At 68.6% G+C, this 57671-nt stretch carries 50 protein-coding genes and 1 other RNA gene (2 of these 51 running past the window's edge); 25 read left to right on the forward strand and 26 right to left on the reverse strand.

Features of this window, described 5'->3' with window-relative positions:
• Positions 1–1663, reverse strand: partial view of a TonB-dependent receptor gene (locus Q0579_RS17950; protein WP_298815229.1) — the 5' portion only. 770 nt of this gene lie to the left of the window's left edge; 1663 of the gene's 2433 nt are visible here — the first part of the coding sequence; its start codon is at positions 1661–1663; its stop codon lies beyond the left edge, outside the window.
• A gap of 239 nt (positions 1664–1902) precedes the next feature.
• Here Q0579_RS17950 and Q0579_RS17955 point away from each other — a divergent pair, with 239 nt between their 5' ends.
• Together Q0579_RS17955 and Q0579_RS17960 are read left to right on the forward strand one after the other, a co-directional pair.
• Complete coding sequence (locus tag Q0579_RS17955) at positions 1903–5067, forward strand: PAS domain S-box protein (RefSeq protein WP_298815232.1); 3165 nt, start codon at positions 1903–1905, stop codon at positions 5065–5067.
• Between the two features lie 118 nt (positions 5068–5185).
• The gene (locus Q0579_RS17960; protein ID WP_298815234.1) at positions 5186–6412 is read left to right on the forward strand and encodes a glycosyltransferase; all 1227 of its coding nucleotides are present in this window, start codon (positions 5186–5188) and stop codon (positions 6410–6412) included.
• On the opposite strand, the gene Q0579_RS17965 is transcribed toward Q0579_RS17960, so the two are convergent.
• Positions 6393–7151 (reverse strand): fatty acid desaturase, encoded by a 759-nt coding sequence (locus tag Q0579_RS17965; RefSeq protein ID WP_298815237.1) that lies wholly within the window; start codon positions 7149–7151, stop codon positions 6393–6395. The genes Q0579_RS17960 and Q0579_RS17965 overlap by 20 nt on opposite strands.
• The gene (locus Q0579_RS17970; protein WP_298815240.1) at positions 7138–8103 is read right to left on the reverse strand and encodes a phosphatase PAP2 family protein; all 966 of its coding nucleotides are present in this window, start codon (positions 8101–8103) and stop codon (positions 7138–7140) included. The genes Q0579_RS17965 and Q0579_RS17970 overlap by 14 nt, the downstream gene beginning before the upstream one ends.
• Positions 8104–8133: 30 nt before the next feature.
• Here Q0579_RS17970 and Q0579_RS17975 point away from each other — a divergent pair, with 30 nt between their 5' ends.
• The 5 genes from Q0579_RS17975 (at position 8134) to Q0579_RS17995 (ending at position 11991) form a co-directional block, all read left to right on the forward strand.
• A complete protein-coding gene (locus tag Q0579_RS17975) occupies positions 8134–9297 on the forward strand; it encodes an alpha/beta hydrolase (protein ID WP_298815243.1) in 1164 nt (387 codons plus the stop codon).
• Positions 9294–9497: a DUF5818 domain-containing protein gene (locus tag Q0579_RS17980; protein ID WP_298815246.1), complete on the forward strand. Its 204-nt coding sequence runs from the start codon at positions 9294–9296 to the stop codon at positions 9495–9497. Before Q0579_RS17975 ends, Q0579_RS17980 begins: the two co-directional genes overlap by 4 nt.
• Positions 9498–9630: 133 nt before the next feature.
• Complete coding sequence (locus tag Q0579_RS17985; RefSeq protein WP_298815249.1) at positions 9631–11064, forward strand: NAD-dependent succinate-semialdehyde dehydrogenase; 1434 nt, start codon at positions 9631–9633, stop codon at positions 11062–11064.
• Between the two features lie 148 nt (positions 11065–11212).
• Entirely contained in the window at positions 11213–11605 is a 393-nt protein-coding gene (locus tag Q0579_RS17990; RefSeq protein ID WP_298815252.1) for a hypothetical protein, read from the forward strand.
• 95 nt (positions 11606–11700) lie between these two features.
• Positions 11701–11991, forward strand: coding sequence for a DUF3297 family protein (locus tag Q0579_RS17995; RefSeq protein WP_298815255.1), 291 nt, complete (start codon positions 11701–11703; stop codon positions 11989–11991).
• Positions 11992–12018: 27 nt separating this feature from the next.
• Here the strand turns inward: Q0579_RS17995 and Q0579_RS18000 are convergent, their stop codons facing one another.
• The 6 genes from Q0579_RS18000 to Q0579_RS18025 form a co-directional block, all read right to left on the reverse strand.
• Positions 12019–12555, reverse strand: coding sequence for a hypothetical protein (locus tag Q0579_RS18000; RefSeq protein WP_298815258.1), 537 nt, complete (start codon positions 12553–12555; stop codon positions 12019–12021).
• Positions 12552–13361 (reverse strand): LytTR family DNA-binding domain-containing protein, encoded by an 810-nt coding sequence (locus Q0579_RS18005; protein WP_298815261.1) that lies wholly within the window; start codon positions 13359–13361, stop codon positions 12552–12554. The genes Q0579_RS18000 and Q0579_RS18005 overlap by 4 nt, the downstream gene beginning before the upstream one ends.
• 49 nt (positions 13362–13410) lie before the next feature.
• Complete coding sequence (locus Q0579_RS18010; RefSeq protein WP_298815264.1) at positions 13411–14580, reverse strand: histidine kinase; 1170 nt, start codon at positions 14578–14580, stop codon at positions 13411–13413.
• A 93-nt stretch (positions 14581–14673) separates the two neighbouring features.
• On the reverse strand, positions 14674–18030 hold the full coding sequence (locus Q0579_RS18015; protein WP_298815267.1) for a carboxypeptidase regulatory-like domain-containing protein: 3357 nt from the start codon (positions 18028–18030) through the stop codon (positions 14674–14676).
• A gap of 173 nt (positions 18031–18203) precedes the next feature.
• Entirely contained in the window at positions 18204–20345 is a 2142-nt protein-coding gene (ligA, locus tag Q0579_RS18020) for an NAD-dependent DNA ligase LigA (RefSeq protein ID WP_298815269.1), read from the reverse strand.
• A gap of 47 nt (positions 20346–20392) precedes the next feature.
• Entirely contained in the window at positions 20393–20824 is a 432-nt protein-coding gene (locus Q0579_RS18025) for an Rrf2 family transcriptional regulator (RefSeq protein ID WP_298815271.1), read from the reverse strand.
• A gap of 78 nt (positions 20825–20902) precedes the next feature.
• Here Q0579_RS18025 and ssrA point away from each other — a divergent pair.
• Positions 20903–21272: a transfer-messenger RNA gene (ssrA, locus tag Q0579_RS18030) on the forward strand.
• 293 nt (positions 21273–21565) lie between these two features.
• Here ssrA and Q0579_RS18035 read toward each other — a convergent pair.
• Positions 21566–22825: an FAD-dependent oxidoreductase gene (locus tag Q0579_RS18035; RefSeq protein WP_298815274.1), complete on the reverse strand. Its 1260-nt coding sequence runs from the start codon at positions 22823–22825 to the stop codon at positions 21566–21568.
• Positions 22826–23081: 256 nt separating this feature from the next.
• Here Q0579_RS18035 and Q0579_RS18040 point away from each other — a divergent pair, with 256 nt between their 5' ends.
• Both Q0579_RS18040 and Q0579_RS18045 read left to right on the forward strand, forming a co-directional pair.
• Positions 23082–23363, forward strand: a complete 282-nt coding sequence (locus Q0579_RS18040; protein ID WP_298815276.1) for a hypothetical protein — start codon at positions 23082–23084, stop codon at positions 23361–23363.
• 109 nt (positions 23364–23472) lie between these two features.
• Positions 23473–23721 carry a hypothetical protein gene (locus tag Q0579_RS18045; protein WP_298815278.1) on the forward strand — a complete coding sequence of 83 codons (249 nt, stop codon included), beginning with the start codon at positions 23473–23475 and terminating at the stop codon, positions 23719–23721.
• Positions 23722–23825: 104 nt separating this feature from the next.
• Here Q0579_RS18045 and Q0579_RS18050 read toward each other — a convergent pair whose 3' ends face one another.
• Positions 23826–24719: an SDR family oxidoreductase gene (locus Q0579_RS18050; protein ID WP_298815280.1), complete on the reverse strand. Its 894-nt coding sequence runs from the start codon at positions 24717–24719 to the stop codon at positions 23826–23828.
• Positions 24720–24765: 46 nt separating this feature from the next.
• Positions 24766–26574, reverse strand: a complete 1809-nt coding sequence (locus Q0579_RS18055) for a glycoside hydrolase family 15 protein (protein ID WP_298815343.1) — start codon at positions 26572–26574, stop codon at positions 24766–24768.
• 236 nt (positions 26575–26810) lie between these two features.
• On the opposite strand from Q0579_RS18055, the gene Q0579_RS18060 reads away from it, so the two are divergent.
• A complete protein-coding gene (locus tag Q0579_RS18060; protein WP_298815283.1) occupies positions 26811–27323 on the forward strand; it encodes a GNAT family N-acetyltransferase in 513 nt (170 codons plus the stop codon).
• A 15-nt stretch (positions 27324–27338) separates the two neighbouring features.
• On the opposite strand, the gene Q0579_RS18065 is transcribed toward Q0579_RS18060, so the two are convergent.
• Positions 27339–27689, reverse strand: a complete 351-nt coding sequence (locus Q0579_RS18065; RefSeq protein WP_298815287.1) for a hypothetical protein — start codon at positions 27687–27689, stop codon at positions 27339–27341.
• A gap of 133 nt (positions 27690–27822) precedes the next feature.
• Positions 27823–28005: a hypothetical protein gene (locus Q0579_RS18070; protein WP_298815290.1), complete on the reverse strand. Its 183-nt coding sequence runs from the start codon at positions 28003–28005 to the stop codon at positions 27823–27825.
• A gap of 200 nt (positions 28006–28205) precedes the next feature.
• On the opposite strand from Q0579_RS18070, the gene Q0579_RS18075 reads away from it, so the two are divergent.
• Positions 28206–29225, forward strand: a complete 1020-nt coding sequence (locus Q0579_RS18075) for an LLM class flavin-dependent oxidoreductase (RefSeq protein ID WP_298815292.1) — start codon at positions 28206–28208, stop codon at positions 29223–29225.
• Positions 29226–29259: 34 nt separating this feature from the next.
• Here Q0579_RS18075 and Q0579_RS18080 read toward each other — a convergent pair whose 3' ends face one another.
• Positions 29260–29394, reverse strand: coding sequence for a hypothetical protein (locus Q0579_RS18080; protein WP_298815295.1), 135 nt, complete (start codon positions 29392–29394; stop codon positions 29260–29262).
• 44 nt (positions 29395–29438) lie between these two features.
• On the opposite strand from Q0579_RS18080, the gene Q0579_RS18085 reads away from it, so the two are divergent.
• The gene (locus Q0579_RS18085) at positions 29439–30590 is read left to right on the forward strand and encodes a spore photoproduct lyase family protein (protein ID WP_298815298.1); all 1152 of its coding nucleotides are present in this window, start codon (positions 29439–29441) and stop codon (positions 30588–30590) included.
• A gap of 248 nt (positions 30591–30838) precedes the next feature.
• On the opposite strand, the gene Q0579_RS18090 is transcribed toward Q0579_RS18085, so the two are convergent.
• The 4 genes from Q0579_RS18090 to Q0579_RS18105 form a co-directional block, all read right to left on the reverse strand.
• Positions 30839–31180 (reverse strand): SWIB/MDM2 domain-containing protein, encoded by a 342-nt coding sequence (locus Q0579_RS18090; protein WP_365344620.1) that lies wholly within the window; start codon positions 31178–31180, stop codon positions 30839–30841.
• 181 nt (positions 31181–31361) lie between these two features.
• A complete protein-coding gene (locus tag Q0579_RS18095; RefSeq protein ID WP_298815301.1) occupies positions 31362–31730 on the reverse strand; it encodes a reverse transcriptase-like protein in 369 nt (122 codons plus the stop codon).
• Positions 31727–32266, reverse strand: coding sequence for a pseudouridine synthase (locus Q0579_RS18100; protein WP_298815303.1), 540 nt, complete (start codon positions 32264–32266; stop codon positions 31727–31729). Before Q0579_RS18100 ends, Q0579_RS18095 begins: the two co-directional genes overlap by 4 nt.
• Positions 32263–33924 carry an NAD(P)/FAD-dependent oxidoreductase gene (locus Q0579_RS18105; protein ID WP_298815305.1) on the reverse strand — a complete coding sequence of 554 codons (1662 nt, stop codon included), beginning with the start codon at positions 33922–33924 and terminating at the stop codon, positions 32263–32265. Before Q0579_RS18105 ends, Q0579_RS18100 begins: the two co-directional genes overlap by 4 nt.
• Before the next feature lie 171 nt (positions 33925–34095).
• Between Q0579_RS18105 and Q0579_RS18110 the strand changes: the two genes are divergently transcribed.
• From Q0579_RS18110 to Q0579_RS18130, 5 genes are all read left to right on the forward strand, one after another.
• Entirely contained in the window at positions 34096–37725 is a 3630-nt protein-coding gene (locus tag Q0579_RS18110; RefSeq protein ID WP_298815307.1) for a hydantoinase B/oxoprolinase family protein, read from the forward strand.
• Positions 37725–38378 carry a DUF969 domain-containing protein gene (locus Q0579_RS18115; RefSeq protein WP_298815309.1) on the forward strand — a complete coding sequence of 218 codons (654 nt, stop codon included), beginning with the start codon at positions 37725–37727 and terminating at the stop codon, positions 38376–38378. The genes Q0579_RS18110 and Q0579_RS18115 overlap by 1 nt, the downstream gene beginning before the upstream one ends.
• Complete coding sequence (locus tag Q0579_RS18120; protein WP_298815310.1) at positions 38375–39298, forward strand: DUF979 family protein; 924 nt, start codon at positions 38375–38377, stop codon at positions 39296–39298. Before Q0579_RS18115 ends, Q0579_RS18120 begins: the two co-directional genes overlap by 4 nt.
• On the forward strand, positions 39295–40287 hold the full coding sequence (locus Q0579_RS18125) for a DUF2891 domain-containing protein (protein ID WP_298815312.1): 993 nt from the start codon (positions 39295–39297) through the stop codon (positions 40285–40287). Before Q0579_RS18120 ends, Q0579_RS18125 begins: the two co-directional genes overlap by 4 nt.
• 203 nt (positions 40288–40490) lie before the next feature.
• Positions 40491–41444 carry a PEP-CTERM sorting domain-containing protein gene (locus tag Q0579_RS18130; protein ID WP_298815347.1) on the forward strand — a complete coding sequence of 318 codons (954 nt, stop codon included), beginning with the start codon at positions 40491–40493 and terminating at the stop codon, positions 41442–41444.
• A gap of 246 nt (positions 41445–41690) precedes the next feature.
• Here the strand turns inward: Q0579_RS18130 and paoC are convergent, their stop codons facing one another.
• From paoC to paoA, 3 genes are read right to left on the reverse strand one after another with little or no spacing between them, the layout of a single operon-like run.
• Entirely contained in the window at positions 41691–43910 is a 2220-nt protein-coding gene (gene paoC / locus Q0579_RS18135) for an aldehyde oxidoreductase molybdenum-binding subunit PaoC (protein ID WP_298815314.1), read from the reverse strand.
• 5 nt (positions 43911–43915) lie between these two features.
• The gene (locus Q0579_RS18140; protein ID WP_298815316.1) at positions 43916–44863 is read right to left on the reverse strand and encodes a xanthine dehydrogenase family protein subunit M; all 948 of its coding nucleotides are present in this window, start codon (positions 44861–44863) and stop codon (positions 43916–43918) included.
• Positions 44860–45519, reverse strand: coding sequence for an aldehyde dehydrogenase iron-sulfur subunit PaoA (paoA, locus tag Q0579_RS18145; RefSeq protein ID WP_298815349.1), 660 nt, complete (start codon positions 45517–45519; stop codon positions 44860–44862). The genes Q0579_RS18140 and paoA overlap by 4 nt, the downstream gene beginning before the upstream one ends.
• A 247-nt stretch (positions 45520–45766) precedes the next feature.
• Here paoA and Q0579_RS18150 point away from each other — a divergent pair, with 247 nt between their 5' ends.
• The 4 genes from Q0579_RS18150 to Q0579_RS18165 all read left to right on the forward strand — a co-directional run bounded on the left by Q0579_RS18150 (position 45767) and on the right by Q0579_RS18165 (position 51596).
• Positions 45767–47107 (forward strand): dicarboxylate/amino acid:cation symporter, encoded by a 1341-nt coding sequence (locus Q0579_RS18150; protein ID WP_298815318.1) that lies wholly within the window; start codon positions 45767–45769, stop codon positions 47105–47107.
• Positions 47108–47386: 279 nt separating this feature from the next.
• Positions 47387–49732: a glycoside hydrolase family 3 protein gene (locus tag Q0579_RS18155; RefSeq protein WP_298815352.1), complete on the forward strand. Its 2346-nt coding sequence runs from the start codon at positions 47387–47389 to the stop codon at positions 49730–49732.
• Positions 49732–50838, forward strand: a complete 1107-nt coding sequence (locus tag Q0579_RS18160; RefSeq protein ID WP_298815320.1) for an SGNH/GDSL hydrolase family protein — start codon at positions 49732–49734, stop codon at positions 50836–50838. Before Q0579_RS18155 ends, Q0579_RS18160 begins: the two co-directional genes overlap by 1 nt.
• A gap of 20 nt (positions 50839–50858) precedes the next feature.
• Positions 50859–51596 (forward strand): polysaccharide deacetylase family protein, encoded by a 738-nt coding sequence (locus Q0579_RS18165; RefSeq protein WP_298815322.1) that lies wholly within the window; start codon positions 50859–50861, stop codon positions 51594–51596.
• A 10-nt stretch (positions 51597–51606) separates the two neighbouring features.
• On the opposite strand, the gene Q0579_RS18170 is transcribed toward Q0579_RS18165, so the two are convergent.
• Positions 51607–53103, reverse strand: a complete 1497-nt coding sequence (locus Q0579_RS18170; RefSeq protein WP_298815324.1) for a peptidase S10 — start codon at positions 53101–53103, stop codon at positions 51607–51609.
• 58 nt (positions 53104–53161) lie between these two features.
• Positions 53162–53347 (reverse strand): helix-hairpin-helix domain-containing protein, encoded by a 186-nt coding sequence (locus Q0579_RS18175; protein ID WP_298815326.1) that lies wholly within the window; start codon positions 53345–53347, stop codon positions 53162–53164.
• An 83-nt stretch (positions 53348–53430) separates the two neighbouring features.
• On the opposite strand from Q0579_RS18175, the gene Q0579_RS18180 reads away from it, so the two are divergent.
• A complete protein-coding gene (locus Q0579_RS18180; RefSeq protein WP_298815328.1) occupies positions 53431–53988 on the forward strand; it encodes a transcriptional regulator in 558 nt (185 codons plus the stop codon).
• A gap of 36 nt (positions 53989–54024) precedes the next feature.
• On the opposite strand, the gene Q0579_RS18185 is transcribed toward Q0579_RS18180, so the two are convergent.
• Complete coding sequence (locus Q0579_RS18185; protein WP_298815330.1) at positions 54025–54846, reverse strand: shikimate 5-dehydrogenase; 822 nt, start codon at positions 54844–54846, stop codon at positions 54025–54027.
• Positions 54843–55502 carry a TetR/AcrR family transcriptional regulator gene (locus Q0579_RS18190; protein ID WP_298815332.1) on the reverse strand — a complete coding sequence of 220 codons (660 nt, stop codon included), beginning with the start codon at positions 55500–55502 and terminating at the stop codon, positions 54843–54845. Before Q0579_RS18190 ends, Q0579_RS18185 begins: the two co-directional genes overlap by 4 nt.
• Before the next feature lie 89 nt (positions 55503–55591).
• Between Q0579_RS18190 and Q0579_RS18195 the strand changes: the two genes are divergently transcribed.
• Together Q0579_RS18195 and Q0579_RS18200 are read left to right on the forward strand one after the other, a co-directional pair.
• Positions 55592–56788 (forward strand): efflux RND transporter periplasmic adaptor subunit, encoded by a 1197-nt coding sequence (locus Q0579_RS18195; RefSeq protein ID WP_298815334.1) that lies wholly within the window; start codon positions 55592–55594, stop codon positions 56786–56788.
• Between the two features lie 6 nt (positions 56789–56794).
• Positions 56795–57671: the 5' portion of an efflux RND transporter permease subunit gene (locus Q0579_RS18200; protein ID WP_298815337.1), read on the forward strand. 2339 nt of this gene lie beyond the right edge of the window; only the first 877 of its 3216 coding nucleotides appear in the window; it begins with the start codon at positions 56795–56797; the stop codon falls past the right edge of the window.

Raw genomic sequence — 57671 nt, forward strand, 5'->3', positions numbered from 1 at the left:
AACCGCGCGCGACGCGGGCGTAGATGCTTGCGGTCGGATCGACCTCGTACAGCGCCGACACGTCCCAGCTCGGCTCCTTGCCCGTCAGCTTGACGTTGCGCGGGGCGGTGGCAGGGAAGTTGACGGTTGCGCCGGTGGTCGCGGGCTTCACCAGGATCGTGCGCTTGTTGTCCTCGGTGTAGCGGCCGCCGGCGGTCAGCGTCAGGCGATCGAGCGTGTAGCTCGCTTGGCCGAACACCGCCCATGACGTGTTGGCGTCGTGCAGGCGGACCCAGTTGCCCGGATTGTTGGTATTGCCGTTCGCCGCCACGAACGGCGCGGAGAGGAAGAAGCGGCGCTGGTAAAAATCGGTCGTGTCGCGCTGGTCGAAGTAGAAGCCGCCGAACTGCCACTTGAACGCGGCGCCTGAGTCGCTGGAGGCGAGGCGCAACTCCTGCGTCCACTGGTCGAGGTCGCGGATGTTGCCCTGGCTCTGCCCGCAGTCGATGCAGCCGCCGCTCGCGTTCAGCGGCAACTGGCGCACGCCGCCGTCGGTGTCGCCGCGGCTGTAGCCCGAGGTGGTCTCGTACGCGGTGATCGAGGTGAGCGTCGCCGGTCCGAAGTCATAGGCCGCGTTCACCGACCCGCCATAGGTCTTGTACGCCTGCGGGTTGTTGTTGCCTTCGTCCAGCGCGATGCGGCCACGCGGCTCGCGCGCGACGCTGTTCGACCCGCGCACCAGCGCGCCGCGGTGGAACACGGTCGAGGTGCCGTCGTAATCGCGCGCGTGACCCGACACGTTGATCGACAGCGCCTCGGTCGGCGTGAACAGCAATTGCAGCCGCACGTCGCGTTCGTTGAACCCGCCTAGCGCATTCTTGCCGCCGCGCGTGCCGTCGACGCCCGTGCCCGTAAAGGTGTTGTCGATCCAATCGTCGCGGTGCTGGTAGAGGCCGGACAGGCGGAATGCGATCTTGTCGGCGACGATCGGCCCGCCAATTCCTGCGTCGACGATCGCGGTATTGTAGCTGCCATAGGAGGCGCTGACGCGGCCGTCGAAGGTCTGACTGGGGCGGATCGTGTCGAACTTGATGATGCCGGCGGTCGTGTTGCGCCCGAACAGCGACCCTTGCGGCCCGCGCAGCACCTCGACCTGATTGACGTCGAACACCGGGTTGGACTTCAGCACGACGTGCTCGAGCACGACGTCGTCCTGGATGATCGACACCGGCTGCGACGCGCCGAGATAGAAGTCGATGTTGCCCAGACCACGGATGTAGAAGCGCGGAAAGATGCGCCCGGTCGTCGTCTCGGCATACAGGCCGGGCACGCGTCCGGCGAGCGACAGGATGTCCTCGCCCGCGGTCTGGAAGGTACGCAGGTCGTCGCCCCCGACCACCGCGACCGAGACGGGCACGCGCTGCAGGTTCTCCGACCGGCGCTCGGCGGTGACGGTGATCTCCTGCAGCCCGTCCTCACCCGGTGTGGCGGTCGCCGCGTCGACGGCGGGCGGGGTTGGCGACTGCACCGTCTGCGCCACCGCAGGAGCGGAAAGCGCGAGGAGGCCGGCGGCACCGGCGAGCAGGAGCGACTTGGACGTCACGATGATCTGTTTCCCTTTCGTGGTCACGGGTGTCGAGCGCGCAGCACCGCGGCCCGCGCGAACAGGTGTTCGTGCAGGCATTCATCCGGTGATTCGCGGCTCCCCCCGCTTGGGCCCGCGCCTCGCACGCGATTGTGTCGCCCGTGTGAAATGTGTCGGATGATTGCTCCGGGTCATCGATGAACTTCGCAGGCGTCCGACGCGGCGTGCACGCGTGATCGCCCTGACTCGTTGAGGTAAGTAATATCAATGTAAGATCAGCAGCTTAGTCCAGAGTGATGTCGGTTGACACCTGGCTGGCTTGGTGCTGATACGTCACCATGACCACCCGTTCCTCGCGCAACATCGACGTCACGCCCGAGTGGGACGACTTTATCGCAGCACAGGTCGGATCGGGTGAGTTCGCCGACGCGAGCGAGGTGATACGGGTCGGATTGCGCGCGCTGCGCGATGGTAAGGTCGCACGGCCCGTGGCCGCGGGCTGGCCGGTCGGTGGCGGCGCGTGCGGCGATCTGGTCAGAACGGCGGCATGGGACGCGAACCCGCTCGGCCCGATCGATGAGTGGTCGCTGGAGCTGCGCGCCACGGTCGCCAACGTGGTCAACTCGCCCGTCGCCAAGGTGCTGATGTGGGGCCCGGACCACATCATGCTCTACAACGACGCTTATGCCGAAATTGCGGGAGTGAAGCATCCCGCCGCGTTCGGCGCGCCCGTGGCGGCGGTCTGGCCCGAGATCTGGGATTGGAACCGCGAGATGCTGGAAGCGGGCTTTCGCGGTGAGCGCCGCTCGTACCGCGACCAGGCGCTGACGCTCTCGCGCGGCGGCGTCTCCGCCAGCGTGACGTTTGATCTGTTCTACACCCCCGTTTACGAGGCGGACGGGCGCGTCGGCGGGGTGCTGTGCACCTGCGTCGACAACAGCGCCCGCGTCGCCGCCGAGCAGCGCCACGTCGAGAGCGAGCGTGAATTGCGCACGATCACCGACGCGATGCCGGTGCTCATCTCGTTCATCGACCGCGATCACGTCTTCCGTTTCGCCAATCGCTTCTACGTCGACTGGTTCGGCATGACCCCCGACGAGGTCGTCGGTCGTCACATGCGCGATGTCGTGGGCGAGGCGAACTACACCGAGCGATTGCCGCTGATCGAGCGGGCGCTGGCGGGCGAATCGATCGACTCGGATGCGCTGCTCTATCACCGCGACGGCACCGCGCACCGCGCCAACATCCGCTATCTGCCGCGTCTCGCCCGCGACGGCAGTATCACCGGTTTTCAGGTGCTCGTCTTCGATCTGGAGGACCGCGCGCGGCGTGAGGAAGAGCTGAACGCGAGCAACAAGCGCTTCCGCGCGGCGATGGACGCGGTGCACGGCGTGCTGTGGACCAACAGCGCCGACGGTCGCATGGTCGGCGACCAACCCGGCTGGGCGATGCTGACCGGGCAGTCGCCCGACGAGTATCACGGCTTCGGCTGGGCCGACGCGGTCCATCCGGAGGACCGCGACGGCTCGATCGCGGCGTGGAACGAGGCGGTCGCGGCAAAGGCGATGTTCATCCACGAACATCGTGTGCGGCGGCATTGCGGCACGTGGCGCACCTTTGCCGTGCGCGCGCTGCCCGTTTTCGACGCCGCCGGTGAGATCACCGAATGGGTCGGCGTCCACACCGACATCTCGCACCAGCGCGCCGCCGAGGCCGCATTGCGCGAGCAGGCGGAGGCCTTGTCGCGCCAGGTCCGCCACCGCGAGCGAGCCGAGGAACAGTTGCGCCAGTTGAACGAGACGCTCGAAGCGCGCGTGATCGCCGAGATCGACGAACGTCGTCAGGCCGAGGCGAAGCTGCATCAGGCGCAGAAGATGGAAACGGTCGGCAAGCTGACCGGCGGCGTCGCGCACGATTTTAACAATCTGCTCCAGGTCGTCTCGGGCAATCTGCAATTGCTGAGCAAGGACGTGGCGGGGATCAACCGCGCCGAGCAGCGCGTGGCGAACGCGATGGCGGGCGTGTCGCGTGGATCGAAGCTGGCCGCGCAACTGCTCGCCTTTGGACGCCGCCAGGCGCTCGAGCCCAAGGTCGTCAACGTCACCCGGTTCGTGCGCGGTATGGACGACATGCTGCGCCGTGCGATCGGCGAGGCGATCGAGATCGAGACGATCGTCGGCGGCGGGCTGTGGAACACCTTTATCGATCCGGGTCAGGTCGAGAATGCGCTGCTCAACCTCGCGATCAATGCGCGCGACGCGATGGAGGGGCAGGGCCGCCTCACGATCGAACTCGGCAACGCGCACTTGGACGACGAATATGCGCGCACCCACGACGAGGTGACGCCGGGCCAGTACGTGATGCTGGCGGTCAGCGACACCGGCTCGGGCATGACGCCCGAGGTGCTCGACAAGGTGTTCGAGCCGTTCTTCTCGACCAAGAGCGAGGGCAAGGGATCGGGCCTGGGGCTGTCAATGGTCTACGGCTTCGTTAAGCAATCGGGCGGGCACGTGAAGATCTATTCCGAGGTGGGCGAGGGTACCACCGTTCGACTCTACCTGCCGCGCGCGATGGAGAGCGAGGATGTAGAGGTGCGCGTCGACACCGGGCCGATCGTCGGCGGGACCGAGACGGTGCTGGTGGTCGAGGACGACGAGGAGGTGCGCGCAATCGTGGTCGAGATGCTGACCGACCTCGGCTACCGCGTGCTGAAGGCGCCCGACGCGGCCGCCGCGCTGATCGTGATCGAGAGCGGGGTGCCGATCGACATCCTGTTCACCGACGTGGTGATGCCCGGCACGCTCAAGAGCCCCGAACTGGCGCGCAAGGCCAAGCAGCGGCTGCCGAACCTCGCGGTGCTGTTCACCTCGGGCTACACGGAGAATTCGATCGTTCACGGTGGCAAGCTGGACGCCGGCGTCGAGCTGCTGTCGAAACCCTACACGCGCGAGGCGCTGGCGCGGCGGTTCCGCCACGTGCTCGCCAACCAGGGACAGCGCGCGATCGCCGCGGCACCGAAGGCCGCCGAGCCGCGCGCCACTGCGCCTGCGGCATCGTCGTCTGCGTCGCCGCCGCCGTCGCCGCGGGCATTGACGGGTGCGACCGTGCTGCTGGTCGAGGATGATGCGCTGATCCGCGCCAACACCGCGGAGATGTTGCAGGAGGCCGGTTGCGTCGTCGTCGACGCGGCGAGCGCGGAGGAAGCAATGGCGGCGCTCCACACCGCGCCCGTCGACGTGCTGGTGACCGACCTCAACCTGCCCGGCCACTCGGGCGCCGAGCTGGCACGGCGCGCGCGCGAGATGCGCGGATCGATCGGCATCGTGTTCGCGACCGGCGACGGTCACCGCGCCGCCGAAGCCGCGGCGAGCGGCGATGTCGTGCTGACCAAGCCTTATGCCGCTGCGCGGCTGGTTGAGGCGGTCGGCACTGCGCTCGACGCGAAAGGCGTGCAGCGATCGGCACCGGCCACGATGGCGAGGGCGGACGCCGTTTCGGGCTGACGCATGCCCGGCTTAACCTGGGTGTAGATGATGCCGGCTGGCGGCGCGCGGGCCATGCTGGACAGCGCGCGCGCGACGCTCTAGCCGCGGCACTCACCCACAGGGAAGCGTCGCTCGCGTGACATCCGCCAGGCGACATATCGCCGTGCTCGCGCCGCCAACCGCGGGGCATCTGAACCCGTTGCAGGTGCTCGCGCGCGCGCTCGCCGGCCTGGGCCACCGCGTCTCGCTCGTCCACGTCGACGGGATCGAGCGGTTCGTTACCGATCCGGCGTTCGAGGTGGCGCGACTGGGGGGAAGCGGCGGCGCAGCGCTCGACGCCTATCTCGGTCTTCTCGGGCGGCCGACCGGCCCCCGCGGGCTGCCGCGGATGATCGCGGCCACGGCGGAGATGACCGCGCGGTTGCTGGACGATGCACCCGCCATGCTTCATCGGATCGGGGCGGAGGCGGTGATCGCCGACACTGCGGAGCCCGCCGGACCATTGGTCGCCGCGCGGCTGGGGCTTCCGTTGGTCGCGAGCGTCACCGGGCTGCCGCTGCTGCGCGAGGAGAACGTGCCCCCGCCGTTCCTAGGTTGGCGCTACCGTCCCGACGCGATCGGGCGCAACCGCAATAATGGCGGTTATCAGGTTGCCGATCTGCTGCTGCGCCCGATCACGCGCGTGCTCGACGAGCGGCGGCGCGCCTGGGGGCTGGCGGGCGAGCCCGAACCGCTGCTGTGGGAGGCGCAATGCCCGCGCGGGTTCGACTATCCGCGCACGCGGCTGCCCGAACGCTTCCGCTACGGCGGTGCGTGGCGCGCGGCGGACGATGTGGCACTCAACGTACCGCGCGATGATCGGCCGCTGGTCTTCTGCTCACTCGGCACCTTGCAAGGGTCACGCCGCGCGCTGTTCCACACCATGGCGGCCGCCTGCGCCGCGGTTGGTGCGCGCGCGGTGATCGGCCACGGCGGCGGGCTGAGCACGGCGGAGGAGGCGGCATTGCCGGGCGACCCGGTGGTGCGCGCCTTCTGGCCGCAGGCGGCGGTGCTGCGCCACTGCGCCGCGGCGGTGGTGCACGGCGGGTTCAATAGCGTGCTCGACGCGCTCGCCGCCGGGGTGCCGATCGTTGCGTTGCCGATCGCGTTCGAGCAGCCGGGCACCGCGGCGCGGGTCGTCTGGTCGGGTGCGGGACGGGTGCTGTCGCCCAGGGGCTTGCGTGCGGGAACACTCGCAGCCGTCCTCGGTGCGGTCATGCACGATCCGGGCTATCGAAGTGCTGCGGCGCGGATCGGGGCGGAAATGGCGCGGAGCGGCGGCGTGGACGCGGCGGCGGCGCGGATCAGCGCGGCGCTGTCCTGACACCCGCGCGCGCTGGCGAAGACCGGAGGTGCGGCAACCGCCACCACGGAGTCGACGGGCTCAGGTGGTGCTCGTGATGATAGGTGCCGAAATGGAAGCACGTCGCGACCGAGGCGAGCGGCGACAGCGCATTGCCGCGCGCGCGGTGATCGTCGGCGAACGGCGCATCCTCGTGCCGATGCGGCAGAAAGGTGCCGAAGAAGAATAACTGCGCCAGCGCGAGCAGCGCGGGGATCGCCCAGAAGGCGACGATGCTGAGGAGCGATGCGCCGAGCGCCATGTACGCGATCGCGGCGAACGTGATGCGCACGATCTGGCCGTGGGTGTAATAGCCCGAGAAGAAACGGACGAACCAGCGCAGCGGATTGCGCGGCGCGCCGGCGTGGAAATCGGGGTCGGCGTCCGTGCCCGGTGCGGCATGGTGCGCGTGGTGCTTGGGGTGGAGCGCGCGAAACGACAGCGCGGCGTACGCGGCGAGACACAGCGTGCCGACCACGCGATTGGCGCGCGGGTGCCCGGGCGCGAACGAGCCGTGCATGCAATCGTGCGCGACGATGAACAGCCCGGTGCTGAGCCACGCCTGCACCGCGATCAGCAGCACCGCGAGCGGGGCGGTTGCGGCGCGCCACCGCCAGAAAAAGATGCCGCCGACGTGGATCGCGAGCCACGCAGCACCGATCACCCCGGCGAGCAGGGCGCTGACGCGCGTGTCGCGGCTGGTGGTGCTAGCCGATGCCATGGTTCATCCCGACGGCTGCGGGTTGCGCCAAGTCGGCGACGGGCGCAACCCCTGCGCGCGCCGAAGCGCGGCTGCGCACCAATCGCGGCGCAACCGCGAGCGCCAGCGCGGCAAGCGCCAGTCCACCCAGCACGTCGACGCCGTAATGCCCGCCGAACAGCGGTGTCGCGATGATCGTCACCCCCGCCCAAACCGGCGCGACGTAGCGCCAGCCGGGCGTGTCGCGCTGCGCCCAGGCGAGGATCACCGGCAGGGTCGCGTGAAAGCTCGGAAAGCTGACGATCCCCATCAATTGCGTGAGGTCGAGCACGCGCCACGTGCCGTCGCGCAGCCCGGCGATCATCGCCTGCTCCAGCCACGCGATCGACGGCCACAGCCGCGTGAAATGGGTGGGATCGAACACGTTGCCCATCGCGGGCACCCACCAGGAGATCAGGATCGTCACGAACCCCGACAGAATCGCCGCGGCCACCGCGACGCGCAGCCGGTCGACCTGCGCATAGGCACTCATTGCGACGATGCAGGTCACCATCTGCACCGTGAGGCTGTGATAGGCGAGGCCGCCGACCCACAGCGCGACGGGCGCGCGATCGGCCGCGGCGAAGAAGGCGGGCCAATCGAAGCCGAGCGCGCGGTCGGCGGCAGCGAGCCGCACGTCCCACAGCGCGCCCGCGCGCGCGGCGAGCGCATAAGCGAGCACGACGCCGATCAGCGTGAACAGCGTCATCTGCAGGAACGCGGTCGCACCCGCGGCGAGCCGTGGCCGTCCCTGATAGCGGCCGACGAGTGCCGCGCCGCCGAGCAGCGCGAGCCCGATCGCCGGCGGCACCGCGCGCCACGCGTCGACGCGAAAGCCCAATCCGCTCGCCGCGGCGAGGCAGGCGGCGACCATGATGCCGAGCAGCCACCACGAGGACGTGTCGCTGGTTGCGGCGGCGCTGCTTCGGTTCATCGGATCGATCAACGCTGCAGGGCCGCCGCGGTGCCGCCGATCGCGCAGCGACGCCACCCGGTGCTTGCCGCCGATCGCCGGACCGAACCGTGGCACATCGCGCGAGCGGGTGCGTTCGCGTGGTCGAAATGGAAGGACGGCAGTGACATGGCGACGATCGATACTGAATTCGTGACGATTGCCTATGATGATCGCGGGCCGCGCGACGGGTCGCCGGTACTGCTCGTTCATGGCTGGCCCGATGACGCGTCGACGTGGGACGCGGTGGTGCCGCGACTGAACGCGGCCGGGCTGCGCACCATCGTGCCGACGCTGCGCGGGTTCGGCGACACCCGGATCAAGGGTGAAGGCGCGCGCACCGGCAACAGCGCGGTGCTGGCGCTTGACATGATCGCGCTGATGGATGCGCTCGGCATCGATCGCTTCATGGTCGCGGGGCATGATTGGGGATCGAACACCGCGGAAGCGCTGGCGGTCGGCTGGCCCGAGCGGGTCGAGCGGATGGCGATGCTGTGCACCCCGCCCAGGCTCGGCGGCATGAAGACGCCGTCGTTCGCGCAGGCACAGCGGCAATGGTATCACTGGTTCATGGCGACCGCGCGCGGGGCCGATGCGGTCCGCGCCGACCGCCGCGGCTTCGCGCGCACGCACTGGGACAATTGGTCGCCGCCCGGCTGGTACGACGAGGAAACGTTTAACCGCGTGGCGCGCGCGTGGGAGAACCCCGACTGGCTCGACGTGACGCTCCACAGCTACCGCGCACGCTGGGACGAAGCGAAACCCGATCCGCGCAGCCAGTGGCTCGAGGACAAGGTGCGCGCGACCCGCACGCTGTCGCTGCCGACAATCTACGTTCAAGGCGCGGTCGACGGCGTCAACCCGCCCGAGGCGAGCGCCGGTGTTGCGGCGAAATTCACCGGCCCGTTCGCGCGCGTGGTGTTGTCAGGTGTCGGCCATTTCGCGCAGCGCGAGAACCCGCGCGCGGTGGCGCGGCACCTCGTCCACCTGTTCACGCGCGACCCTGCGACGCTGGCGAGCACGACCGACCACAGCCTGTATGTGCGCCGCGCGGTGCCGGTGCTCGCCTCGCTCGGGCTCGCCGCGCTGGTCGGCGCAAGCGCGGCGCGCATGCATGGGGAGGATGACGCGATCGAGAGCGGCGACCGCGACCCAAGCGAGGGTCCATCAACATGACCGACCACGCCGCCCCGATCGACGAAACCGGCACGCTGGTCCGCGACGGTGGCGCGTTCGTCCTGCGGCGTGACGCGGGCGGTCGCTATCAGTTGCAGCTTCAACGCACACCGGTCGATCTGGTCGAGAAACGGGTACGCGTCGTCGGTCTGCTGATCGCACCCGATCTGGTCAGCGTGGAGGGCGTCCAGCCGGCGTGATCCCCGTTCGTGCACCGCCGGGCAGGTGCGATAACGGGACGACTTCGACCATCGGTGGCCGCGGCGCGGCGGCCGGCGGTGGAGCGCCCGGCGACAGCACCTATATGGGCGTGACCAATTCAAGGAGCCCTGCATGACCGCCTACGACCCGCGCCTCGGCCTTTATATCGCTGGCGAATGGCTGGACGGCACCGGGCGTGACGCGCACGACGTGCTCAATCCCGCGACCGGCCAGGCGCAGGCCGCGTTGCCGCTCGCGACCGCCGACGATCTCGACCGTGCGCTCGATGCCGCCGATCGCGGGTTCAAGGCGTGGCGCAAGGTCGACCCGGCGCAGCGCGCGCAGGTGCTCAACCGCACCGCCGCGATCCTGCGTGAGCGGACCGAGCATCTGGCGCAAATCGCGACGCTCGAACAGGGCAAACCGCTGGTCGAGGCCAAGGGCGAGGTCGCCTTTGCCGCCGCCTTGCTCGAGTTCCACGCCGGCGAAGCGCAGCGCATTTACGGCCGCGTGCTGCCGCGCCCGGCGGGCACGCGCAGCCTGGTGCTGCAACAGCCGATTGGCCCGGTGGCGGCGTTCTGCGCGTGGAATTTTCCGATCATGAACGTGGTGAGGAAGCTCGGCCCTGCGATCGCGGCGGGCTGCTCGATCATCATCAAGCCGAGCGAGGAAACCGCGGGTTCGGCGGTGGAGGTGCTGCGCTGCTTCCAGGACGCCGGGCTGCCCGGCGATGTTGCGCAATGCGTCTTCGGCGTGCCCGACCAGATCTCGCGCCACCTCCTCGCCTCCCCCGTCACGCGCAAGCTGAGCTTCACCGGCTCGGTCCCGGTCGGCAAGCATCTGGCGAAGCTCGCTGCCGAGACGATGATGAAGACGACGATGGAACTGGGCGGGCACGGCCCGGTGCTGGTGTTCGACGATTGCGATCTGGACAAGACGCTCGACACGCTGGTCGCGCACAAGTTCAGGAATGCGGGGCAGGTGTGCGTCGCGCCGACGCGCTTCCACGTCCAGGCCGGCATCTACGACCGCTTCGCGCAAGGCTTTGCCGAGCGGACCAAGCGGCTCAAGGTCGGCAGCGGGCTCGACGCCGACACGCAGATGGGACCGATGGCGAACGCGCGCCGGCCGTCGGCGATTGCCGAGATGGTCGAGGACGCGCGCAGCGTCGGCGCGCGCGTGCTGGCGGGGGGCACGCGCGGGGAGGGCGACGGCTTCTTCTTTACGCCCACCGTGCTCGCCGACGTGCCGCTGGAAGCGCGCGCGATGAACGACGAGCCGTTCGGCCCGCTCGCGCTGTTGACCCCGTTCGAGACGGTGGAGGACGCGATCGCGCAGGCCAATCGCCTGCCGTTCGGGCTGGCGGCATATTGCTTCACCGAGAACGGCCGGTGCCAGAACCTGCTCGGCGACGAGATCGAGGCGGGTATGGTCGCGATCAACAACGTGCGGTTGAGCTGGCCCGACAGCCCGTTCGGCGGCGTGAAGGACAGCGGTTTCGGCTCGGAGGATGGACCCGAGGGCGCCGCCGCACACATGGTGACCAAGACCGTGCACATGATGTGAGCGCGTCGGCGGACAGGCGGCTAAACGTCACGTGAATGCCGCATTCCGCCGCCGTTCAGCGCGACTCGTGTACGCGATGCAACACGCTCGCAGTACTTGCGTTCAACCAATCGTGCGAACCGAGCGTAACCCTGTAAGGAGGTTCGAGATGAATGGTTTTCTGACCAAGGCGGGAATGGGCATCGCGCTCGCCGCCACCGCCATCACCGCCGCGGCACCTGCCGATGCGCAGCGCTGGGGCGGGTATCGCGGTTATCGCGGGCATCGCGGCGGCGATACCGCGGCGGCGGCGATCCTGGGTGGCGTCGTCGGTCTGGGTGTCGGTGCGGCGATCGCGTCGAGCAACCGCAACCGTTACTACGACCGCGGCTATTATTACGATCGTGGCTACGCGCCGCGCTATCGCTATCAGCCGCGTGGCTATTATCGCGATTACTACGCGCCGCCGCCTCCGCCGCGCGTGGTGTATCGCGGTTACTACCGTGATCCCTATTACGGCGGTGGTTACTACGCACCGCGCGGCTACGGTTACGGCTGGTAAACAGCGTTCCGAGGCGAGGATCGGCGGCGCGGCGGGGATACCCGCCGCGCCGCTTTTTTGTGGCACCGGTCGCCCAGCCGGGTTAGGCGCGCGCGATGACCGATACGCCTCCCGACCATCTCTCGATCGATCCCCGCAGCCCGCATTTCGACCGCGACGCGCTGGAGCGCGGCGTCGGCATCCGCTTCAAGGGCAATGAGCGGACCGATGTCGAGGAATACAGCATCTCCGAGGGCTGGATCCGCGTCGCGCTCGGCAAGAAGATGGATCGCCATGGCCGCCCGCTGACGATCAAGCTGATGGGTCCGGTCGAAGCGTGGTTCCAGAGCGGCGGCGCGGCCGACGCGGGCGAGGCTGAGACGGAACAGCCCGGCGACGAGGGCTGATAACGTTAACTAGAGCCCGGGGTGCGTCTACTCGGGCGTGATCAGACGGTCGAGCTCGGCGACTAGCGGCGGCTCGTTTCCCGCCACGAGCCATCGCTGCGCGCACCGAGGCGTCACCACGTCGATGGTTCGTGTCATGAGTCCAAGCGGCGGCGGGCCGCCGTCGCTCTCGTCCGAGAGACGCTGCTGCCACAAGGCAGACGTGGCGAGCAGCGCGTCGACCTTGCTGCTGTCGGCAACCGAGAGCGTCCGCGTGAGATGCGGCAGATCGCTCGGCGCTGCGCCCTCCACCCAGATTTTGCTGCGCCCGACTGCGTCGGTGTGCCAGCGACCATCGAATCCACGTGTCGCCACGATGCTGATCCGCGTCGTCGAGAGATGGCCACCAGCCGCGTAGATCATGATGTGCTCGGGCGCAGTCGGCACGGTCACGCCCAATTCGCCACGCAATTGGCGATGCGCGTTCTCATCGGCGAGGTAATCAACCGCGCGCGCCTGCGGAGCCGCCTTGCACACCGCCGCCGCCGGCCCCGCCAGCGCGAGCAGGGCCGCGGCCGCGATCAATGGACGAACCGCGCCACCACGTCGCGGTACGAGCGCGACACCTTCACGTTCGACCCCGATTCAAGCACCAGGAAACATTCGCCGTTGGTGTGCGGTTTCACCTGTTTGACGAGGTCCAGGTTGACGATCGTCGAGCGGTGGATGCGCTGGAACCGGCGCGGGTCGAGCCGCTTTTCCAGATCCTTCATCGTTTCGCGCAGGATCAGCGTGTTGGCTGCGGTCTTGATCACCATGTAATCGCCCGCCGCCTCGATCAGCTCGATCGTGTCGACGTCGACGCGGAAGATCTGACCCTGATCCTTCACGTTGATCATCTTTTCATAACGGTTGGCCGCGACCTGATCGCCGCCGTCACTTTCCGCCGCGATCTCCGCTGCGGCCTCGGGCGCGTGTTCGGCCAGCGCTTCCTTCAGCTTGGTCGCCTCCTCGCGGCTGCCGCGTTCCGACAATCGCTGGCGCACGCGGTCGAGCGTTTCGGCCAGCCGCGCTTCCTCGACCGGCTTCATCAGGTAGTCGGTCGCCTGCGCCTCGAACGCGCGGATCGCGTGGTCGGAATAAGCGGTCACGAACACGAACAACGGCGGCTCGACATCCATCAACCCTTGCACGACCGAGAAGCCGTCGAACCCCGGCATCTGGATGTCGAGAAAAACGAGGTCGGGCTTGTGCGTCTTGATCGCGCTGATCGCCTCGCGCCCGTTCTGGCACTTGGCGATGATCTCCACGTCGTCGTACGCCTGTAGCCGCAGCTCGAGCCCCTGGATCGCGAGCGGCTCGTCGTCGACGAGAATGGTCCTGATCGTCATCTACTCTACACACTCCATCACGCGCACCACGCGGCGGGGAGGGCGGGCATCACCGCCCGGGTTCCTCCAGCTGATAGGGGATCTCGATCTCGACCCCGAACCCGCCCGCCGGCATTGCCCGAACCGCGAAGCGGTGGTCGCCGGGATATGCCTGCGCCAGTCGCTCCCTGATATTGGCGATGCCGACGCCGGTTGAAAGGCTCGGCCGGTTTTTGTTCGGCATCAATCCCGGACCGGTATCCGATACGCCGAGCAGCACGCGATCCCCGACGAGCCGCGCGGACACGCCGATCTCGGCGCCGTCCTCCTGCGGGGTGACCGCGTATTTGATCGCATTCTCGACCAATGGCTGGAGCAGCAGCGACGGCAGCCGTGCCTTCTCCACCGCCGGATCGATCTCGAACTTCGGACGCAGCCGATCCTCGAAGCGCATCTTCTCGATCTCGAGATATAGTTTCAGCGTCTCGACCTCCTGCGCGACGGTCACGTGCGCGGTCGGTTCGTTGGCAAGCGTGTAGCGCAGGAACGACGACAGCCGCGACAGCATCGCATTCGCGCGCTCGGTCTGCTTGAGCAGGACGAGCGTCGAGATCGAGTTGAGCGTGTTGAACAGGAAATGCGGATTGAGCTGGTACCGCAGCATCGCCAGCTGCGCCGACGACGCCTGGATCTCCAGATGCTCCATCTGGTCGATCTGCTCCTCGACCAGTAGGTAGAAGTTGATCCCGAAGTAAAGCGCCGACCAGCCTGCCAGCACGGTGAAGTTCAGGAACAACGTGCCGAGCAGCAGCGACAGGTCGACGCCGGGCGCCGACAGCTTGATGAAGCTGAACGAGAAGGCGTCAAGCGTCGCGTAGAGGAACGTGCCCGCGCCGAGCGTGAAGATCGACAGGAGGATGCCGGTCACGCGCGGCAGGCGGCGATAGTAACCGTACAGCACCGACAGCAGCAGCGTGATGCAATAGCCGACGATCGATTCGACGATGACGGGCACGATCTGCTGCAGCGTGAAGCTGGTCGACAGCGACGATACCGAGCGGAGCACGAGGTACCCGGTCCACCCCGCCGCCTGCAGCTTCCAGAAGGCAGCCGCCTTGTCCTCGAAGAAGGGGCGGATCGACAGCGGCCGATTGCCGGCGAGCGCGGACGCGGGCCCCGGCGCGGTCGCCGCGGTGGCGCCGGGCAGCGCATGGTCGAGCGAAGCGGAAGTGGTCGCCATGCGCCGGGAATACACACCCTGGCCGAACGGCGCAAAAAAGAAGGGCCGCCGTCCCGAAGGACGACGACCCGTCGAGTAGCCGAGGTTAGCGGCTTAGAAGGTGAAGCGCGCGCCGACGCGGATCGTGTACAGCGACTGCGGCGAATAGATCGTGTCGCTCGGCGTCGCGTTGGGCAGGCTGTAACGATATTGCGCACAGCCCTGGGCGGTCGAGGTCGGCGAAACACCTGCGGTACCCGTCGGCGTTGCCGCAACGAGGCACTGCACGCGGGCTGCGACCGCGGTGTACGGGAAGGCGTACTCGCGGATCTGACCCCATTTGCTGTTCAGCAGGTTGGTGAAATTCTCGACATCGGCGAACAGCTGGATGCGCGAACCGCCAACGAACGTCGGGATTTCCTGTGCGACGTGAAGGTCGATGCGGGTGAACCACTTCGAGTTGAACGCGTTGCGCGGCGCCACACGACCACGATATTTCGCCAGGCCCGAGCTCTCGAAGAAGTCGTTCAACTGCTGCGCGACCGTCGCGTTGTCGTACGACACGCGCGGATCGTCGATCCCGGTCGGCACGTAGATCAGGTAACGCGACAGCGAGCCCGTCGTGCCGAAGATGCGGCTGCGACCCGACGACGTGTCCTGGAACGTGTAGCTGTACGGCCGCCCGATGCGGGTTTCGCCAAACAGCGACAGCGTGGTCTTGTAGTCGCCGAAGAACGCGTGATCGAACGTCACGTCATACTTGATGTTGTGGCGGACCTGATCGTTCGAGATGCCGTAGGCGGCGTTGTTGCCGTCGAAGAACGCACCGTTGGCGTAGTTCGAACCGGCGGTCGAAGACGTCGCGGGCGACTGATCCTTGATGTCCTGATAGGTGTAGCTCGCGTTCAGGTTGAGCCCGAAGTCGAACGACTTGCCGATGCGTGCCACCCCGACATAGCTGCGGCCACGCGACGTGTTGGTCAGCAGGATGTCGTTCAGCGTGTCGCCGAAGGTCGTCAGCGACGCGTAGCGCACCCGACCATCAGGCGTGCGGGCCGCGGTCGGTACCGAACGAATGTCGGTGAAGAAGACCTGATCGCGCACGTCCGACCAGAAGAAGTCGCCACCGAAGGTCCAGCCACCACCCAGGAATTCGGGATAGTAATCGACTGACAGCGTGCCACGCCACTGCGAAGGCAGTTTGAAGTTCGGGTCGACCGCGTTGGTCGCGGCTGCACTGACGCCGCCTGCCAGATAGGTGTTCGCCGCCGCCGGGATCGTGCCGCCGTTGACGTTGGTCAGAATGCCCGCGCCGACCGCCTGCGAGAAGCCCGCCGCGGTGTTGCCCTGGTAGGTGCCGTTGTTCAACTGGCGCACGTCGATCAGGTTCGACAGGATGCCGGTGTTGGAGAAGCTATTCGACGTATAGACGTCGGGAGCGCCACCACCGAAGATGCCGAAGCCGCCGCGAACGCTGATCTGGCTAACGGGTTTCCAGTCGAGGCCGAAGCGCGGCTGAAACAGACCGCGACCCGACAGAAACTCGTTGTTGCCAAAGCCGTAGCGGTTGGTGAACGTCGGGTTCGCGGTGGGGCGGCTATGGCTGCCGTACAGGTCGTAACGTGCGCCGTACGAGAAGTTCAGCGTCGGCGTGATGCTCCACGTGTCCTGCACGCCGAACGCATATTGCCAGTAATTGAACCGCGCGGCCGCCAGATCCGGGTTCAGCGACGGAACGGCGTTGGTGTAGCCGAAGCGCTGAGCATTGCCGGCCTGGAAGTCGGCAATCGAGTCGAAGTAATACGATCCGGTGATGCCGGCACGCGGGTTGGACGAACTCAGGAACGCGTTGAACACATCGACGTGCTGGATGTCGGTAAAGATGCGCAGATCATGGCCGTCGCGCGTCAGGCGCGCCTGCAGCGTACCACCCCAGGTTTCGGTGGTCAGCGCGTTGAACTGACGCGACACGTCGGGGCCGAATGCAACCAGCGGCGTGTTGGGTGCGCAGGTGACCGACGCCGCATCGCCCGCCGAACCCGGATTGGCACGATCCGACTGCGCCGCGCCGCAAACGCGGAACTCGGCAAACCCACGGCCCGTCAACGGATCCTGGATGCGCTTGTAATTCTTGTAGAACCCGCGAACTTCGGTGGAGAATTCATCCGACCAGTCGGAATTCAGCTGCACCACGCCGGTGTGCAGGCGGTTGCCCGACAGATAGGCGTTGGACGCCAGGCCTAGGCTGGGGCTGCTCGGATTCGCGCTCACGTTGTTGGTGAGGGCAATCGAGTCCTTAGCATAGCTGTAGGTCGCCGACAGGCGCTGCGTGTCCGACAGGTTCGCGTCGATGCGCGCGACGAGACGGTCGTCCTTGTCCTGGTTGCTGTTGACGACGCCGCCGGTGTCGTAACCGTAGCGCGTCTGCGCGATCTGCGAAATCTGGTTGACCAGCGCCTGGGTAAGGCCGGGGATCGCGGTGCCCGCGTTGTTGTCGACGGGGCCTTCGGCGATCGGACGCGGTGCGCGGACGCGCTCGCCGGCGACCATGAAGAACAGCTTGTCCTTGATCAGCGGACCCGACAGCTCGGCACCGTAGTTCTCGTACTTGAAGTTCGGCAGCGTCACGCGCCCAGTCGGCACGCCCGGCCCCGCCTTGGTCCGGTCACCGGACAGCTCGTCCGACGAGTAAGCGTAGAAACCGGTGCCGTGAAAGTCGTTGGTGCCCGACTTCAGGATGACGTTGACGACGCCGCCCTGGAAGTTGCCCTCGCGCACGTCATACGGTGCGACCTTGGTCTGGAACTGACCAATGGCGTCGAGCGGGATGGGCGAGCGGCGGCTTGGCAGGCCATCGGGGTTGAGGCCGAAGTTATCGGTGATCGGCACGCCGTCGACGGTGAAGCGGTTGAAGCGGGCGTTCTGCCCCGCGAAGCTGACGGCACGGCCGCCCGAAGGCGTATCGTCGAGGCGCGCGAACGGATCACGACGCATCAGATCGCGGATATCGCGATTCACCGACACGATTGTGCCGATCTTGGCGGCCGTCAGGATCGTTGCCGGACCCTGGCTGACCGTGCGGGCGTTGGGGATGCTCGACGCGGTAACGACGATATCCTGTCCGGCCCCGGCCTCACCTTCCGCTGTCAACTCGACCGGCAGGTCGTAGGATTGACCAACAATGGTGCTGATGTCGGTGACCGAGAAATTCGTATAGCCCGGCGCCGCAACGGTGACGGTGTAGGGACCGCCCGGACGCAGACCATTGGCGTTGAACGTACCGGCCTGGTCGGTGGTGACGTTCGACGTGGTGCCTGACGGCACGTTGACGATCGTGACGGTTGCACCTGGAACCGGTGCACCGTTCGCGGTGACCGTGCCGCGGATGGTGGACGTCGTTTCCTGCGCCGTGGCGCTCATCGGCGCGATGAGCGCGACCGCCGCCACGCCCCACAACAGGTTGTTCCGCATCGTCAATGTTCCCCTTGTAGCTTTGGCTCTGCAACCTTCGGCGAGCCACGCCGTTGGTGCGCCCCTGCACAAGGATTATTGCGCTTCGGTTACAACGAGGCGGCTATTCGCGTGCCCGCGTCACACGCTTGCCGGGCGTTGCAAAAAGGTAACATCTACGGTCGTGTTCCGCTTCAGGCAGAGGCGGCGACGATCGCCTGCCAGCCTGCTTCGTCGATCACGCGGATGCCGAGATCGGCGGCCTTCTTCGCCTTTGATCCCGCACCTGGCCCGGCGACCACCAGATCGGTCTTCGCCGACACCGATCCGGCGACTCGTGCGCCGAGCTTCTCCGCCTGGGCCTTGGCCTCGTCGCGCGACATCGTCTCCAGCGTGCCGGTGAAGACGATCGTTTTTCCGCTCACCTCCGACGCGCGCGTTTCCACGGTGAACGGCGGCGGCGACACTTGGGCGAGCAGGTCGTCCCAGACCGCGCGATTGTGCGGTTCGTGAAAGAAGTCGGCCAGCGCGTGGCCGACCGCGGCGCCGACATTCTCGACGCCGATCAGCGCCGCGATCGCCTTGTCGACGCGGGCCGCGTGGCGTGCCTCGGTTTCGCCGACCGCGGGTAGGGTGGTGTCCCGCAGCCCGATCACCTCGTCCGCCAGTGCCTGGATCGCGGACAGGGTGACGTAATGTTTTAACAGGTCGCGCGCGGTGACGATGCCGGTGTGGCGGATGCCGAGCCCGAACAGCAGCCGCGCCGCATCGGGCGCACGCCGCGCCTCGATCGCGGCGAGCAGCGCATCGACCGATTTCGCCTGCCAGCCCTCGCGCCCGACCAAGTCGTCGCGGTGTTCGTGCAACCGGAAGATATCGGCGGGCTCCGCGATCCAGCCGAGCTCGATGAACTCGACCAACGTCTTCTCGCCCAGCCCGTCAATGTCGAGCGCGCCGCGGCTGACGAAATGCTTCAATCGCTCGAGCCGCTGCGCCGGGCAGATCAGGCCACCGGTGCAGCGCACGTCGACCTCGCCTTCTTCCGCCACCGCCTCGCTGCCGCAGATCGGGCAGTGGGTAGGAAAGGCCCAGGCGCCGCGCGTGTCGTCGCGCGACAGATTTTCGACGATCTGCGGGATCACGTCGCCGGCGCGTTGCAGCACCACGCGGTCGCCGGGGTGGACGTTCAGCCGCGCGATCTCGTCGGCATTGTGGAGCGTGGCGTTGGTGACGACGACCCCGCCGACCGTGACCGGCTCAAGTCGGGCGACCGGGGTCAGCTTGCCCGTGCGCCCGACCTGGATGTCGATCGCGTTCAGCGTCGTCTGCGCGCGCTCGGCGGGAAACTTGTGCGCGATCGCCCAGCGCGGTGCACGCCCGACGCTGCCCAGTCGCTCCTGCCAGTCGAGCCGGTCGAGCTTGTAGACGACGCCGTCGATGTCGAACGGCAGGTCGGCGCGTTCGGCCTCGATCGCGCGATAGACGGCGAGCGCCGCTTCGGTCGTGTCGGTGCGCGCGAAGGCGTCCGCGATCGGGAAACCCCAGGTGCGCAGCGCATCGACCAGCGCGGTCTGCGTCGCGGCGGGTACCGCGCTTGCCTCACCCCAGCCGTGCGCGAGGAAGCGCAGCGGGCGGCTCGCGGTCACCGCAGCGTCCTTCTGCCGCAGCGATCCCGCGGCGGCGTTGCGCGGGTTGGCGAATTGACGCGCCGGCTTGCCGGCGGCCTCCGCCTCGCTGGCGAGGCGGGCGTTCAGCGCGGCGAAGGCGGCTTTCTCCATGTACACCTCACCGCGCACTTCGAACACGTCGGGCGCGTCGGCGGGAAGTGCCTGCGGAATGTCGGCGATCGTCGCGACATTGGCGGTCACGTCCTCGCCGACTGCGCCGTCGCCGCGGGTCAGCGCCTGGACGAGCCGGCGATCCTCGTAGCGCAGCGAGCAGGACAGACCATCGATCTTGGGCTCGGCGGTCAGCGCCACCACTTCGTCGTCGGCGAGCCGCAGGAAACGGCGGACGCGCGCGACGAACTCGGCCACGTCCTCGTCGCTGAACGCATTGTCGAGGCTCATCATCGGGCGCGCATGCGCGACCTTGGCGAGGTGTCCGGCGGGTGCGGCGCCGACCTGCCGACTAGGCGAATCGCTGCGGACCAGCGCTGGAAACGCTTCCTCGATCGCGCGATTGCGGCGAACCAGCGCATCGTAATCGGCGTCGCTGATCTCGGGCGCGTCATGTGTATGGTAGAGCGCGTTGTGACGCGCGATCTCGGCGGCGAGCCGCTCCAGCTCGGCGGCGGCCTCGGGCTCGGTCGTGGGAAGCGCGGGTTCGGCGATCATGCCGTCCGGGTTAGGAGCCGCGGCGGCGAGCGTCCAGCCGTCGCGCGTTACGCGGCGACGAGCGTGTCCGCGGTCGCATCGGCCAGGCTGGTGCCGTCGAGGATGCGCGCGGTCTCGTCGCGCACGCGCATCATCGCGTGGCGGATCTCGCAATCGATCTCGCTGCGACAATCCTTGCACGGGCGGTAAGCGGTCCGGCTGACGCAGGGGACGAGCGCCAGCGGCCCCTCGATCACGCGAATGATCTCCCCGAGTGAGATGAGGTGCGCGGGCCGCGACAGCACGTAACCGCCCATCTTGCCGCGGTAGCTGTGCAGCAGTTGCGCGTCGCGCAGATCGGCGAGGATCAGCTCCAGGAACTTGCGCGGCACATTCGCCTCGACGGCGATCCGCGTCATCGGGATCGGCGGCGTGTCGGCGGGCGCACGCGCGAGGAACAGCATCGAACGAAGGGCGTACCGGGAACGCTGGGTCAGCATATCCCACTATATCCACGGACAATGTGGCGCGCACGTGGCACCCGGTGTACGATCGCTGCTTCCGCGCCGGCACGGATAGGCTTTTACATCCGGCGCGGCATGCCTATATCGACGCTGTCGGGTTCGACCCGACTATGGCGATAAAGTGCGGCGTAGAATAGACGCAGCGGACCCGGGGGCGGTACCCGGCGGCTCCACCATTTGCGTCGCTCAGCCGACACGCGTGAAGCGTGCCGACCGAGCGGCCCAGCTGATGGGGCCGAACTAGGATCGACGTGTGTTGAAAGGCGCTGTTTTCGCTCGGAATGGGACCACCGCAACGGCCCATTACACAAGTGCCAACGATAACGAAGCACTCGCGATTGCGGCGTAACTGAGGGCCTAACGGCCTGACGTTACACCAAAATAGCGCGGTTCGGACCCCACCGGGCAACAGAAGGGGAAACCAGCGGTTCGGAGGGCACCGGGCAACAGAAGCCCCTCCACCTGTTCATCGTTCACGGCGCCGAGTAGCAACGAACGTCGCCGGACGACGTGCTCGCTAGCGCTTGCCGGCCGCAGGTTCGCCATCGCGCTCAGCAAGGTCCGAGCCTTTGCACCACCTGACCCAGCCGCTGGCAAACGCAGGCTGCGAAGAAGCCGCTTGGACAAGAGCCTAGTTCATCAGCTACGGGATGCCGGAGACGCAGCGTGTCGCAGCAGCAGCTTATCGCCTCGCCGACGAACGCCTCCATCCGTGCGCTAATCCTCGATCCCCGCCAGATCGCGCGCCGCGCTCTGCAACAATTCCTCGATCGTCGGGTGATACCAGGCTTCGTCGGCGAAGGTCGCCGCATCCATGCCGCGATCGATCGCGAGCGCGACGAGATGGCCCAGGTGCTCGCCTTCCGGTGCGACGATGCTGGCGCCGATCAGCGTGCCATCGCTGTCGCCATACAGGCGGACCACGCCCACGTCATGTCCGTCCGCGGTCGCGCGTCCGTTGTCGCACACCTTCGCGCAACCGATCCGCACGTCGTCGGGCAAGTCGCCGAAATCGCACCCGACCTGCACGATGTTGGGCTCGGTGAAAGCAATCGCGAGTGCGGGCAGCACGCGTCGCGGTGAGCCGCCGGCGGCGCCATCGCTCGCGATCTGTCCGCCGCGCGCCGCCTCGTGCAGCACCGGACGCCACGCGTTCGCGTCGCCCGCGATGAAGACGCGGCTGTCGCCACAGCGCCGGCTCGCCTCGTCGAACAAGGGTGTGCCCTTGTCGTCGAGCGCCAATCCGGTGCGCTCCAGGTCGAGCGTGTCGAGCGCGGGCTTGCGCCCGGTCGCGGCGAGGATCAGGTCGACCTCGACCTCGCCGCCGTCCCAGGTCAGCCGCGCGCACGTGCCCGCCGGTTCGGCCTTCGCCTCCACGCCCAGGTGCAGGTCGATCTCGCCGCCGATCGCATCGATGGCGGCGGCGTTGGCAACCGGATCGGCCAGTGCGCCGAGCTTGTCGGAAGGGTCGAACAGGCTGACCGACACGCCCAGCCGTGAAAACGCCTGCGCCAGTTCCAGTCCCAGCGGTCCTGCGCCCAGCACCGCCATCCGCGCGGGCAAGGTGTCTAGCTCGAAGATTGTCTCGTGCGTGTGGACCAGATCGCGAACCTCGCTTAGACTGTCGGGCACGACGGGTCGCGCACCGGTCGCGATCACGATCCCGCCGCGCGCGACGATCCGCGTCTCGCCGACGCGGACCGCGTCGGGGCCGTCGAAGCGCGCCTCGCCGTGCACGACCTGCGATGCGGGGATGGCGTGATATTCTTCCAGCACCGAGGCGACGAAGCGATCACGCTCGCGCCGCACGCGCGCCCACATCGCGCCCGCGTCGATCTCGACCGCGCCCGTCCCGACACCGAACCGGTCCGAGCCGCGTGCTTGATGCGCCACCCGCGCTGCCGCGATCAGCAGCTTGGACGGCATGCAGCCGACGCGCGTGCAGGTCGACCCACCGGGCCCGCGCTCGATGATCACGTATCGGCACCGCGCGCGGTCGCGGCCTTGTACGCCTTCAGTCCGGCGGTTCCTGCGCCGATGACGATCACGTCGCAGGTTCGATCAGGGCACGTTGTCTCGGTCACTCATCGTCTCCGCGGACGCCGTGTCCGATCCTATACTGCATCAAGATTTGAGCCGGGTGGCAGTTCCGACCCCGCGACGAATAGCGGGAGGGATCAGGCGTTTATGTCGGCGCGTTGCTGGACTGATGGAACGTGATGGAGCGTTGAGCATGGCGGACGGTGACGATTACGCGCGCGGTCGCCGCGACGGCCTTCGCCTCGCGCTCGCGACGCTGGCGGCGGAGGAGGCGAAATGGGCCGCGCTGCTGGGCGAGAGCGCGTCATGGCGCACCAACGCGATCCGCGAGGTACGACACAAGACGCTGCAGGTGGCGCAGAAGCGCGTTCAAACAGTGCTCAACCGCCTGCGACCGCGCAGTGGTGCGGCGGCGGACGAGGATCGGGGGATCGATGGCGAGGTCGCGGACGCGCTGGCGCGGCTCGGCCTGTGACAACGGACGAGCCACGCGCGCGCCGATGTGACGCAGGTTGGCGCGAAAAGCGGATGGGCGGCGGCGTCGATCGCGGCGCCCGCGCGTTCAACCACGCAGGAGAACGATCATGACCGACAAGCAACCGATGCAGGCCGACGGCGAGGGCACCACCGCGCACATGCCCGACGAGCATGGCGAGGTCGCCAGCCGCCGCGACAGCGCGGGCGAGAGCGGTGGCGGCGCCTACCCCAATCCGCATAGTGGCAAGGAAGGTGGCCATTTCCACGGCGGCCAGACCGAGCGCGCTTATCACGGCACCGGCCAGTTGGGCGACCAGAAGACGGGCGAGCAGCCAAATTCAGCCTCGACCGTGTGAGGGTCTTGGCGGGCGGTGGTAAGTGGCGACGGGTGCTAGCGCCGTCATCCCGCCCGGCGGCTTGACGGCCCGCGACGATCGCCGCCGCGGGCCGTCGACGTCGCTCAGGCGATGCCCGCCCCGCCGGTCACGCCATACACCTCGCCGTTGATGAAGCTCGCCTCTTGGCTGGCGAGCAGCACGTAGACGGGTGCGATCTCGACCGGCTGGCCCGGGCGGCCATAGGCGCTCTTCTCGCCGAAGTGCATCACGGCCTCGGGCGGCTGCCCACCGGAGGACTGCAGCGGCGTCCAGAACGGCCCCGGCGCGACAACGTTGGCGCGGATGCCTTTTTCCAGCAATTGCGCGGCCAGTGCCTTGGTATAGGCAACGATGCCGGCCTTGGTGGTCGCGTAATCGAGCAGCGTCGCCGACGGATCATACGCCTGGACCGACGCGGTGGTGATGATCGCCGCGCCCGCGGGCAGATGCGGCACCGCGGCCTGCGTGATCCAGTGCATGGCGTAGAGGTTGGTCTTCATCGTCTCGTCGAAATCCTTCGACGACACCTCGAACAGATTCTCCCGGCTCTGCTGGTGCCCGGCGTTAATGACGAGGATGTCGAGCCCGCCGAGCTTCTCCACCGCCTGCGCCACCATGTCGCGGCACCATTGTTCGTCGGTCACGTCGCCGGGCAGGTCGACCGCGGTGCGCCCCTCCGCCTCGATCAGCTTGATGACGTCGGCGGCGTCGGCCTTCTCGGCGGGCAGGTAGGAGATCGCGACATCCGCACCCTCGCGCGCGAAGGCGATCGCGGCGGCGCGCCCGATCCCGCTGTCGCCGCCGGTGATCAGCGCGCGGCGTCCGGCAAGCCGGCCCGAGCCCTTGTAGCTCGTCTCGCCGTGGTCGGGCACCGGGTCCATCTTGCGTGCTTCGCCGGGTACGGGCTGCGGTTGGCGCGGGAAGGGGGGCTTGGGATATTGCGCGCGCGGGTCCTGCATCGTCAGGCGATCGGTCATCGGTTGTTCTCCTGGGGGAATGACGCACGAACGCGCGAGCGCGCGTTCAGTCGCAGTCGCCCGCCTCATCGAGCGCGGCGAGCGCCATGACGTGCGCCAGATGGCTCAGCCCTTGCGGCAGATTGCCCAGAAACGCGCCCGTTATGGGGTCGATCATCTCCGACAGGATGCCATTGCCGTGCGACAGCGCCGCGGTCAGTTGCTCCAGCAGCGCGCGCGCCTCGTCGCGGTGACCCAGTTCGGCCCGCGCCTCGACCATCCAGAACGAGCAGGCGAGGAAACAGCCCTCCTCTTTCTCCATCCCCGAATAACGGTAATGGAACGGTCCCGCGCCCAATTCACGGTCGATCGCGTCGAGCGTCAGCTTCAACCGCGCGCGCCCGTCAAAGCCGAAGCGAACGGCGAGCGCGAGCGACGCGTCGATCTTGTCGCTGCCGGGATACATCACGAACGCCTGTTGCTTGTCCGACCAGCATTCGTCCTCGATCCACTGCGCCACCCGGTCGCGCTCGCGCGACCAGCGTTCGCGGCAGGTGGTGGGTAATTGCCCCTGGTCGGCGAGCTCAACCGCGCGCGCCAGCGCCTGCCAGCAACTGATCTTGGACATGGTGTAATGCTGCTCGTCCTGCAGCTCCCACATCCCCGCATCGGGCGTGCGCCAGCGGTCGGCGCATTCGTCGGCCAGATGCGACAACAGTTCGGCGCTCGCGCTGTCGAGGATGTTGCCGCACGCGACGAAACAGGCCGCGGTCTCGAAGATGTCGCCGTAAACGCCGTGCTGCTGCTGATCGGTCGCGAGATTGCCGGTGACGACGGGCTGCGAACCGCGATAGCCGGGCATCCGCCATTCCGACACCGGCGGCACCACGCCACCACCCAGCGTGTAGCAGACGCGCGTCCCCGTTTCGCGCAACTGGTTGAGCAGCCAGGTGAACGCCGCCTTCGCCTCGGCCTCCGCACCCGCGGCCAGGAACGCCTTGATCGTGTAGCCCGCGTCGCGGATCCAGGCGTAGCGGTAATCCCAATTCTTCTTGCCCCCGATCCCCTCGGGTACCGAGGTCGTCGCCGCCGCCGCGATCGCGCCAGAGGGCGAGTAGAGCAGCAGTTTCAAGGCGAGCGCGCTGCGCAGAAACGCGTCGCGGTCCGCACCGCCGTAAGCGACGCCCGCCGACCAGTCCCGCCACTCCTTGTCGGACACGCCGATCCGCGCGTCGATCTGGCGAATGTCGGGCGCGACCAGCGGCTCGTCGCGTCCCGCCACGATCCCGACCGTGCAGCGCTCGCCCGGACCGACCGTCAGCGTGCCGGTGATCCCCTCGTCGGCCCAGTCGCAGCGGAGCAGGTCGTCGTGCAGGAACAGGCCGAGCACACGCTCGACATGGAACACGGTGTGCTTGCCGATGGTCGAATGGTACGGATTGACCGTGTCGCCGCGCCGGCCGGGGCGCATCACCAAGTCAAAGCGGACCGATCCTTCGATCCCCTCGACCCGCCGCGCGAGTTCGGCCCAGGGCAGCCGCCCCGCATTGCCGCTGTTCATCGATTCGGTCAGCCGCGCACGCCCCGACGCGGTGGTGAACACCGTTTCCAGCACGTTGCTTTCCGCACGGTAACCCCGCTCGACCGTGAACGGTTCGCTCGGTTGCAGCACGAAGCGGCCGCCGTTCTCGGCATCGAGCAGCCGGTCGAACAAGGGCGCTGAGTCCATGTTGGGGACGCACCACCAATCGATCGATCCGTCGCTGCCCGACAGCGCGACCGACCGGCCATCGCCCAGCGCGCCATATTGCTCGAGCGGCAGGCAACCGTCGATCCGCGCGCCGGGCGCCACCGCGGCGCGGGCGTGCGCGAACAGGCTGGTGATGAGGTTCAACGCCGCGCCCTGCCGAGCGGGTGCGGGGCGCGCACCGGAAAAGATGAAAACACGTTCGCTCCTCTGGGGATGAGCACGTATAATGTTTGTGACCTGCGTTAGTTCGAGAGCGCGGCCGCAACCGTGCGGTGAACGACGCTTAGCTGCGCGCGGAGCGGATCGCGCGCTCACCCGTTGGCCGTGGGCGGGCGTACGAACGCGAGCACAGGAGAGCGACGATGGACTGGGATGACACCGAGACGCTGGTGACACGAACCGGTTTCCGCTTCTTCCTGCGCCCTGTCACGCGCCACGACACGCCGACGCTCGAGGAGCTGTTCCGGCAGGTGTCGGCGGAGGATCTGCGCTTCCGCTTCCTCACCGGCGAGCGCGACACCAGCGAGCAGCGGTTCGCGCAACTGATGTCCGATCCGGGCGCGCGCGTGACCAGCTTCCTCGCCTTCGACGAACGGCGCGAGGTGATCGCCTCCGCCACGCTGCGCGGCGACGCGGCGGGGCAGGAATGCGAGGTCGCGATCATGATCCGCGCGGCGTCCAAAGGTCGCGGCGTCGGCTGGACGCTGCTCGACTATCTGGTCGGCTATGCCGGGAACGCCGGCTATGCCACGCTGGTCTCGATCGAGGACCGCGAGAACCGCGAATCGCTGATGCTGCAACGGCAGATGGGCTTCGCGACCGAGCCCGTCGCCGACGAACCCAGCCTGATCAGGGTCAGGCGTCACCTGCGCTGACTGACAGCGCGTGTCCTATAGTCCCAGCGCGTAGGTGATGACGAAACAGGCCGCGGTCAGCAGCAGCATCGCGGCGATGAAGGTCGCGTCCGCCACGCGCTCCATCGCGTGGAGCCGGCGATGGTCGAGGCTGCGCAGCGAGAAATAGGACGCGAGCGTCGCGACCAGGAACAGCAGCGAATCGATCGCGAGCAGATCGTCGGCGACGCCCGCACGCCGCCCGATCACGACCGACACGTGGAGCAGGCCGATCCCGGTCAGGCAGACGCCGACCATCGCCGAGGCGATCGGGCAGATCAGCCGGCAGATCCGCTCGTCGAGTTGGCGCCGGCGTTGCCGCGCATGGTCGGTCAGGGCAGCATCCATCGCGGGTCGTGCATGTCGCCGCCGGGGTGACGCCGCGCTGACGCGGGCGTGACCGATCGCTCATGCGCGCGTGTCAGCGCAGCGCGTCGCCCGCGCGCGGATCGCGCAACACCGCCAGGCGATCGCGCATCCACTAGCGCTTGAACCGCGTGTAATTGGTTTCGCGAAGGTGAATGTCGCGGTCCTCGATCCACAGCTTCAACTCGGTCAGCGCCTCGCGCTCGTCGCTGTCGAGTGCGGCAGGATCGGGCACGCCTTCGCACAATTCGGCCGCGAAGATATCGCCGCCATCCGCCACGCGTTGCAGCGAGGTCATCAGGAAAGTGCGTTGGCTGACCACGCCGCGCATGTTCAGCATGGCGGGCGGGGCGGCAACCGCGCAGGCTTACACTTTGGTCGGATGCTCGGGTCGGATGCTCGATTGGGTGCAGGGCGCGCGCGTGGTGCCGCTGCCGAAACGATGCTGTTCCGCGCTGCGGCTTGTGCGGCCGTCGCCCGGACGCCAGCTTGATGCGCATGAAAAGCATCGGTTTCCTGTCGTTCGGCCATTGGTCGAACTCGGCGCACTCCGCCACCCGCTCGGCCAGCGACGTGCTGCTGCAATCGATCGACCTCGCGGTCGCGGCAGAAGAGCTGGGTGCGGACGGCGCCTATTTCCGCGTCCACCATTTCGCGCAGCAGCTCGCATCGCCGTTCCCGCTGCTCGCCGCGGTCGGCGCGCGCACCCGCCGGATCGAGATCGGCACCGGCGTGATCGACATGCGCTACGAAAATCCGTTCTACATGGCGGAGGACGCGGGCTCGGCCGATCTGATCGGCGGCGGCCGGCTGCAACTGGGGCTGAGCCGCGGCTCGCCCGAGCAGGTGATCGATGGCTGGCGCTATTTCGGCTACGCGCCGCCCGAGGGGCAGAGCGACGCCGACATGGGCCGCCGCCACGCCGAGGTGTTCCTAGAACTGCTGAAAGGCGAGGGGTTCGCGCAACCCAACCCGCGCCCGATGTTCCCCAACCCGCCGGGGCTGCTTCGGCTCGAGCCGCATGCGCCGGGCTTGCGCGAGCGGATCTGGTGGGGGTCGGGCGCGAACGCCACCGGGGTCTGGGCGGCGCAGATGGGCATGAACCTGCAGAGCTCGACGCTCAAGGCCGATGAAAGCGGCGAGCCGTTCCACATCCAGCAGGCGAAACAGATCCGCCTCTACCGCGAGGCGTGGGAGAAGGCAGGGCATCAGCGCCGCCCACGCGTGTCCGTCTCGCGCTCGATCTTCGCGATTACCGACGACCGCGACCGCGCCTATTTCGACCGCGACGGCGAGGGCGGCGACCAGATCGGCGTGATCGACAACATGCGCGCGGTGTTCGGCCGCTCCTACGCCGCCGAGCCCGAGCGGCTGATCGAGCAGCTACGCGGTGACGAGGGTATAGCGGAGGCGGACACGTTGCTCCTCACCGTGCCCAACCAGCTCGGCGTCGACTATAACGCGCACGTGATCGAGAACATCCTGACCCACGTCGCGCCGGCACTCGGCTGGCGCTGACCCGGTCCAGTCGTGTCGCCGTAGGCGCGCGTGGTCAGCCGATCACGCCGCCCGCGATCAGCAACATGGTCAGCGTCGCGACCAGCAGAAAGCCGAGGTAATAAAGCCCGCCGCTGATCGGTACTTCCGATTCCTCGTGGAATGCCTGGTCGTCCATTTCCTCGCTCATGCCGGTGTCCTGCTCGGGGTGGTGCCGGGTCAACCGTGGAGCGGGTGGTTCGATCCCGCGTCACGCGTTGGGCGGAGCCACGCGCCGCGCCGCTCGTTCACCGGATCATGGCGACAGCGGCACCCCTGGGCGAGCGGACGATACGGGCGTGGCGGCCGCGCCGCGTGCTGGTCACGCGCTCGGCGCTCGGCTTCGCGCACGGCCGCGCCATCGCCGCGCGCGCGGCGGCGCAGGGGATCGACGTGGTCGAACTCGCCGGCGACCGGCTCAATCTCGCGCTGTCCGACGATCCGCGTCGCGCCTATGCCGAGGCGAAGAACACGCTCGCGGTGACGGTCGCACCGCCGTCGAAGCGCCGGCTGCAACCAATCGCGCCGAGTGCGGATTGGCGCGTCGACCTCGCCGAAGGGTGCCCGGCGCATTGCAGCTATTGCTACCTCGCCGGGTCGCTCAAGGGGCCGCCGATCACCCGCGTCTACGCCAATCTCGAAGAGATACTGGGCGTCCTCCCCGACTATCTCGGGCAGGGCACGATCACTTCGCGCTCGAACGCGCGCGCGCATGAAGGCACGACGTTCGAGGCATCGTGCTACACCGATCCGCTCGCGCTCGAACCGCTCACCGGATCGCTCTCCGCGGCGATCGCCTGGTTCGGACGCTGGCAGGCCGACGCGCAATTGCGCTTCACCACCAAGTTCGCCGACGTGACCCCGCTGCTCGGGCTCGACCATCAAGGCCGCACGCGGATGCGCGCCTCGCTCAATCCGCCCGCCTTCGCGCGCTTCGAGGGCGGAACCGCGCGCGTCCATGACCGGCTCGCCGCGCTGCGGCAGATGGCGCTCGCCGGCTATCCGATCGGCCTGACGATCGCGCCGATCATCGCGGCGCCGGGCTGGGAGGAAGCCTATGGCGCGCTGATCGAAAACGCTGCGGCGGCGCTCGCCGATCTGCCCGCGCTCGACCTCACGGTTGAACTCATCACCCACCGCTTCAACACCGGATCGAAGGCGGTGCTCGACAGCTGGTATCCCGGCTCCGCGCTCGACATGACCGCGACCAACCGCGTCACCAAGCGCACCAAGTTCGGCGCGGAGAAGCAGGTGTACGACGCCGCGACGATGCGCGCGCTGCGCAGCTTCTTCGAGCGCGCAATCGCCGACGCGCTGCCATCGGCGCGCATCCTCTACTGGACGTGAGCGCTCTGGTCGCTTTGCACCATCGCATGGTGCAAGTGCGTCATTTACCCGCGCCGGCGTGTACGCGACACCTTTCTCGTGGGCGGACCGAGATCAGCGCTGGTTGAACGAACCGATGGTGGCGCGGTGCGCGACGATCGCGGCGTATCGCCGCATGCGCCCGACACGAAACGGCCGGCCGCGATCCCCGTCTGGGGGACCGGCGACCGGCCGCATGGATCACGCGCGCCCGAGGACGCGCGAGGCGATCAGGCCTTCTTGGCGGTCAGGTGCGCGCTCAGGAACTTGTTCATCTCGAACATGCTGGCCGACTTCTTGCCGAAGATCTTCTCCAGCTTGTCGTCCGCGTTGATCTGGCGGCGGTCCTTGGCGTCCTGCAGGTCGTGCTTCTTGATATATTCCCACACCTTGCTGACGACTTCGCTGCGCGGCAGGTCGTCCTTGCCGACGATCTCGGCCAGGTCGGCCGACGGGGTGACGGGGGCGGTGATGCCGCCGCGCGCGCCGCTCGCGGGCTTGCCGGTCGCCTTGACCTTCTTTTCTGCGGCTGCGGTCTCGTCCTTGCCGCGCTTCTCTGCCGAACGTGCCATGATCTACTCCCTTTGAGCCTGCGACGCCCGTGTAGGCACGCCGCCGTGAACCTGTGTCTGTCGGGGCACGCGTGAGAAACGCTGCCGTAATGACATGTCGTCGTACCGATTGCCGAGCAGGTCAACATCCCGCGTGGGCGCGTGTTCCGCTTTTCGGACGCGCGGCGCGCGAGGATGATGGTTAACGCGCGTGGGCGCTGGCGAGTGCGATGCCGGCAAGATTTTGAGAACGTTTGATATGTCGCACGCGCATGCCGTCCGCACCGGCCTTGAGCGCGAGAAACGCCGCCAGATGACCTGCGTGAACCGCCGGCACCCGCACGCGCCCGTTCGCCTGCGCGACCACCGCCGCGGCGTCGCCCAGCAGCACGACCGCGCCGAGTCCCTGCGCGGCGACGCGGCGCGCGGCGTCGATCAGCGCCAGCCATTCGGCTTCCATGCTGGTGCCCGCGCCCAGATCGCGCGCGACGAACGCTCGGCCACCGATCACCACCGCCGTCTCCATGCCGGCGGGTAACGGGCGCAGCCCGCCGTCGAAGAAGACCTTCACACCCGCGCCCACGTTCCCGGCGCGATGCCGTCGAGCGTCCAGTCGCCGATCTGCCACCGCACCAGCCTGAGCGTCGGTAGCCCGACTGCCGCGGTCATCCGCCGCACCTGGCGGTTGCGGCCCTCGCGGATGGTGAGCCGCAGCCACGCGTCGGGTATGCTGGCGCGGTAGCGGATCGGCGGATCGCGCGGCCACAGCTCGGGCGGATCGATCGCCTCGACCGCGGCCGGGCGCGTCGGGCCGTCGTTCAGCGTCACGCCGCGGCGCAGCGCGTCGAGCGCCGCGTCGCCCGCCACCCCCTCGACCTGGACCAGATAGGTCTTGGGCAGCTTGAACGCCGGATCGGCGATCCGTGCCTGCAAGCGCCCGTCATCGGTCAGCAGCAGCAATCCCTCGCTGTCGCGGTCGAGCCGCCCGGCGGGGTAGACGCGGGGGACGGGCACATAGTCGGACAGCGTCGCGCGGCTGGTCGGCGATTTCGCGTCGGTGAACTGGCTCAGCACCCCAAACGGCTTGTTGAACGCGATCAGCGTCACGCCGCGGCGCGCACTGGGGATGGTCGCGCACCCGCGGACGCCGTGGCGCGCACCAGATCGAGCGCGACCGCCTCGGCGACCTTGATCCCGTCAACCCCGGCGGAGAGGATCCCGCCGGCATAGCCCGCACCCTCGCCCGCGGGGAACAGCCCGGCGGTGTTGAGGCTCTGCATGTCCTCGCCACGCGCGAAGCGGACGGGCGACGAGGTCCGCGTCTCGACTCCGGTCATCACCACGTCGGGATGGTCGTAGCCCTTGATCTGGCGACCGAACGCCGGGATCGCCTCGCGCATCGCCGCGACCGCGAAATCGGGCAGGCACTGCGCCAGGTCGGTCGGCGTCACGCCCGGCTTGTACGACGGCACCACCGAGCCGAGCGCGGTCGAGGCGCGCCCGGCGAGGAAGTCGCCGACCCGCTGCGCGGGCGCGTGATAATTGCTGCCGCCCGCCACGAACGCCTGCTCCTCCAGCCGCCGCTGGAGCGCGATGCCCGCGAGCGGATCGCCGGGGAAGTCGCGTGCGGGGTCGATCGCGACGACGAAGCCCGAATTGGCGTTGCGTTCGTTGCGCGAATATTGGCTCATGCCGTTGGTCGCGACGCGGCCTTCTTCCGAGGTCGCGGCGACGACGGTGCCGCCCGGACACATGCAGAAGCTGTAAACGGTGCGCCCGTTCGAGCAGTGATGCGAGATGTGATATTCCGCCGCGCCCAGGATCGGATTGCCCGCGTCATGGCCGAAGCGCGCGCGGTCGATCCACGATTGCGGATGCTCGATCCGCACCCCGATCGAGAAAGGCTTGGCCTCGGCATGGACGCCGGCTGCGTGAAGCATCTCGAACGTGTCGCGCGCGCTGTGGCCGATCGCCATCACGACGTGGCTCGCCTCCAGGTAGCTGCCGTCCGCCAGGTGCAGCCCGCGTACGCGACGTTCACCGTCCGCATCGCGCTCGATGTGCAGCCCGTCGACGCGGGTCGAGAAGCGATATTCGCCGCCCAGCTCCTCGATCTTGGCGCGCATGCTCTCCACCATCGTGACCAGGCGAAACGTGCCGATGTGCGGGTGCGCCTCGGTCAGGATCTCCTCGGGCGCTCCGGCGCGGACAAACTCGGTCAGCACCTTTCGTGCCAGGTGTCGCGGGTCCTTGATCCGGCTGTACAGCTTGCCGTCGGAAAAGGTGCCCGCGCCGCCCTCGCCATATTGAACGTTCGATTCAGGGTTCAGCACGCTGCGCCGCCACAGCCCCCAGGTATCCTTGGTCCGCTCGCGCACCACCTTGCCGCGTTCGAGCACGATCGGGCGGAAGCCCTGTTCGGCGAGGATCAGCGCGGCGAACAACCCGCACGGCCCCGCGCCGACCACCACCGGGCGCATCGCCCCCTCGGGCGCGGTCGCGACGGGCTTGTAGCGGGTGTCCGGGGTCAGTCCGACATCGCGGTCGCGGCGCAGGCGGGCGAGCACCGTGCCCTCGTTCTTCACCGTCACGTCGACTGTGTAGACGAGCGCGATGTTGCTGCGGTCGCGCGCGTCATGGCCGCGGCGCGCGACCGAGAAGCGGATCAGGTCGCGCGGCGTGATCTTCAACCGCTTCAGGATCGCGGCGGGCAGCGCCTCGTCGGCGTGGTGGAGCGGCAGCTTCAGTTCGTTAACGCGGATCATTCCAGTGCCTTACACCGTGCCGACCCGGCCGGAAACCTGCCTCGCCGCGTGACCTATATTCGCGGCGATCCGATGCCCGAACAGCGTAGGGAATCGCGAGGCCCGGCACGCCGCGCTTTGACTTGGACGCGTCCGCACCTCTAGGGCAGGAGCTGAAACAAAGGGGATGCGATGCCGGGCGAGTGGCAGTTTTGGATCGACCGCGGCGGCACCTTCACCGACGTGGTCGCGCTCGATCCCGCCGGCCGGCTCACCACCGCCAAATTGCTGTCGGAGGACCCCGGCCGCTACGATGACGCGGCGGTGCACGCGATCCGGCAACTGACCGGCGTGGGCGCGGGCCAAAGTGGGGGCGAACTGCCGCGCGCCGACATCCGGTTGGGTACGACGGTCGCCACCAACGCGCTGCTAGAACGGAAGGGGGCGCCGACCCTGCTCGCGATCACGCGCGGTTTCCGCGACGCGCTGGTGATCGGCTATCAGGATCGCCCCGACATTTTCGCGCGCCACATCCGCCGCGCCGAGCCGCTCTACGCGCAGGTGGTCGAGGTGGACGAGCGCGTCGACGCCGACGGCGGCGTCGTGCGTCCGCTCGTCGGTGACGCGGCGGCGCGCACGTTTCAGGCCGCGTACGACGACGGGCTGCGCGCGATCGCGATCGTGCTGGTCCACGGCTACCGCTACCCCGCGCACGAGCAGGCACTTGAGCGGATCGCGCGCGCGATCGGCTTCACGCAGGTGTCGGTCAGCCACCAGGTCTCGCCGCTGATCAAGCTGGTCGCGCGCGGCGACACGGCGGTGGTCGATGCCTATCTGTCGCCGGTGCTCGGCGCTTACGTCGACGGCTTCGGCCGCGCGCTCGGCGGCGGGCAGTCGCCCTTGTTCATGCAGTCGAGCGGCGGGCTGATCGACGGCGCGGCGTTCAGCGGCAAGGACGCGCTGCTGTCCGGCCCGGCGGGCGGCATCGTCGGCATGGCGCGCACCGCGGAAGCGGCTGGGTTCAGCCACGTCATCGGGTTCGACATGGGCGGCACCTCGACCGACGTGTCGCTCTACGCCGGTCGTTACGAGCGGCGCAACGACGCGGTCATCGCCGGTGTCCGCGTCGCTGCGCCGACGATGCGCATCGACACGGTCGCGGCGGGTGGCGGGTCGATCTGCGCGCTGGTCGGCGGGCGGCTGGTGGTCGGCCCCGAATCTGCGGGCGCAGTGCCGGGCCCGGCCTGCTATCGCCGCGGCGGACCGCTGACCGTCACCGATTGCAACCTGATCCTCGGCAAGATCCAGCCCGCACACTTCCCCAGCCTGTTCGGCCCCGCGGGCGACCAGCCGCTCGACCCCGCTGCATCGAGGGCTCGGCTCGACGAACTGCTCGACCAGGTCGAAGCCGCGACCGGCACGCGCCCGACGCGCGAGGCGGCAGCGGAAGGGCTGGTCGGGATCGCGGTCGCCAACATGGCCAAGGCGATCAAGGCGATCTCGGTCGCGCGCGGACACGATCCCGCCGACTACGTGCTCGCCTGTTTCGGTGGCGCGGGCGGGCAGCACGCCTGCCTCGTCGCCGACGCGCTCGGCATGGAACGCGTGATGATCCACCCGCTCGCCGGCGTGCTCTCGGCCTATGGCATGGGATTGGCCGACCGCCGCGTGCTGCGCGAGGCGACGCTGTCCGCACCGCTCGCCGACCGCGCCGCGCTCGACGCGGCGGTCACGCGGTTGGAGGACGAGGCGCGCGGCGCGCTGGTCGCACAGGGGCTCGACCCCGCGGCGCTGCGCACCGAGACGCGCGTCGAGCTGCGCCACGCGCGGGCAGACTACGGGATCGAGGTCGCGCTGGGCACGTCAGAGGCGATGGCGGCCGATTTCCAGGCGCAGCATCGCCGGCAGTTCGGCTACGTGCGCGAGGGTGCGCTGGTCGCCGAACTCGTCCGCGTCGAAGGGATCGCCGACAGCGGCACCCGCGCCGATCGGGTCGTTTCGCTCCCCGCCGACAGCGCACCCGCGCTCGCGCAGGTGCCCGTCCACCTCGCCGGCGAGACGCGCGACGCCGCGCTGTACGACCGCGCAGGGCTGGCCGCGGGTGCCGAGATCGCCGGCCCCGCGCTGATCGTCGACGCGGTGTCGACCACATTGGTCGAGCCCGGCTGGACCGCACAGGTCGACCCGCTCGGCAACCTGATCCTCACCCGCCACGCCGCGCGCGCGGTCGCCGCTGAGGGCGAGGCGGTCGATCCGCTCCGGCTCGAGATCTTCGCCGGGCTGTTCATGGGGCTGGCGGAGGAAATGGGCGCGGCGCTCCAGCGCAGCGCTTCGTCGGTCAACATCCGCGAACGGCTCGATTTCTCCTGCGCGATCTTTGATTCCTACGGCAACCTCGTCGCCAACGCGCCGCATATTCCGGTGCACCTGGGATCGATGGGCGAGAGCATCCGCACCGTGATCGCGCGTCGATCGGCGGCGGCCGACGGGCGCGGGATGCGGCCCGGCGACGTTTATGCGCTGAACGCCCCCTATCAGGGCGGCACGCATCTGCCCGACATCACCGTCATCATGCCGGTGTTCGCCGGCGAGCATGAGGGAAGCGGGGCGGAGCCGGCCTTCTTCGTCGCCGCGCGCGGGCACCACGCCGATGTCGGCGGCACCAGCCCCGGATCGATGCCACCCGATAGCACCAACATCGAGCAGGAGGGTGTGATCCTCGACAACGTCCTGCTGGTCGAGGACGGCGCGATGCGCAGCGACGAGCTGCGCGCGCTGCTTTCCGCGGGGCCGTGGCCGTCGCGCAACGTCCAGCAGAATCTGGCCGATCTCGCCGCACAGGTGGCGGCCTGCGCGCGCGGTGCCGATGGCCTCGCGCGGATGGTGGAGAGCCATGGTCTCGCGACGGTGTCGGCGTACATGCAGCATCTGCAAGCCCATGCCGACGATGCCGTCCGCGCGATGCTGCCCCACCTGCCGGACGGCGATTTCGCGTACGAGATGGACAATGGCGCGACCGTGCGCGTGTCGTTCCGCGTCGATCGCGAAGGCCGCACCGCCTGCGTCGACTTCGCCGGTACCTCCGCGCAATTGCCGAGCAACTTCAACGCCCCCGTCTCGGTCGTGCGCGCCGCGGTGCTCTACGTCATGCGCACGCTGATCGACGCGCCGATTCCGCTGAACGACGGCTTCCTGCGTTCGGTACGTGTCCTCGTGCCCGAAGGTTCGATGCTCAACCCTCGGCACCCCGCCGCGGTGGTCGCGGGCAATGTCGAGACGAGCCAGGTCGTCACCGACGCCTTGCTCGGCGCGCTGGGTGCGCAAGCGGCGTCGCAGGGGACGATGAACAACTTCACCTTCGGCGACGCGCGCCGCCAATATTATGAGACGATCGCCGGCGGCACCGGTGCGGGTGCGGACTTCCCCGGTACTGCTGTGGTGCAGAGCCACATGACTAACAGCCGGCTGACCGATCCCGAGGTACTGGAGGTGCGCTTCCCCGTGCTGCTGGAGGAGTTTTCGCGTCGGCCGGGCTCGGGCGGGGCGGGGGCGCAGCCCGGCGGCGACGGCGCGACACGCCGCATCCGGTTTCGGTCAGGCATGCGCGCCGCGATCCTCTCCAACCGCCGCCGCGTCGCGCCGTTCGGGCTCGCGGGCGGCGCGGACGGTGCGCCCGGCGCGAACAGCGTCGAGCGCATCGACGGTTCGGTCGAGCAACTCGGATCGACCGCCGCGGTCGAGATGCGCGCGGGCGACGTGTTCGTGATCCTGACGCCGGGCGGCGGCGGCTACGGCACGCCCGGAAACGAGGACGCGCGCTGATGCTGGTACTCGCCGGCATCGCAGTCATCGCACTCGGGTTCCTGCTGCGCTTCAACCCGATGCTGGTGGTGGTCGTCTCCGCGCTGGTGACCGGGCTCGCCGCCGGGCTCGATCCCATCCGTATTCTCGCGACCTTCGGCAAGGCGTTCAACGACAGCCGCTACGTGTCGGCGATCTACATCGTGCTGCCCGTCATCGGCGTGTTGGAGCGCTACGGTTTGCAGGCACGTGCCCGCGCGCTGATCGGGCGGATGCGCGGGGTGACCGCGGGGCGGCTGCTCGTCGGCTACCTGCTGTTCCGGCAGGTGTTCGCAGCCCTCGGCCTGACCTCGGTCGCCGGACATCCGCAGACCGTCCGCCCGCTCGTCGCGCCAATGGCGGAGGCTGCCGCCGAGGCGCAGGCAGGCAGCGCGGGCGAAGCGCAGCGTGTAAAGGCGATGGCCGCAGCGACCGATAATATCGGGCTGTTCTTCGGCGAGGACATCTTTCTCGCGATCGGATCGATCCTGCTGATGAAGGGCGTGCTGCAGGGTTACGGCATCGAGCTGGATCCGTTCCAGCTCTCGGTCTGGGCGATCCCGACCGCGATCGCCGCGTTCGCGATCCACGGCGCGCGGCTGCTGCTGCTCGACCGGCGACTGGCGCGGCGATGATCGGCCTCGGTTTCGTCTACGCGGTCGCTGGTGCCGCCTTCGCCGGTTTCGCGCTGCTCGCCGCGGTCGAGCGACCGCGCCGGCTCGCCAATGCCGCCTTTTACGCGCTGATCGCGGCGAGCTTCTGGCTGGGCGACCGGCTCGGCGATGTCGGCAACGGCCTGCTCGTCCTGGCGCTCGTCGCGGTCGCGGCGTCGGGGCGGATGACCCGCGGGCAGGTGTCGGCCGATCCGCCGGCGCCGCGCGGGGCGGGGTTGTTCGTGCCCGCGCTGATGATCCCCGCCGCCGCGCTCGCCGGCACGATCGCGTTCAAGGCGCTGCCGACGCTCGTCGACCCGAAGCAGGCGACGTTGGTCGCGCTGACGATCGGCGTGCTCGCCGCGGTCGCCACCTGCCTCGCCTGGCTGCGTCCCGGCCTCGCCGCGCCTTTGCGCGAGGGACGCCGGCTGATGGACGACGTGGGCTGGGCCGCGGTGCTGCCGCAGATGCTGGCGAGTCTGGGCGCAGTGTTCGCGGTATCGGGCGTGGGCGAGGTGGTCGGCCGGCTTGCCGCCTTCGCCATTCCCGCTGACAGCCTGTTCGGCGCGGTCGCTGCCTACGCGATCGGCATGGCGCTGTTCACGATGGTGATGGGCAATGCCTTCGCCGCCTTTCCGGTGATGGCAGCCGCGATCGGCGTGCCGATCCTAATGCATGGTACCGGCGGGGGCGGGGTCGGCAACGCTGCGCCGATCGCCGCGATCGGGATGCTCGCGGGCTTCTGCGGCACGTTGATGACGCCGATGGCGGCGAACTTCAATCTCGTCCCCGCCGCGCTGCTGGAGCTCAAGGACCGCAGCGGGGTGATCCGCGCGCAGGTGCCGACCGCGCTGCCGCTGCTCGCGTTCAACATCCTGCTGCTCTACGCGGTGCTGCGATGACGAAACTCGATCCCGCGCGCGCCACGACCTTTGCCGATTTGACGCTCGGCCATGTGGGGCAGGAATATCCGCACAAGCTCGACCAGGTGCTGACCGGCGACGCCGATCTGCTATCCCCGCGCGTGCTCCACCCGATCTTCTACGGCAGTTTTGACTGGCACAGTTGTGTCCACGGCTGGTGGCAGCTGCTCACCCTGCTGCGGCTCCACCCCGACATCGCGCCGGCGGCGGAGATCCGTACCCGCGCGGACACCATGTTCACCCCCGCCAACGTCGCGGGCGAGCTCGCCTTCCTCGATCGCCCGTACAGCGCGGGGTTCGAGCGGCCGTACGGTTGGGCGTGGCTGCTCGTGCTCCACGGCGAGGCGGTGCGACACGATGCCGCCTGGGGTGAGGCGCTGGCGCCGCTCGCTCGCGCGTTCGCCGACCGGTTCATAACCTTCCTGCCCAAGCTGACCTATCCGCTGCGCGTCGGCACGCATTTCAACACCGCCTTCGCCCTCACGCTCGCGCACGATTGGGCGCGTGCGCACGATCCGGCGCTCGGCCAGTCGATCGAGCAGCGCGCGCGCGACTGGTTCGCGAACGATCGCGCGTGCCAGGCGTGGGAGCCGGGCGGGGACGAGTTCCTGTCGCCCGCGCTCGGCGAGGCGTTGCTGATGAGCCGCGTGCTGGGCGCGCCGGCGTTCCGCGACTGGTTCGATGCCTTCCTGCCCGACCTCGCGCGCGGCGAGCCCGCGACCTTGTTCACGCCCGCGATCGTCTCCGACCGCAGCGACGGCAAGATCGCGCACCTGGATGGCTTGAACCTCAGTCGCGCATGGTGCTGGCGCGGGCTGGCGGGCGCACTCGGCGAAGATCACCCGCTCACGCCGCTGATGCACGATGCCGCCGAGCGCCATCTGGCGGCGAGCCTGCCGCACCTCGCCGACGATTACATGGGCACGCACTGGCTCGCGAGCTTCGCGCTGCTGGCACTCACGGCCTGAGCGCCCCGCGGCCACGCCGACCGAGCTGTGGAACGGTTTGGGACGCGGGGCGGGCACGCCTTGCGGCCCGATCCATTGCATCACGCCGCCACCCGCGCACGGGCGGCGTGTCCTATCCGCGCGGGATTTCGCGACACCTTTACACGCCTCGGCCGTTCATGCTGCCTTGCCGGTCGGGCAGCGAAACTGACGGAGGTGACATGCTGAAGGTGGTGATCGGGGCGCTGGGTGTGGCGGTCACCGGTGCCACGGCCGCACCACCCGCGGCGACGCCTGCGGTTGCGGTCATGCCGTTGCCGGCCGTTGCCGTGCCCGCTGCGCAGGCTCCATCAGCCCCACTCGCCACTGCGCCGCGCGCGCCCGCGCGTACCATCCTGTTCATCGGCAACAGCTTCACCTTTGGCGCGAACTCGCCCGTGCGCAATTGGCGGGCCGACACCGTCACCGACCTGAACGGCGCAGGCTATGGCGGCGTGCCCGCCTTGTTCAAGGCGTTCACGCTGCAGGCCGGGCTCGACTACCGCGTCAGCCTGGAGGTGCAGGGAGGCAAGACGCTCGGCTTCCATTACGATCAGCGCCGCCGGTTGTTCGACCGCGCTTGGGACGTGGTCGTGCTGCAGGAATACAGCACGTTCGATCCCGACCGCCCCGGCGATCCGCGCGCGTACATCAACGATGTCGCGCGGCTGACGCGGCTGTTCGCGCGCGCCAATCCGCGCGTGCAGGTGCAACTGACCGCGACCTGGTCACGCGCCGATCAGGTCTATCGCGCGCGCGGACCCTGGGCGGGCAAGTCGATCTACGCGATGGCGCTTGACCTGCGCGCCGCCGCCGATCGCGCCCGCGCGGTCAACCCGCTGGTGACCGGCATCGCCCCCGTCGGCCAGGCCTGGAACCGCGCGATCGCGACCGGTGTCGCCGATGCCAATCCGTATGACGGTGTCAGCTTCGGCCAGCTCGATCTGTGGAGCTTCGACCAATATCACGCCAGCCTGGCAGGCTATTACCTCGAGGCGCTGGTGGTGTTCGGCCGCGTGACCGGCGTCGATCCGACGACGCTCGGCCCGGGTGAGCAGGCCGCCGACACGCTCGGCCTGTCGCGCGAGCAGGCGAGCGCGCTGCAACGCGTCGCACGCGACGAACTGGCGGCAGGGTAGGGCGGGGCGGCAGCGGCGCCGATGCGGGAACGGTGTTCAACGGGCACCGTGACCATTCCTTTGCCAAGGCTATGCGCCGTGCTGTGCAGCTCCGCCCACCGGCGTCGCACGAGCGCTTACCAACCCCTCCCTGATCGAGAGGAGGGGGGCTGGGTCGGCTCAACAGATCACCCTGCCTGACCGCGCCGGCCCGACCGGCCTGCCCCTCACCACGGAGGTGGAGGATAGCGCTATCTCGCGCGACCCTCACGCCACGGCGGGCAGGTGCTCCAGATGCTTGTCGAGCGTGATCGGATAATCGCGCACGCGCACGCCGGTCGCATTGTAGATCGCGTTGGCAACCGCCGCGCCGACGCCGCACAAGCCCAATTCACCGACCCCCTTGGCCTTCATCGGATTGGCCTTGTCGTCGGCTTCGTCGAGGAAGACGACCTCCTGGTGCGGAATGTCGGCGTGAACCGGCACTTCGTAGCTGGCAAGGTCGTGGTTGATGAACAGGCCGAAGCGCTTGTCTACCGCCAGTTCCTCCATCAACGCCGAACCCACGCCCATCGTCATCGCGCCAATCACCTGGCTGCGCGCCGATTTTGGGTTGATGATCCGCCCCGCCGCGCACACCGCCAGCATCCGCCTGAGCCGCGTCGCGCCGGTGTAGGCGTCGACCCCGACCTCGACGAAATGCGCGCCAAAGGTGGAAAGCTGATAGGTCTTGTCGAGCTTGCCGAACTCGATCTTGTCCTCGGCGACCAACTCGCCGCCCTGCGCTGCCTGCTTGAGGTCGGCCGAGCGGTTGCCGCTCGACACCTTGCCGCCCCCGAACGTCACGTCGGCGGAATTGTACCCCAGCCGCTGCGCGATCTGTTCGCGCAGCTTGACGCAGGCGGCATAAACGCCCGCGGTCGCGTTCGCCGCGCCGAACTGCCCGCCCGAGCCGGCGGAGACGGGATAGGCCGAATTGCCGAGCTTCACCACCACCGCTTCGGCGGGCACACCCATCATCTCGCCCGCGGTCTGCGCGATGATCGTGTAGCTGCCGGTGCCGATGTCGGTCATGTCGGTTTCGACCGTCACGACGCCGTTCTGGCCCAGCCGGACCCGCGCGGCGGACGGCATGTTCATGTGGTTGCGGAACGCGGAGGCCACACCCATTCCCACCAGCCACTTGCCGTCGCGTACCTGTCCGGGCTTGGCGTTCCGTCGCGACCAGCCGAACCGCTGCGCACCTTCATTCAGGCAGCGCACCAGCTCGCGCTGCGAGAAGCGGCGCTCGGGCTTCTCGGGGTCGACCTGGGTGTCGTTCTTGATGCGAAACGCGATCGGATCCATGCCGAGCTTCTCGGCCATCTCGTCCATCGCAATCTCGAGCGCCATCATCCCCGGCGCCTCACCCGGCGCACGCATCGCATTGCCTTCGGGCAGGTTGAGCACCGCTAGCCGCATCGAGATCATGCGGTTGGCGCCCGCGTACAGCAGCTTGGTCTGATTGACCGCAGTCTCCGGGCTGCCGTTCGGCTGGTCACCCGATCCGCTCTCGTGCGCGATCGCGGTGATCGTGCCGTCCTTCTGCGCGCCGATGCGGATGCGCTGGCGCGTCGCGGGGCGATGCGTGGTGTTGTTGGCGATCACGGGGCGCGACAGCGCGAGCTTGACCGGGCGCCCCGCCGCCTTTGCCCCCAGCGCCGCCATGACCGCGTCGGTGCGCAGGAACAGCTTTCCGCCGAACCCGCCGCCGACGTAGGGCGACATGAAACGGATCTTCTCCTTGGGCATCCCCAGCGTCTTGGCGAGATCCTCGTGGCCCCAGTTGATCATCTGGTTCGAGGTCCACAGCGTCAGCTCGTCGCCGTTCCACGACGCGATCGAGGCGAATGGCTCCATCATCGCGTGGCTGTGATCGGGCGTCGTGTAGCGCGCATCGAGCTTGACCGGGGCGGCCGCGAACGCTTCCTCGAACTTGCCGACGCGGTCGACCGGCGGCGCGGCGCTGCCTTCGTCGCTCGATCCGCCTTTCAGCGGTGCGGTCTTGAGCGCTTCGTCGAGGTCGAACTGCGCTGCCCCGCGCGCGTAGTCGACGCGAACGAGCCCGGCGGCGGCGCGCGCCTGCTCGAACGTCTCGGCGACCACGACGGCGACCGCCTGATGGTAATGGTCGACCTCGGGCCCGGCGAGCAGCTTGACCGTATTCTTGTCGCCCTTGCCGAGCGGACCGGCGTCTGCCGCGGTGACGATCGCGATGACGCCGGGTGCAGCCTTCGCCGCGCGCGTGTCGACGCTGGCGATCCGCCCCTTCGCGATCGCGGCGGGGACGAGATATCCATAGACCGCATTCGGCACGTCAATGTGGTGCTCATAGGCGTAGGGCGCGGTGCCGGTCGTCTTGACCCGACCGTCGACGCGGTCGTGCGCGCGGCCCACGACCTGCATCCGGTCGATCGGGTTCTGCCCGGCGGGTGTATCGAACTTCATGGGACTTAAGCCTTGGACTGGGCGATGACGGAGGCGAGCGCGCGGGTGGCGAGCGGTAGCTTGAAGGCATTGTCCTTCGTCGGGGTCGCGCCTTGGAACGCGCGCGCGGTAACCGCGGCGGCGCCTTGCGGCAGCAATGCTTCGGCCGCCTCGACGCGCCACGGACGCGGCGCGACGCCGCCGAATGCGACGCGGCCGGTGCCGTCGGGCTGGATTACCGCAGCGACCGAGACGAGCGCGTAGGCGTAGGACGCACGATCGCGTACCTTCTCGTAGAAATGCTTGCCGCCGATCGGTTTGGGCAGTGTGACCGCGGTGATCAGCTCACCCGGTTTCAGCACCGTGTCCTGCTCCGGATGGTCGCCCCACAGGCGGTGGAAGTCCGCGATCGGGATCGCGCGCCGCTGTCCGCCCGCGTCCATCGTCTCGATCGCCGCGTCGAGCACGCGCATCGCCACCGCCATGTCGCCGGGAAAGGTCGCGATACACTTGTCCGACACGCCGATCACGCCGAGCTGGCGCGAATAACCGCCGATCGCGGCGCAGCCCGACCCCGGCTTGCGCTTGTTGCACGCCATGTTGGTGTCGTAGAAATACGGGCAACGCGTCCGCTGGAGCAAATTGCCCGCGGTCGACGCCTTGTTGCGCAACTGTCCGCTCGCGCCCGCGACGATCGCGCGCGTCAGCACCGCGTAATCGCGCCGCACGCGCTCGTCGGCAGCGAGATCGGTGTTGGTGACCAGCGCGCCGATGCGCAGCCCGCCCTCGCGCGTGCGCTCGATCTTGTCGAAGCCCAGGTCCTGCACGTCGACTAGATGCGTCGGCGTCTCGACCTCGATCTTCATCAGGTCGAGCAGGTTGGTGCCGCCGGCCAGGAACTTCGCACCCGGCTGTGCCGCGGCGCGCGCCGCACCCTGCGCATCCTTGGCGCGTTCGTAGGTGAATGCCTTCATGCCCGGACCCCCGCGACTTCTTCCATCGCCTCGGCGATGTTGGAATAAGCGCCGCAGCGGCAGATGTTGCCGCTCATGCGCTCGCGCAGCTCCATGTTGGTGACCTGTGGGCGCGCCGACACGTCGGCCTCGACGTGGCTGGGGATGCCGCGCTTGATCTCGTCGAGCACCGCGACCGCCGAGCAGATTTGCCCGGGCGTGCAGTAACCGCATTGATAGCCGTCGTGCTTGACGAACGCTGCCTGCATCGGATGCAGCTTGTCGGGGGTGCCCAGTCCCTCGATCGTCGTGATCTTGTCGCCCTGATGCTGCACCGCCAGGCTGAGGCACGAGTTGATCCGTACACCATTCACCATCACGGTGCACGCGCCGCACTGGCCGTGGTCGCAGCCCTTCTTGGTACCGGTCAGGTGCAGATGCTCGCGCAGCGCGTCGAGCAACGTGGTACGCGTGTCGAGCGTCAGGTTCTGGCGTTTGCCGTTCACCTCGAACGATACCGGCATGGTGGGTGCGGGCTGGCTCGGCGCGGGAGCGGTGGCGCGTGCCGCCTCCTGCGCGATCGCCGCGGGTGCGCTCGTCATCGCGGCGGTGGCGGCACCGCCCGCCAGCACGCCGCGGCGCGACATCGACAGCGCGCCCGGATCAGTTTTCGACATGGTTTCTTTCATGCTGCCGTTCATCTGCGCGACGCCACGATCGTCTGACCATGTGAAGAACGCCGCTACCCCGCAGCGATCAACCCACGTCAGTGCTTTTCGTTGCCTAATCTATGTAAGTTTATTTGGCTCGCGCAGGTGCCTTCTCATGCGCCAGCGCGTGCGACCGGGGTGGCGCCACCGCGACCGCGCGGCGTAAGGCTGCGTGCACGATCTGCCCGCTGGGTGGAACAGTTGAGGGCCGATCATGCAACCGTCCATCCCCACCGCCGACCATGCCGCGCCGCCGGCGCACAAGCCGTGGTACGCGCAGCTCTATCTGCAGGTGCTCACCGCGATCCTGCTCGGCGTGCTGCTCGGCCACTTCTACCCGCAGACGGGTGAGGCGATGAAGCCGATCGGCGACGGCTTCATCAAATTGGTCAAGATGATCATCGCGCCGGTCATCTTTCTCACCATCGTCACCGGGATCGCGGGGATGCGCGATCTCGGATCGGTCGGGCGTGTCGCGGGCAAGGCGTTCGCTTATTTCCTGTTCTTCTCCACGCTGGCGCTGTTCGTCGGCATGGCGGTCGCCAATGTCGTCCGGCCGGGCAGCGGCCTCAATATCGATCCCGCCTCGCTCGACGCCGGCAAGGTCGCCGATTACGCGAGCAAGGCGCACGAAACGACGCTGACCGGCTTCCTGCTCGGCGTCATTCCCGACACGTTTCTGGGCGCGCTGACCGCGGGCAATATCCTGCAGACATTGTTCGTCGCGATCCTGTTCGGCATCGGGCTCGCGCTGATCGGCGACCGTGGCGAGCGATTGCTGGGCGCGCTCGAGGACGTCTCGCTCGCGGTGTTCAAGGTCGTCGCCATCCTGATGCGCGCGGCGCCGGTAGGTGCGTTCGGCGCGATGGCGTTCACGATCGGCAAGTACGGCGTCGGCACGCTCGCCAATCTTGCCGCGCTCGTCGCGACTTTCTACGCCACCTCGTTACTGTTCGTGCTGGTGGTGCTGGGCATTGTCGCACGGCTGGCGGGCTTCTCGATCCTGCGCCTGATCGCGTATCTCAAGGCCGAGCTGCTGCTGGTGCTCGGCACGTCGTCGTCGGAGAGCGCGCTTCCCTCGCTGATCGAGAAAATGGAGCGCGCGGGCTGTCCCAAGTCGATCGTCGGACTGGTCGTGCCGACCGGCTATTCGTTCAACCTCGACGGCACCAACATCTACATGACATTGGCCGCCCTGTTCATCGCGCAGGCGTGCAACGTTCACCTGAGCTTTGGCGAGCAGTTGCTGCTGCTGGGTGTCGCCATGCTGTCGTCGAAGGGTGCGGCCGGCGTGACCGGCGCTGGGTTCATCACGCTTGCCGCCACGCTGTCGATCGTGCCCTCCGTGCCGGTCGCGGGCATGGCGCTGATCCTGGGCGTCGACCGCTTCATGTCCGAGTGCCGCAGCCTCACCAACTTCATCGGCAACGCGGTCGCAACCGTCGTCGTCTCGCGCTGGGAAGGAAAGCTCGATGCCGAGCAGCTCCATGCCGCCTTGTCCGGCCGCGCGCCGCGCGTCGACCAGCAGGCGGCGGACGCGATCCACGCGGGTTAGCGCCCGCCCCAGCACCCACCCGCGTGGCTTCCACGCACGGCCGCTATGCGACCTCGACGTGCTTGTGACCGTCCGACGCGCCGATTAGGGCTCGCGCAAACGGCATGCGCGGCATCGGTGTCGGCGCATCGGGGAGGAAGCATGGGAAGGTTCAGGAACGGGGTCGCGGCGGCCTTGCTCGCGAGTGCGGCGGCAGTCTCGGCGCAGACCGGCGGTGCGCCCGCGACGACGACCGCTCCCTCGGCGATCGCGCATCCCGATCAATGGCCCGCGCTCGCGATGAAGCGTCGGCGCGACCCCAAGGTAGAGGCGCGCGTCGACGCGATGCTCCGCCGCATGAGCGTGGAGGACAAGGTCGGCCAGCTGATCCAGGTCGACATCGCCTCGATCACGCCGAAGGATCTGGAGACGTACAAGCTCGGCTCGATCCTGAACGGCGGCAACTCGGCGCCGGGCAACGACGAATTCGCGCCCGCGCCCGAATGGTTGAAGCTGTTCGACGCCTTCTACGACGCCTCGGTGAAGCGCAGCGACGGCCGCCCGGTCGTGCCCGTCATCTGGGGCACCGACGCGGTCCACGGCGCCAACAACATCGTCGGCGCGACGCTGTTTCCGCACAACATCGCGCTCGGCGCCGCGCGCGACCCCGACCTCGTCCGCCGCATCGGCGCGGCAACCGCGGCGGAGACGGCGGCGACCGGCATCGACTGGAGCTTCGCGCCGACCGTCGCCGTCGTGCAAGACGACCGCTGGGGCCGCACCTACGAGAGCTATTCGGAGGAGCCCGCGGTCGTCGCCTCCTACGCCGGTGCGATGGTGGAGGGCATCCAGGGCCGTGTCGGCGGCGATTTCATGCGCCCCGGCCACGTCATCTCGTCGGTGAAGCACTTCCTCGGCGACGGTGGCACCGGCGGGCGTGACCAGGGCGACACGCGCGTGAGCGAGGCGACGCTGCGCGACGTCCATGCCGCGGGCTACATGACCGCGCTGCCCGCCGGCGCGCTGACCGTGATGCCCAGCTTCTCGAGCTGGAATGGCGCCAAGCTGACCGGCAACAAGTCGCTGCTGACGGGTGTGCTCAAGGAGCGCTGGGGCTTCGACGGCTTCACCATCGGCGACTGGAACGCGCACGGGCAGGTGCCGGGCTGCACCAACGAGGATTGCGCGGCGGCGATCAACGCGGGCCTCGACATGTTCATGTATTCCGGCCCCAAGTGGAAGGAGCTCTACGCCAACACCCTGCGCGAGGCGAAGGCGGGCACGATCCCGGCGGCGCGATTGGACGATGCGGTGCGCCGCATCCTGCGCGTCAAGGTGCTGGCGGGCACGTTCGATGCCGGTCGCCCGTCGTCGCGCCCGTTCGCGGGCAAGTTCGACCTGCTCGGCAGCCCCGAACACCGCGCGCTCGCGCGGGCGGCGGTCCGCGAGTCGCTGGTGTTGCTCAAGAACAACGGCGTGCTGCCGATCAAACCGGGCGCGAACGTGCTGGTCGCGGGCGCGGGCGCGGACGATATCGGCCAGCAGGCGGGCGGCTGGTCGATCACCTGGCAGGGAACGGGCGTCACCAACGCCAACTTCCCCAACGGCCAGTCGATCTGGGGCGGCCTGTCGGAGGCGGTGCGCGCGAGCGGAGGCACCGCGACGCTGTCGGCGAGTGGCAGCTTCACGACCAAGCCCGATGTCGCGATCGTCGTCTTCGGAGAGGCGCCCTACGCCGAATTCTCGGGCGACCGCCCGACGCTGGAATACAGCCCCGACGACAAGTCGAACCTGGAGCTGCTGCGCCGGTTGAAGAAGGCGGGCGTGCCGACCGTGTCGGTGTTCCTCTCGGGCCGCCCCTTGTGGGTCAACCCGGAGCTGAACGCGTCCGACGCCTTTGTCGCCGCCTGGTTGCCCGGCACCGAGGGCGGGGGCGTCGCCGACGTGCTGGTGGCGGGACGCGACGGCAAGCCCAAGGCCGATTTCCGCGGCACGTTGTCGTTCTCGTGGCCCAAGCGGCTCGACCAATATGTGCTCAATCGGCGCGATCCGAACTACGATCCGCTGTTTCCGTTCGGCTACGGCCTGTCCTACGCCAAGGGCGGGCAGGTGCCGACGCTTGACGAGGCGCGGCCGGCGAACGCGGGCGGTGACCAGAACGCGCTGTTCGTGCGCGGGCGCCTGGCCCCCGGTGCGACGCTGCGCTCCAGCGGCGCGGTGACGCAGGCGCGCGTCGATCGCCAGGCGCAGGAGGATAGCGTGCGGCTCGCCTTTACCGGCGCGGGTGAACTGGCGGTGCAACAGGCGCAGCCGATCGACCTGTCGCGCGAATCGAACGGGCAGTTGAGCCTGATCCTCGACTATCGCGTCACGCGCGCGCCGACCGGCACCGTGACGCTCGGCATGGCGGCAGCGGGGGCGGGCGGACGCACCGCGAGCGTGCCGATCACGGGCGCGCTGCGCACCGCGGGCAGCGACTGGACCGAACTGGCGGTGCCGCTGCGCTGCTTCGCCGACCAAGGCGTCGACATGGCGCATGTCACGCGCCCGGCGGTGATCGCCGCCACCGGCGCGGCGGGCATCGACTTGTCGGGCATCCGCGTCGCCAGCGCCCCGCCCGGACCCGTGAGCTGCGGCCAGCGCTGATGCGGCGGGCCCTGCTCGCGGTGCTGGGCGCGTCGGCGATCGCCGCCGGCGCGCCGCCGCGGGTCGAGCGGCTCGCCGCGGAGCCCGCGGGTACGATCGCGCTGCCGATGCGCGTCGTCGGCCGAGCCGAAGCGGCTGGGCACGGGATGATCCGGCGGCAATGGCCGGGCAGCTACGTCGAGACACGGTTCAGCGGCCGTGCGGCGATGTTCCGTGTCGGGGCCGGAGAAGTTTCGCTTCGCGTCACCGTCGACGACGGTGCACCCATCGCGCTCGTCCGGCCCGCGCCCGGGCTCTATCGCGTCGGTCCGCTCGCACCGGGCGGGCACGTCCTGCGCGTGCAGGCGATCAGCGAGAGCCAGGCAGGGCCGACCGTCTTCGGCGGCTTTCGCGCCGCCGCGGGCACGCGCGCGCTGCCGCCGGCCGTGCCCGCTCGCCAGATCGAGTTCGTCGGCGACTCGCACACGGTCGGCTACGGCAATCGCTCGACCAGGACCGCATGCAGCACGCAGGAGGTGTGGAACACCACCGACACCGCGCGCGGGCTCCCCGGCCTGTTGGGCGAACGCTATCACGCCGATTATTGGGTCAATGCGATCTCGGGGCGGGGCGTCGTGCGCAATTACGACGGTGACCCGTCGGACACGCTGCCCGCCGTCTATCCGTTCACGCTGTTCGACAAGGCGCGGCGCGCGGCCGATGCGGACTGGCATCCGCAGGTGATCGTGGTCGCGCTCGGCACCAACGACTTCTCAACCGCGCTCCACGCCAACGAGCGCTGGAAGACGCGCGCCGCACTGCACGAGGACTTCGAGCGCAGCTACGCGCGTTTCCTGTCGAAGCTTCGCAGTCGGAACCCGCATGCGCTGATCGTCGTCTGGGCGACCCCGATCGCGCAGGGTGAAGTGATCGCGGAGGCGCGCGCGACGGTGGCGCGGCTGACGCAGGCGGGCGAGCGTCGCATCGCGTTCGTCGCGGTTGACGGGCTCGGCTTCGGTGGCTGCAACGGCCACCCCGACCTCGCCGACGACGCCAGGATCGCAGGCGCGGTGGCCGCGCAGATCGACGCGCGACGCGGTGTCTGGAACGCGGGCATGTCGCGGTGACGGGGCGGATACGCGCACTCGTGGCGGCGGCGGCCGTGCTCGCCATGCTGCCCAGTATCGCACAGGCACGCGGCACCGTGGTGCTGACCTACGACGACGCGCTGCCGTCGCAGCTCGACCACGCGGTTCCCGCGCTCGACGCCGCGGGGTTGAAGGCGACGTTCTTCCTGTCGGCGGTGCGCGAGGCCGACGTACCGCGCTGGCAGGCAGTGGCGCGACGCGGGCATGAGGTGGCCAATCACACGATCTTCCATCCCTGCGCCGCCGCCAAATTCCCCGCGGATCCGCATTTCACCAGCGAGGCTTATTCGCCCGCCAGCATGATCCGCGAGATCGCGCAACAGAACACCTTGCTGCGCGCGCTCGACGGTCGCGCACGCCACGGCTTCGCGATGCCGTGCGGCGAGCATCTGGTCGGCGGGGAGGATTACCTGGAGCCGCTGCGCGCCGCGCACATCGTCGATTATGCGCGCGGCGTGAGCATGGACGACGCGCAGGTGCGCGCCGGTCCCGCGCACGTCGATGCGATGCACGTCCCCGCGCGCGGGTTCGCCGAGGGTACGACCCTCGACCAACTCGTCGCATTCGCGCGCACTGCGGAGACGAGCGGTGGCTGGGCGGTGTTCCTGTTCCACGGCATCGGCGGCGATCAACTGAGCGTCGATGCCGCGACGCACCGCGCTTTTCTGGCCTGGCTGCGGCAGCACCGCCGGACGATCCGCGTCGCCACGCTGCGCGACGCACTCGCCCTGCGGTGAGCGCGCGCGGCTAGCGGTACAAGGCGCGCGCGTCGTTCTTGAACGCGGCCCCGCTGTCGCCGCGGCTGTAAAACATGTGCCCGCCGGGATAGACCTTTAGCGCGACACGCTCGGGCTGGCCGAACGCGGGCATCTGATCGACGATCAGGCGTGAGGCGAAGAACGGACACGACAGATCGTCCCAGCCGTGCACGATCATCACGCGCATCTTGGGATCGTTCGCGATCGCCTTGCGCAGGTCGGTCACGGGCGTGTCGTTCGGCTTGCCGCGGTCCCACGCCTCGTTCACCGCATAGGACAGGGCATTGTAGCGCGCGTCGGTCTTCCAGCCGACCTCGCGCGTGACGAAATCGACCATCGCGCTTGTCGTCGGCGCGATCAGCGCGTCGAGGATGGGATCGTTCGATTCCTGCCGGGGCGACCAGGGGAAGGGGTCGAACGCGGTGACGTTCGAATCGTACACGCTGCCGATCGTCCCCTCGCTCCGGTGCACCTCGCGCAGAAAGGTGCGGCTGTCGACGCGCCCGCCCAGCCGCTGGACGAGCGCGGGGTCGAGCCCGGTCAGCTGCGTGACGCGCTGCACGATCCGGCTCGTCGCCTGCGGGTCGGAGCGCCCACGCAGCAGGTCGCGCGCGAACTCGCCCCGGGTGTAATCCTCGACCTCCGCCATCGCCTGCGGGGTCAGCCGATGCTGCCGCTCCAGATTGGCTGCCGCCATCGACGGCAGGTCGATCATCCACGGCAGCGGCGATAATGCGGTCGCGCCGTCGCCGACCGCGGGGTCGAGGTAGGGCGACACCATGATCAGCCCGTTGACCCCGACGCCGATCTGCGATTGCAGTTCGTAGGCGATGCGCGGCGCGCGATACCCGCCGTAGCTTTCCCCCATCACATATTTGGGCGAGCGCAGCCGGCCTTCCTTGACCAGCCAGTCGTAGACCACCTTGGACAGATATTTGATGTCGGGGTCGTTGGCGTAGAACGCCTTTTTGGTCGCGTCCGCGTCGACCAGGCTGCGGCTGAACCCCGTGCCGATTGGATCGATGAAGACGAGGTCGGTGAAATCGAGCCAGGTGTTGGGATTGTCGGCCGCGATTGGCGCATCGGACGGCGCGTCGCCCTGCGCGCCGAACTGCACCCGCTTGGGGCCGACCGCGCCCATGTTGAGGTAGACCGACGCCGCACCCGGTCCGCCGTTGAACGCAAAGGTGACCGGCCGCGCGGGGTCGCGGCCGGGGACGGTATAGGCGGTATAGACGACCTGCCCGATCTCCTTGCCCGTCTCATCACGCACCGCGATCGTGCCCACGGAAGCACGGTAATCGAGCACGCGCCCACCGACGCGCACGCGCTGCGCGATCGAGCGGTCGGCTGGAAGCGGCGGCAGCTTCACGCCGTCGTCGGTCTTCTTCTCGACAGTGGTGGTGGTCTTGTCGGTCTGCGCCAGCGCCGGTGCGGTGAGCGCGACCAGCGATCCTGCGGCAAGCAGGCGGATGAATGGTGACACGGATACTTCCCCTTTGACGCAGCAGCTTAGCCGCTGCGCGCGCCGGGGCAAGCGCGCCTCACTCCACGCGCAGATGTTCCTCGACGCCATCGGTCTTCTGCGCCAGACCCGGCACCTCGTTCAGGTGGCGCAGCTCGCCGAAACCGCCGCGTTCCTCGCGGTAGCGCACGATCTCCGCGCCATGCCCCGCCAGTTGCGGCACGGCGTCGAGTTGGTCGGCGGTGGCGGTGTTGAGGTCGATCATCGCGGAACACACCCTGGCTGGTCACGGCACGCGTCAACGCATTCTCCACGGCTCCGATCCGCCCCGTCCGGCGTTGGGGCACGATGCTGGTGTTCCTCGACTTCGAAGCCTCCTCCTTGTCCAAGCAAAGCTATCCGGTCGAGGTCGCCTGGGTGTTCGAAGACGGCCGCAGCGAGAGCCATCTGATCCGCCCCGCCCCCCAGTGGAACGATTGGGACAGCGCGGCCGAGGCGATCCACGGCATCACGCGCGCCGAACTGGAGGCCGCGGGCGCCGATCACGCGACCGTCGCCCGGCGCATGCTCGACCGATTGACCGGCCACGACCTGCTGGCGAGCGCGCCGTCGTGGGACGGCAAGTGGTTGAGCGCGCTGCTGCGCGCCGCCAAGCTGCCGCGCCACAGCCTGCGGCTGCGCGACAGCGACGACGCGCACCGCGAGCGCGCGCACGCCATCCTCTCTCGCGCGCTGTCGGGCAATGCGCTGGCGTCCGCCGTCGCCGACGTCCTCGAGCAGAGCGAACCACGCCGCGCGGGCGAGCCGCCCGCCCACCGCGCGCTCGCCGACGCGGAGGAGGAACGCGCCCGGTGGCTCACGATCGGCGCGCTGGCCGAGGCACGCGCCCGTCGCGAAACGCCCTGATCTGCGCCGTTCCCCAAGAGGGAGGGGACGAACGCCTCAGTCGATCTCCCCGCGCGCGAACGCCGCCGCGTGCGCGACCTCGTCGTCGCTCGGCCGCACACCGGTGTAGAGCACGAACTGCTCCAGCGCCTGTAACACCGCGACGTCCGCGCCCGCGATCGTGGTCTTGCCGGCGGCTCGGGCGGCGCGCAGGAACGGCGTCTCGGCCGGGATCGCCACCACCTCGAACGCGACCGCGCAGCGCGCGATCACCTCGGGCGGGAATGCCAGCGCGTCCTCGTCGCCACCACTCATCCCGATCGGTGTCGCGTTGACGAGCACCGCCGCGGCGTCGCCCATTTCCGCCCGCCAATCGAAACCGTAGCCGTCCGCCAACGCACGGCCCTTCGCCTCATTGCGCGCCACGATCACCCCGCACCGATGCCCACGATCCCGAAGCGCCGCGGCCACCGCCTTCGCCATCCCGCCCGATCCGCGCAGCACGAAGGAGAGCGCCGGATCGACACCCCCCCGGTCGAGCAAATCGCGCACCGCGCTGTAATCGGTGTTGTACCCAGTCAGCTGCCCGTCATCGTTGACGATCGTGTTGACGCTGTCGATCGCCGCGGCCGATCCGGCGAGCGCGTCGATGAGCGGGATCACCGCTTCCTTGAACGGCATCGACACCGCGCAGCCGCGCACGCCCAGCGCGCGGATGCCGCGCACCGCACCCTCCAGGTCGGTCGTCGTGAACGCCTTGTAGACGTAATCGAGCCCGAGCCGCTCGTAGAGCCGGTTGTGGAAGCGCGAACCGAACTGGCCCGGCCGTGCCGCCAGTGACATGCACAGCAGCGTGTCGCGCCCGATCGGCGGCTTCACGCGGTCGCCTCTGCGCAGGGAGCATCGCTGCGCTCGTTGCTACACAGCGCGTCGATCTGCGACTCGATGCACGCCAGCAGCGGGGCGAACACCGCGCGGTCGACCTGGCCCGGCCACAACACGCGAAGTTGCATCACGCCCCAGGACACGGTTAGGATCAGGTTGGCGACGGTGGCCAGCCGGTCGTCGGCGACATCGTCGGCGGCGATGATCCGCAGCGCCAGCACCAATTGCTGGCGCAATCGCTGATCGATCATGTGGAAGATCGCGGCGATCCGCTCGTTGCGCGCCGCCTCCGCAGTGATTTCGGCGAAGATGCGTGCGTCCTGCACCTCCTCGCAGGCGACGAAGTCGGCGATCCAGGCGCGTACCGCGGCATGGTCGCCGTTCGCGCATGCGCTGCACAGCACGCCGTCGTACAGGAACTCGTCGAGGTCCTGTTCCACCATCGCCGCGACGATCGCCTCCTTGTTGGCAAAATCGCGGTAGATCTGCCCGACCAGCACGCCCGATGCCTTGGAGATCTGCGCCATGCCGGTGTTATGGAACCCGGCGTCGGCGAACAACTGGCGCGCGGCCTGGATCACCTTTTCACGGCGAGCGTTTGCTTTCTCGTTGCGCTGGCAAGCCGCGGGGGCGGTGTCGGAACCGGTCATCATCTCCTTCCCATATTGACGCTGTCGCTTCTTCGCAGTAGCAGCATTCGTGAGTGATCGTTCATTCACACATTTTTCCCGGGAAGTCCATGCTGATCAATCGTTTCGCACTTGCCGCGATGCTGGTGGTGCCACTTGCCGCGTGCGGCGGGAACAAGGAACAGGCGCAGCAGCAGCCCGCCGGGCCGCCGCAGGTCGGCGTGGTCGCGGTAAAAAGCGAAGCGGTGACGCTGACGACGGTGCTGCCCGGCCGAACGGTGGCGTATGAAACGTCCGAGGTGCGCCCGCAGGTCAACGGCCTGATCCTGGCGCGCCTGTTCACCGAGGGCGATCAGGTCACCAAGGGCCAGCCGCTCTATCGCATCGATCCGCAACCCTACATCACGCAGGTAGCGAGCGCGCGCGCCGCACTCGCCCGCGCCCGCTCGGCCATCGCTTCCACGTCCGCGCTCCAGCGTCGCTACGGCGAGCTGGTGAAGATCAACGCGATCGCGCGGCAGGATTACGAGAATTCGATCACTCAGGCGCAGCAAGCGCGCGCCGATGTCGCCGCGCAGGAAGCCGCGCTCCGCTCGGCGCAGATCGACCTGTCGCGCACCACAGTGCGCGCGCCGATCTCGGGCCGGATCGGTCGCTCGATCGCGACCACGGGCGCGCTCGTCACTTCGGGGCAGACGACCGCGCTCACCACCATCCAGCGGCTTGATCCGATCTACGTCGACGTGCCGCAATCGAGCGCCGACCTGCTCGCGCTCCGTCAGAAGATTGCCGCTGGCGACCTGTCGCGCGGCGGGCAGGCCGCGCGCGTGCGGCTGCGGCTGGAGGACGGCTCGGTATACCCGATCGAGGGCACGCTCCAGTTCGCCGACGTGAGCGTCGATCCCGCCACCGGGACGCAGACGATTCGCGCGCGCTTCCCCAACCCGCGCGCGCTGCTGCTGCCAGGCATGTACGTCCGCGCCGAACTAATTGAAGGCACGCAGGGCGACGCGCTGCTCGTTCCGCAGCGTGCGGTGCAGCGCGACGAAAAGGGCAACCCGACCGTGATGGTCGTGGGTGGGGACAATAAGGTGCAGGTGCGGACGCTGACCGCGCCGCGCACGATCGGCGAGAACTGGCTCGTCACGGCTGGACTGAAGGCGGGTGAAAAGGTGATCGTCGAGGGCGGCATGATGCTGCGTCCCGGCATGCCGGTAAAGGCGGTCGCCTGGAACCCGAACGCGAAACCCGGCGGTCAGCCGGGGCAGGGCGCCGGTCAGCCGGCGTCGCAGCAGGAAGCGAAGTAAGCCCTTATGGCACGCTATTTCATCGATCGGCCCATCTTTGCATGGGTCCTGGCGATCGTCGTCATGCTCGCCGGGGTGCTCGCGATCCGCTCGCTGCCGATCTCGCAATTCCCTGCGATCGCGCCGCCTGCGGTGTCGATCACCGCGACCTATCCCGGCGCCGACGCGGCCACGCTCGAGAATACGACGACGCAGATCATCGAGCAGCAGATGAAGGGGATCGATCACCTTCGCTACTTCTCCTCCTCGTCCTCGTCCGCGGGCACTGTCACCATTACGCTCACCTTCGAGCAGGGAACCGACCCCGACACCGCGCAGGTTCAGGTGCAGAACAAGCTGCAGGCCGCGACTCCGCTGCTGCCGCAGGAAGTCCAGCGCCAGGGGATCATCGTCGCCAAGGCGACGCAGAACTTTCTGCTGTTCGTCGGCCTGTACTCGGAAAATGGTCAGCACGACGCGATCGACCTCGCCGATTACGTCGCATCCAAGATGCAGGATCCGCTGTCGCGCGTCAGCGGCGTCGGCGACACGCAGATTTTCGGGTCGCAATATGCGATGCGCATTTGGGTCGATCCGCTCAAGCTCAACAACTACGCGCTGACGATGGCGGACGTGACGAACGCCGTCACCGCGCAGAATGCCCAGGTCTCGGCCGGGCAATTGGGCGCGCAGCCAGCACCCAAGGAGCAGATGCTCAACGCCACCGTGTCGGTGTCGTCGCGGCTGACCTCGCCCGAGGAGTTCGGGCGCATTCGCCTGAAAAGCGGCACTGACGGTTCGGTCGTCCGCCTGAGCGACGTGGCACGCGTGGAGATCGGCGCGGAGAACTACGGCTTCTCGGCGCAGTGGAACGGCAAGCCCGCCTCGGGCATCGGCGTCAAGC

The organism is uncultured Sphingomonas sp., from assembly GCF_936927845.1.
Lineage (GTDB): Bacteria > Pseudomonadota > Alphaproteobacteria > Sphingomonadales > Sphingomonadaceae > Sphingomonas.

What these genes read in the sequence shown, in the direction of transcription:
- Q0579_RS17955 (WP_298815232.1), top strand. Translation starts at nt 1,903, where the DNA reads ATGACCACCCGTTCCTCGCGCAACATCGACGTCACGCCCGAGTGGGAC.
- Q0579_RS17965 (WP_298815237.1), bottom strand. Translation starts at nt 7,151, where the DNA reads ATGGCATCGGCTAGCACCACCAGCCGCGACACGCGCGTCAGCGCCCTG.
- Q0579_RS17970 (WP_298815240.1), bottom strand. Translation starts at nt 8,103, where the DNA reads ATGAACCGAAGCAGCGCCGCCGCAACCAGCGACACGTCCTCGTGGTGG.
- Q0579_RS17980 (WP_298815246.1), top strand. Translation starts at nt 9,294, where the DNA reads ATGACCGACCACGCCGCCCCGATCGACGAAACCGGCACGCTGGTCCGC.
- Q0579_RS17985 (WP_298815249.1), top strand. Translation starts at nt 9,631, where the DNA reads ATGACCGCCTACGACCCGCGCCTCGGCCTTTATATCGCTGGCGAATGG.
- Q0579_RS17990 (WP_298815252.1), top strand. Translation starts at nt 11,213, where the DNA reads ATGAATGGTTTTCTGACCAAGGCGGGAATGGGCATCGCGCTCGCCGCC.
- Q0579_RS17995 (WP_298815255.1), top strand. Translation starts at nt 11,701, where the DNA reads ATGACCGATACGCCTCCCGACCATCTCTCGATCGATCCCCGCAGCCCG.
- Q0579_RS18005 (WP_298815261.1), bottom strand. Translation starts at nt 13,361, where the DNA reads ATGACGATCAGGACCATTCTCGTCGACGACGAGCCGCTCGCGATCCAG.
- Q0579_RS18010 (WP_298815264.1), bottom strand. Translation starts at nt 14,580, where the DNA reads ATGGCGACCACTTCCGCTTCGCTCGACCATGCGCTGCCCGGCGCCACC.
- Q0579_RS18015 (WP_298815267.1), bottom strand. Translation starts at nt 18,030, where the DNA reads ATGCGGAACAACCTGTTGTGGGGCGTGGCGGCGGTCGCGCTCATCGCG.
- ligA (WP_298815269.1), bottom strand. Translation starts at nt 20,345, where the DNA reads ATGATCGCCGAACCCGCGCTTCCCACGACCGAGCCCGAGGCCGCCGCC.
- Q0579_RS18025 (WP_298815271.1), bottom strand. Translation starts at nt 20,824, where the DNA reads ATGCTGACCCAGCGTTCCCGGTACGCCCTTCGTTCGATGCTGTTCCTC.
- Q0579_RS18040 (WP_298815276.1), top strand. Translation starts at nt 23,082, where the DNA reads ATGGCGGACGGTGACGATTACGCGCGCGGTCGCCGCGACGGCCTTCGC.
- Q0579_RS18045 (WP_298815278.1), top strand. Translation starts at nt 23,473, where the DNA reads ATGACCGACAAGCAACCGATGCAGGCCGACGGCGAGGGCACCACCGCG.
- Q0579_RS18050 (WP_298815280.1), bottom strand. Translation starts at nt 24,719, where the DNA reads ATGACCGATCGCCTGACGATGCAGGACCCGCGCGCGCAATATCCCAAG.
- Q0579_RS18060 (WP_298815283.1), top strand. Translation starts at nt 26,811, where the DNA reads ATGGACTGGGATGACACCGAGACGCTGGTGACACGAACCGGTTTCCGC.
- Q0579_RS18065 (WP_298815287.1), bottom strand. Translation starts at nt 27,689, where the DNA reads ATGGATGCTGCCCTGACCGACCATGCGCGGCAACGCCGGCGCCAACTC.
- Q0579_RS18070 (WP_298815290.1), bottom strand. Translation starts at nt 28,005, where the DNA reads ATGACCTCGCTGCAACGCGTGGCGGATGGCGGCGATATCTTCGCGGCC.
- Q0579_RS18075 (WP_298815292.1), top strand. Translation starts at nt 28,206, where the DNA reads ATGAAAAGCATCGGTTTCCTGTCGTTCGGCCATTGGTCGAACTCGGCG.
- Q0579_RS18080 (WP_298815295.1), bottom strand. Translation starts at nt 29,394, where the DNA reads ATGAGCGAGGAAATGGACGACCAGGCATTCCACGAGGAATCGGAAGTA.
- Q0579_RS18090 (WP_365344620.1), bottom strand. Translation starts at nt 31,180, where the DNA reads ATGGCACGTTCGGCAGAGAAGCGCGGCAAGGACGAGACCGCAGCCGCA.
- Q0579_RS18105 (WP_298815305.1), bottom strand. Translation starts at nt 33,924, where the DNA reads ATGATCCGCGTTAACGAACTGAAGCTGCCGCTCCACCACGCCGACGAG.
- Q0579_RS18110 (WP_298815307.1), top strand. Translation starts at nt 34,096, where the DNA reads ATGCCGGGCGAGTGGCAGTTTTGGATCGACCGCGGCGGCACCTTCACC.
- Q0579_RS18115 (WP_298815309.1), top strand. Translation starts at nt 37,725, where the DNA reads ATGCTGGTACTCGCCGGCATCGCAGTCATCGCACTCGGGTTCCTGCTG.
- Q0579_RS18120 (WP_298815310.1), top strand. Translation starts at nt 38,375, where the DNA reads ATGATCGGCCTCGGTTTCGTCTACGCGGTCGCTGGTGCCGCCTTCGCC.
- Q0579_RS18125 (WP_298815312.1), top strand. Translation starts at nt 39,295, where the DNA reads ATGACGAAACTCGATCCCGCGCGCGCCACGACCTTTGCCGATTTGACG.
- paoC (WP_298815314.1), bottom strand. Translation starts at nt 43,910, where the DNA reads ATGAAGTTCGATACACCCGCCGGGCAGAACCCGATCGACCGGATGCAG.
- Q0579_RS18140 (WP_298815316.1), bottom strand. Translation starts at nt 44,863, where the DNA reads ATGAAGGCATTCACCTACGAACGCGCCAAGGATGCGCAGGGTGCGGCG.
- paoA (WP_298815349.1), bottom strand. Translation starts at nt 45,519, where the DNA reads ATGTCGAAAACTGATCCGGGCGCGCTGTCGATGTCGCGCCGCGGCGTG.
- Q0579_RS18150 (WP_298815318.1), top strand. Translation starts at nt 45,767, where the DNA reads ATGCAACCGTCCATCCCCACCGCCGACCATGCCGCGCCGCCGGCGCAC.
- Q0579_RS18155 (WP_298815352.1), top strand. Translation starts at nt 47,387, where the DNA reads ATGAAGCGTCGGCGCGACCCCAAGGTAGAGGCGCGCGTCGACGCGATG.
- Q0579_RS18160 (WP_298815320.1), top strand. Translation starts at nt 49,732, where the DNA reads ATGCGGCGGGCCCTGCTCGCGGTGCTGGGCGCGTCGGCGATCGCCGCC.
- Q0579_RS18175 (WP_298815326.1), bottom strand. Translation starts at nt 53,347, where the DNA reads ATGATCGACCTCAACACCGCCACCGCCGACCAACTCGACGCCGTGCCG.
- Q0579_RS18180 (WP_298815328.1), top strand. Translation starts at nt 53,431, where the DNA reads ATGCTGGTGTTCCTCGACTTCGAAGCCTCCTCCTTGTCCAAGCAAAGC.
- Q0579_RS18190 (WP_298815332.1), bottom strand. Translation starts at nt 55,502, where the DNA reads ATGACCGGTTCCGACACCGCCCCCGCGGCTTGCCAGCGCAACGAGAAA.
- Q0579_RS18195 (WP_298815334.1), top strand. Translation starts at nt 55,592, where the DNA reads ATGCTGATCAATCGTTTCGCACTTGCCGCGATGCTGGTGGTGCCACTT.